49 protein-coding genes (2 of these 49 only partly in view) are annotated in these 56,772 nt (G+C 73.9%); 29 read left to right on the forward strand and 20 right to left on the reverse strand.

What is annotated here, in order from left to right; genetic code table 11:
- The 3 genes in view from ACIO6U_RS32995 to ACIO6U_RS33005 are tightly spaced (at most 58 nt apart) and all read left to right on the forward strand, a layout consistent with a single transcriptional unit that may run on beyond the window.
- Positions 1-120: the final stretch of an NAD(P)H-dependent flavin oxidoreductase gene (locus ACIO6U_RS32995; protein WP_401724728.1), read on the forward strand. Its footprint begins 1,026 nt before the window's first position; the window shows 120 of its 1,146 coding nt (coding positions 1,027-1,146); its start codon lies off the left edge, out of view; its stop codon occupies positions 118-120.
- A 58-nt stretch (positions 121-178) separates the two neighbouring features.
- Positions 179-1,732: an AMP-binding protein gene (locus tag ACIO6U_RS33000; protein WP_391050135.1), complete on the forward strand. Its 1,554-nt coding sequence runs from the start codon at positions 179-181 to the stop codon at positions 1,730-1,732.
- Between the two features lie 28 nt (positions 1,733-1,760).
- A complete protein-coding gene (locus tag ACIO6U_RS33005; protein WP_401724731.1) occupies positions 1,761-2,492 on the forward strand; it encodes an alpha/beta fold hydrolase in 732 nt (243 codons plus the stop codon).
- A 112-nt stretch (positions 2,493-2,604) separates the two neighbouring features.
- Here ACIO6U_RS33005 and cpt read toward each other — a convergent pair whose 3' ends face one another.
- On the reverse strand, positions 2,605-3,150 hold the full coding sequence (gene cpt, locus ACIO6U_RS33010) for a chloramphenicol phosphotransferase CPT (protein ID WP_401313947.1): 546 nt from the start codon (positions 3,148-3,150) through the stop codon (positions 2,605-2,607).
- A 128-nt stretch (positions 3,151-3,278) separates the two neighbouring features.
- On the opposite strand from cpt, the gene ACIO6U_RS33015 reads away from it, so the two are divergent.
- Positions 3,279-4,121, forward strand: coding sequence for an endonuclease/exonuclease/phosphatase family protein (locus ACIO6U_RS33015; RefSeq protein ID WP_401724833.1), 843 nt, complete (start codon positions 3,279-3,281; stop codon positions 4,119-4,121).
- On the opposite strand, the gene ACIO6U_RS33020 is transcribed toward ACIO6U_RS33015, so the two are convergent.
- The 6 genes from ACIO6U_RS33020 to ACIO6U_RS33045 all read right to left on the reverse strand — a co-directional run bounded on the left by ACIO6U_RS33020 (position 4,118) and on the right by ACIO6U_RS33045 (position 9,247).
- Positions 4,118-5,107, reverse strand: coding sequence for a phosphotriesterase (locus ACIO6U_RS33020; RefSeq protein WP_401724733.1), 990 nt, complete (start codon positions 5,105-5,107; stop codon positions 4,118-4,120). The genes ACIO6U_RS33015 and ACIO6U_RS33020 overlap by 4 nt on opposite strands.
- A complete protein-coding gene (locus tag ACIO6U_RS33025; RefSeq protein WP_401724736.1) occupies positions 5,104-5,550 on the reverse strand; it encodes a carboxymuconolactone decarboxylase family protein in 447 nt (148 codons plus the stop codon). Before ACIO6U_RS33025 ends, ACIO6U_RS33020 begins: the two co-directional genes overlap by 4 nt.
- Before the next feature lie 68 nt (positions 5,551-5,618).
- Complete coding sequence (locus ACIO6U_RS33030) at positions 5,619-6,206, reverse strand: DUF4865 family protein (protein ID WP_401724738.1); 588 nt, start codon at positions 6,204-6,206, stop codon at positions 5,619-5,621.
- 116 nt (positions 6,207-6,322) lie between these two features.
- Positions 6,323-6,892: a TetR/AcrR family transcriptional regulator gene (locus tag ACIO6U_RS33035; protein WP_355343976.1), complete on the reverse strand. Its 570-nt coding sequence runs from the start codon at positions 6,890-6,892 to the stop codon at positions 6,323-6,325.
- Positions 6,893-6,991: 99 nt separating this feature from the next.
- Positions 6,992-7,600, reverse strand: a complete 609-nt coding sequence (locus tag ACIO6U_RS33040) for an isochorismatase family protein (protein WP_401724741.1) — start codon at positions 7,598-7,600, stop codon at positions 6,992-6,994.
- 9 nt (positions 7,601-7,609) lie between these two features.
- A complete protein-coding gene (locus ACIO6U_RS33045; RefSeq protein WP_401724744.1) occupies positions 7,610-9,247 on the reverse strand; it encodes an acyl-CoA synthetase in 1,638 nt (545 codons plus the stop codon).
- A 198-nt stretch (positions 9,248-9,445) separates the two neighbouring features.
- Here ACIO6U_RS33045 and ACIO6U_RS33050 point away from each other — a divergent pair, with 198 nt between their 5' ends.
- The 5 genes from ACIO6U_RS33050 to ACIO6U_RS33070 all read left to right on the forward strand — a co-directional run bounded on the left by ACIO6U_RS33050 (position 9,446) and on the right by ACIO6U_RS33070 (position 13,911).
- Positions 9,446-10,249 carry a crotonase/enoyl-CoA hydratase family protein gene (locus ACIO6U_RS33050; protein ID WP_401724747.1) on the forward strand — a complete coding sequence of 268 codons (804 nt, stop codon included), beginning with the start codon at positions 9,446-9,448 and terminating at the stop codon, positions 10,247-10,249.
- Between the two features lie 139 nt (positions 10,250-10,388).
- Positions 10,389-11,360, forward strand: coding sequence for an OB-fold domain-containing protein (locus tag ACIO6U_RS33055; RefSeq protein WP_391164169.1), 972 nt, complete (start codon positions 10,389-10,391; stop codon positions 11,358-11,360).
- Positions 11,361-12,404 (forward strand): thiolase domain-containing protein, encoded by a 1,044-nt coding sequence (locus ACIO6U_RS33060; RefSeq protein ID WP_391050120.1) that lies wholly within the window; start codon positions 11,361-11,363, stop codon positions 12,402-12,404. It abuts the gene before it with no gap.
- A gap of 3 nt (positions 12,405-12,407) precedes the next feature.
- Complete coding sequence (locus tag ACIO6U_RS33065) at positions 12,408-13,574, forward strand: thiolase domain-containing protein (RefSeq protein ID WP_401724751.1); 1,167 nt, start codon at positions 12,408-12,410, stop codon at positions 13,572-13,574.
- 97 nt (positions 13,575-13,671) lie between these two features.
- Complete coding sequence (locus ACIO6U_RS33070; protein ID WP_093716245.1) at positions 13,672-13,911, forward strand: DUF397 domain-containing protein; 240 nt, start codon at positions 13,672-13,674, stop codon at positions 13,909-13,911.
- Between the two features lie 91 nt (positions 13,912-14,002).
- Here the strand turns inward: ACIO6U_RS33070 and ACIO6U_RS33075 are convergent, their stop codons facing one another.
- The gene (locus tag ACIO6U_RS33075; protein ID WP_355343997.1) at positions 14,003-14,728 is read right to left on the reverse strand and encodes a maleylpyruvate isomerase family mycothiol-dependent enzyme; all 726 of its coding nucleotides are present in this window, start codon (positions 14,726-14,728) and stop codon (positions 14,003-14,005) included.
- Positions 14,725-15,378: a pyridoxal 5'-phosphate synthase gene (locus tag ACIO6U_RS33080; protein ID WP_401724755.1), complete on the reverse strand. Its 654-nt coding sequence runs from the start codon at positions 15,376-15,378 to the stop codon at positions 14,725-14,727. The genes ACIO6U_RS33075 and ACIO6U_RS33080 overlap by 4 nt, the downstream gene beginning before the upstream one ends.
- Positions 15,379-15,427: 49 nt before the next feature.
- On the opposite strand from ACIO6U_RS33080, the gene ACIO6U_RS33085 reads away from it, so the two are divergent.
- From ACIO6U_RS33085 to ACIO6U_RS33095, 3 genes are all read left to right on the forward strand, one after another.
- Positions 15,428-16,060: a CGNR zinc finger domain-containing protein gene (locus ACIO6U_RS33085; protein WP_401724758.1), complete on the forward strand. Its 633-nt coding sequence runs from the start codon at positions 15,428-15,430 to the stop codon at positions 16,058-16,060.
- A gap of 544 nt (positions 16,061-16,604) precedes the next feature.
- Positions 16,605-19,550 carry an ATP-binding protein gene (locus tag ACIO6U_RS33090; RefSeq protein WP_401724761.1) on the forward strand — a complete coding sequence of 982 codons (2,946 nt, stop codon included), beginning with the start codon at positions 16,605-16,607 and terminating at the stop codon, positions 19,548-19,550.
- A gap of 128 nt (positions 19,551-19,678) precedes the next feature.
- The gene (locus tag ACIO6U_RS33095; RefSeq protein WP_355344009.1) at positions 19,679-20,179 is read left to right on the forward strand and encodes a hypothetical protein; all 501 of its coding nucleotides are present in this window, start codon (positions 19,679-19,681) and stop codon (positions 20,177-20,179) included.
- A 211-nt stretch (positions 20,180-20,390) separates the two neighbouring features.
- On the opposite strand, the gene ACIO6U_RS33100 is transcribed toward ACIO6U_RS33095, so the two are convergent.
- Complete coding sequence (locus tag ACIO6U_RS33100) at positions 20,391-22,334, reverse strand: N-acetylmuramoyl-L-alanine amidase (protein WP_401724764.1); 1,944 nt, start codon at positions 22,332-22,334, stop codon at positions 20,391-20,393.
- A gap of 302 nt (positions 22,335-22,636) precedes the next feature.
- Positions 22,637-23,725 carry an aminoglycoside phosphotransferase family protein gene (locus ACIO6U_RS33105; RefSeq protein WP_355344012.1) on the reverse strand — a complete coding sequence of 363 codons (1,089 nt, stop codon included), beginning with the start codon at positions 23,723-23,725 and terminating at the stop codon, positions 22,637-22,639.
- A 226-nt stretch (positions 23,726-23,951) separates the two neighbouring features.
- On the opposite strand from ACIO6U_RS33105, the gene ACIO6U_RS33110 reads away from it, so the two are divergent.
- Entirely contained in the window at positions 23,952-25,433 is a 1,482-nt protein-coding gene (locus tag ACIO6U_RS33110; protein ID WP_355344015.1) for a hypothetical protein, read from the forward strand.
- Positions 25,434-25,647: 214 nt separating this feature from the next.
- Here ACIO6U_RS33110 and ACIO6U_RS33115 read toward each other — a convergent pair whose 3' ends face one another.
- A complete protein-coding gene (locus tag ACIO6U_RS33115) occupies positions 25,648-27,117 on the reverse strand; it encodes a SpoIIE family protein phosphatase (RefSeq protein WP_391164182.1) in 1,470 nt (489 codons plus the stop codon).
- A gap of 385 nt (positions 27,118-27,502) precedes the next feature.
- Here ACIO6U_RS33115 and ACIO6U_RS33120 point away from each other — a divergent pair, with 385 nt between their 5' ends.
- The 4 genes from ACIO6U_RS33120 (at position 27,503) to ACIO6U_RS33135 (ending at position 32,644) form a co-directional block, all read left to right on the forward strand.
- Positions 27,503-28,930 (forward strand): HEAT repeat domain-containing protein, encoded by a 1,428-nt coding sequence (locus ACIO6U_RS33120; protein WP_391118569.1) that lies wholly within the window; start codon positions 27,503-27,505, stop codon positions 28,928-28,930.
- A gap of 191 nt (positions 28,931-29,121) precedes the next feature.
- Positions 29,122-30,243: a glycosyltransferase gene (locus ACIO6U_RS33125; protein ID WP_391050103.1), complete on the forward strand. Its 1,122-nt coding sequence runs from the start codon at positions 29,122-29,124 to the stop codon at positions 30,241-30,243.
- Complete coding sequence (locus ACIO6U_RS33130) at positions 30,240-31,658, forward strand: glycosyltransferase (RefSeq protein ID WP_401724770.1); 1,419 nt, start codon at positions 30,240-30,242, stop codon at positions 31,656-31,658. Before ACIO6U_RS33125 ends, ACIO6U_RS33130 begins: the two co-directional genes overlap by 4 nt.
- Positions 31,655-32,644 (forward strand): SGNH/GDSL hydrolase family protein, encoded by a 990-nt coding sequence (locus ACIO6U_RS33135; RefSeq protein ID WP_401724773.1) that lies wholly within the window; start codon positions 31,655-31,657, stop codon positions 32,642-32,644. Before ACIO6U_RS33130 ends, ACIO6U_RS33135 begins: the two co-directional genes overlap by 4 nt.
- On the opposite strand, the gene ACIO6U_RS33140 is transcribed toward ACIO6U_RS33135, so the two are convergent.
- The 3 genes from ACIO6U_RS33140 to ACIO6U_RS33150 form a co-directional block, all read right to left on the reverse strand.
- On the reverse strand, positions 32,545-33,477 hold the full coding sequence (locus tag ACIO6U_RS33140; RefSeq protein WP_355344032.1) for a biotin-dependent carboxyltransferase family protein: 933 nt from the start codon (positions 33,475-33,477) through the stop codon (positions 32,545-32,547). The genes ACIO6U_RS33135 and ACIO6U_RS33140 overlap by 100 nt on opposite strands.
- The gene (locus tag ACIO6U_RS33145; RefSeq protein ID WP_355344035.1) at positions 33,474-34,085 is read right to left on the reverse strand and encodes an allophanate hydrolase subunit 1; all 612 of its coding nucleotides are present in this window, start codon (positions 34,083-34,085) and stop codon (positions 33,474-33,476) included. The genes ACIO6U_RS33140 and ACIO6U_RS33145 overlap by 4 nt, the downstream gene beginning before the upstream one ends.
- A 71-nt stretch (positions 34,086-34,156) precedes the next feature.
- A complete protein-coding gene (locus ACIO6U_RS33150; protein WP_401724777.1) occupies positions 34,157-34,990 on the reverse strand; it encodes a LamB/YcsF family protein in 834 nt (277 codons plus the stop codon).
- A 207-nt stretch (positions 34,991-35,197) separates the two neighbouring features.
- On the opposite strand from ACIO6U_RS33150, the gene ACIO6U_RS33155 reads away from it, so the two are divergent.
- The 3 genes from ACIO6U_RS33155 (at position 35,198) to ACIO6U_RS33165 (ending at position 42,820) form a co-directional block, all read left to right on the forward strand.
- Positions 35,198-36,709: a hypothetical protein gene (locus ACIO6U_RS33155; RefSeq protein WP_355344041.1), complete on the forward strand. Its 1,512-nt coding sequence runs from the start codon at positions 35,198-35,200 to the stop codon at positions 36,707-36,709.
- A 109-nt stretch (positions 36,710-36,818) separates the two neighbouring features.
- Positions 36,819-37,733, forward strand: coding sequence for a hypothetical protein (locus tag ACIO6U_RS33160; RefSeq protein ID WP_355344044.1), 915 nt, complete (start codon positions 36,819-36,821; stop codon positions 37,731-37,733).
- Positions 37,734-37,867: 134 nt separating this feature from the next.
- Complete coding sequence (locus tag ACIO6U_RS33165; RefSeq protein ID WP_401724782.1) at positions 37,868-42,820, forward strand: hypothetical protein; 4,953 nt, start codon at positions 37,868-37,870, stop codon at positions 42,818-42,820.
- Positions 42,821-42,940: 120 nt separating this feature from the next.
- Here the strand turns inward: ACIO6U_RS33165 and ACIO6U_RS33170 are convergent, their stop codons facing one another.
- The gene (locus ACIO6U_RS33170) at positions 42,941-43,348 is read right to left on the reverse strand and encodes a hypothetical protein (RefSeq protein WP_391050091.1); all 408 of its coding nucleotides are present in this window, start codon (positions 43,346-43,348) and stop codon (positions 42,941-42,943) included.
- A gap of 166 nt (positions 43,349-43,514) precedes the next feature.
- On the opposite strand from ACIO6U_RS33170, the gene ACIO6U_RS33175 reads away from it, so the two are divergent.
- The 4 genes from ACIO6U_RS33175 (at position 43,515) to ACIO6U_RS33190 (ending at position 47,774) form a co-directional block, all read left to right on the forward strand.
- The gene (locus ACIO6U_RS33175; protein ID WP_401724784.1) at positions 43,515-46,184 is read left to right on the forward strand and encodes a nitrate- and nitrite sensing domain-containing protein; all 2,670 of its coding nucleotides are present in this window, start codon (positions 43,515-43,517) and stop codon (positions 46,182-46,184) included.
- Complete coding sequence (locus ACIO6U_RS33180) at positions 46,181-46,603, forward strand: roadblock/LC7 domain-containing protein (protein WP_188286155.1); 423 nt, start codon at positions 46,181-46,183, stop codon at positions 46,601-46,603. The genes ACIO6U_RS33175 and ACIO6U_RS33180 overlap by 4 nt, the downstream gene beginning before the upstream one ends.
- 32 nt (positions 46,604-46,635) lie before the next feature.
- The gene (locus ACIO6U_RS33185; protein WP_355344056.1) at positions 46,636-47,031 is read left to right on the forward strand and encodes a DUF742 domain-containing protein; all 396 of its coding nucleotides are present in this window, start codon (positions 46,636-46,638) and stop codon (positions 47,029-47,031) included.
- Positions 47,032-47,162: 131 nt separating this feature from the next.
- Positions 47,163-47,774, forward strand: a complete 612-nt coding sequence (locus ACIO6U_RS33190; RefSeq protein ID WP_355344059.1) for an ATP/GTP-binding protein — start codon at positions 47,163-47,165, stop codon at positions 47,772-47,774.
- Between the two features lie 130 nt (positions 47,775-47,904).
- On the opposite strand, the gene glpK is transcribed toward ACIO6U_RS33190, so the two are convergent.
- The 4 genes from glpK to ACIO6U_RS33210 all read right to left on the reverse strand — a co-directional run bounded on the left by glpK (position 47,905) and on the right by ACIO6U_RS33210 (position 51,917).
- Positions 47,905-49,440, reverse strand: coding sequence for a glycerol kinase GlpK (glpK, locus tag ACIO6U_RS33195; protein ID WP_401724789.1), 1,536 nt, complete (start codon positions 49,438-49,440; stop codon positions 47,905-47,907).
- A gap of 331 nt (positions 49,441-49,771) precedes the next feature.
- Positions 49,772-50,959 carry a lipid-transfer protein gene (locus tag ACIO6U_RS33200; protein WP_401724792.1) on the reverse strand — a complete coding sequence of 396 codons (1,188 nt, stop codon included), beginning with the start codon at positions 50,957-50,959 and terminating at the stop codon, positions 49,772-49,774.
- On the reverse strand, positions 50,956-51,432 hold the full coding sequence (locus tag ACIO6U_RS33205; protein ID WP_391050084.1) for a zinc ribbon domain-containing protein: 477 nt from the start codon (positions 51,430-51,432) through the stop codon (positions 50,956-50,958). Before ACIO6U_RS33205 ends, ACIO6U_RS33200 begins: the two co-directional genes overlap by 4 nt.
- Before the next feature lie 119 nt (positions 51,433-51,551).
- Complete coding sequence (locus ACIO6U_RS33210) at positions 51,552-51,917, reverse strand: Mpo1-like protein (protein WP_391050082.1); 366 nt, start codon at positions 51,915-51,917, stop codon at positions 51,552-51,554.
- A 122-nt stretch (positions 51,918-52,039) separates the two neighbouring features.
- Here ACIO6U_RS33210 and ACIO6U_RS33215 point away from each other — a divergent pair, with 122 nt between their 5' ends.
- The 5 genes in view from ACIO6U_RS33215 to ACIO6U_RS33235 are tightly spaced (at most 42 nt apart) and all read left to right on the forward strand, a layout consistent with a single transcriptional unit that may run on beyond the window.
- A complete protein-coding gene (locus tag ACIO6U_RS33215; protein WP_391118542.1) occupies positions 52,040-52,948 on the forward strand; it encodes an NUDIX domain-containing protein in 909 nt (302 codons plus the stop codon).
- Positions 52,945-54,063 carry a molecular chaperone DnaJ gene (locus ACIO6U_RS33220; protein ID WP_401724797.1) on the forward strand — a complete coding sequence of 373 codons (1,119 nt, stop codon included), beginning with the start codon at positions 52,945-52,947 and terminating at the stop codon, positions 54,061-54,063. Before ACIO6U_RS33215 ends, ACIO6U_RS33220 begins: the two co-directional genes overlap by 4 nt.
- Before the next feature lie 42 nt (positions 54,064-54,105).
- Positions 54,106-55,116: a hypothetical protein gene (locus tag ACIO6U_RS33225; RefSeq protein ID WP_391164201.1), complete on the forward strand. Its 1,011-nt coding sequence runs from the start codon at positions 54,106-54,108 to the stop codon at positions 55,114-55,116.
- Positions 55,116-56,450: an adenylosuccinate synthetase gene (locus ACIO6U_RS33230; RefSeq protein WP_401724800.1), complete on the forward strand. Its 1,335-nt coding sequence runs from the start codon at positions 55,116-55,118 to the stop codon at positions 56,448-56,450. The genes ACIO6U_RS33225 and ACIO6U_RS33230 overlap by 1 nt, the downstream gene beginning before the upstream one ends.
- A gap of 9 nt (positions 56,451-56,459) precedes the next feature.
- A protein-coding gene (locus ACIO6U_RS33235) for an NUDIX domain-containing protein (protein WP_401724803.1) crosses the window boundary here: on the forward strand, positions 56,460-56,772 show its 5' portion. The gene runs 212 nt beyond the window's last position; only the first 313 of its 525 coding nucleotides appear in the window; it begins with the start codon at positions 56,460-56,462; the stop codon falls past the right edge of the window.

Genomic DNA, 56,772 nt, shown 5'->3' on the forward strand with positions numbered 1-56,772 from the left:
CAGGCCGTCTTCGACGACCTCACGCGCGGCTTCGAGCGCGCGATGGACCGGCTGAACCGTATCGCCGGACGCGGCGCGCAGGACGGCGCCGCCCCCGGCCCAGGGCGTGACCGGCGCTGACCGCCCGCACGCGCAGAACAGATCTGCTCCGGCAGACCCGACCGCTGAGGAGGACCGGATGAGCACGTCCACGCCCAACGGCTTCTGGGCACAGGCCGAACAGGACCCCGGCCGTACCGTTCTCACCGCGCCCGACGGCGAGCAGTGGAGCGCCGAGCGGCTGCACGCGGCGTCCAACCGGCTCGTGCACGGGCTGCGCGCGGCCGGATTGGAGCCCGGCGACGCCTTCGCCGTCGTGCTGCCCAACGGCGTCGAGTTCTTCACCGCCTATCTCGCCGCCTTCCAGGCCGGTTTCTACCTGGTGCCCGTCAACCACCACTTCGTGGCCCCCGAGATCGGCTGGATACTCGCCGACTCCGGCGCCAAGGTGCTCATCGCGCATGAGCGCTTCGCCGAGGCCGCCCGCGAGGCGGCCGACGAGGCGGGGTTCGCCTCGGACCGGCGGTACGCGGTCGGCGACATCGACGGCTTCCGCCCCTTCGCCGACCTGCTCGCGGGACAGCCCGCCACCGCGCCCGACGCCAGGACCAGCGGCTGGGTCATGAACTACACCTCGGGCACCACCGGCCGCCCGCGCGGCATCCGCCGCCCGCTGTCGGGCAAGCCGCCCGAGGAGACGTATCTCGGCGGGTTCCTCGGGATCTTCGGGATCAAGCCCTTCGACGGCAACGTCCACCTCGTCTGCTCACCGCTCTACCACACCGCCGTGCTCCAATTCGCGGGCGCCGCCCTGCACATCGGGCACCCGGTGGTGCTGATGGACAAGTGGACGCCGGAGGAGATGCTGCGCGTCATCGACCGCTACCACTGCACGCACACGCACATGGTCCCCACGCAGTTCCACCGGCTGCTGGCCCTGCCGGAGGACGTACGGGGGCGCTACGACGTGACGTCCATGCGGCACGCGATCCACGGCGCCGCGCCCTGCCCCGACCACGTCAAGCGGGCGATGCTGGAGTGGTGGGGCCCGTGCGTGGAGGAGTACTACGCGGCCAGCGAGGGCGGCGGCACCTTCGCCACCGCGCGGGAGTGGCTGAAGAAACCCGGCACCGTGGGGCGGGCCTGGCCGATCAGCGAGATCGCCGTCCACGACGACGCCGGGAATCTGCTGCCGCCCGGCGAGGTCGGCACCGTCTACATCAACATGAAGACCGGCGGCTTCAGTTACCACAAGGACGCGGCCAAGACCCGGTCCAACCGGATCGGCGACTTCTTCACCGTCGGCGACCTCGGCTATCTCGACGAGGACGGCTACCTCTTCCTGCGCGACCGCAAGATCGACCTGATCATCTCCGGCGGCGTCAACATCTACCCCGCCGAGATCGAGGCCGCCCTCCTCACCCACCCCGCCGTCGCCGACGCCGCCGCCTTCGGCATCCCGCACGACGAGTGGGGCGAGGAGGTCAAGGCCGTGGTCGAGGCCGCACCCGGACACGAGCCGGGACCGGCGCTCGCCGACGACATCCTCGAACACTGCGGCCGGAGACTGGCCGGGTACAAGCGGCCCAAGACCGTCGACTTCGTCGCCGAGATGCCCCGCGACCCCAACGGCAAGCTGTACAAGCGACGGCTCCGCGAGCCGTATTGGGCCGAGCGCGAACGCCCGCTGTGAGCGGCCCGCGGCACCGTAGCCTCGGCGTATGGGTGAGATTCTGAACGTCGAGGCGAACGGTGTGCGGCTCGCCTACGAGGTGGCCGGTCCGGCGGACGGGCCGCCGCTCCTGCTGCTGCACGCGCTGGGCGAGGACCGTACGTCCTGGCGTGCGGTGTCGGACGCGCTGGCCGCCGACGGCTGGCGCGCGTACGCGCCCGACCTGCGCGGCCACGGCGCGAGCGAACGCCCCGGCACGTACTCCTTCGAGCTGCTGCGGGACGACGTGCTCGGCTTCCTCGACGCGCTGGGACTGCGGCGGGTGACGGTGGTCAGCCACTCGCTGGGCACGTTCGCCGCGTCGCTGGCGGCCATCGCGCGGCCGGACGCCGTACGGCGGCTCGTACTGGAGGAGGGCCCGCTGCCCTTCCCCGCCGACCCGCCGCGCCCCGTCCCGACCGAAGCCCCCGGGGAGCCGACCCCGTACGACTGGCGTCTTCTGCCCGCCGTCGCGGCGCAGCGCAACGACCCCGACCCGGCCTGGTGGCGCGACCTCACCGCGATCACCGCGCCCACCCTGCTCGTCGCGGGCGGCCCGAGCAGCCACCTGCGCCAGGACCAGCTCGCCCGGGTCGCGGGCCGCATCCCCGACTGCCGCCTGGCCACCATCGAGGCCGGTCACATGATCCACGACGACCGCCCGGCTGAATTCCTGCGCGAGGTGCGGGCCTTCCTGTCCCCGGTCCCGGCCGGTCGGCCGGCGGACGGGACGCGGGGCTGAGGCCCGACGAGTACGGTCAGTGCCTTCCGGCGACGGGAACCGCGCCGCCTGACACCATGGCCGACGGGCGGCGTGGCCGTCGTGGGTGCCCGGTGCCGTCGTCCGGCGGCGGTCAGCCGGTGACGCGGGCGGCGATCGTACGGGCGCAGGCCAGCGACGGCGTGCGGCTGCTGTCGACCTCCAGGTCGTAGCGCACACCGCGGTGGACGAGGTCGGCCTGGGAGCGGGCCATGCCGGTGGCGCGGTCGCCGCGGGCGGCCTCGCGGGCCGCCGCCACCTCGGGGTCGCAGCGCACGCCGACCCACAGGACGTCGAGGCCGGTCAGGGCGGTGCGCCAGCGCTCCTGGGAGTCGGGCCCGCCGAGGAAGACCTCGTCCACGACGATCCTGGCCCCCGCGCGGGCCATCGCCCCGATGCCCCGCGCCCAGGCGATGTCCAGCAGCCGGAAGTCGTCGCCGACCGACACCGAGCCGTCGGGTCCGAAGCCGATGCCGCCCTCGGGGTCCTCCGAGGTGCGCATCGCGGCGGGCAGCGCGTCGACCAGGGTGTCGCAGCCGAAGGTCAGCCAGGGCCGCGGCAGCACATCTTGCAGGCAGCGGGCGATCCTGGACTTCCCGGAACTCGATCCGCCGTTGAGAATGATCACCTCAGTGGACATCCCGACACGGTAGGCGCGGTGAGGGGAACCGGCGAGTGGATATCGGCAGCGGCTCGGACACGGGCTTCGACGGCGGCTCCAGCAGCGGCTCCGGCAGCGGCTCCGGGTCGGCGGACACCACCCGCGTCATGACCTGGAATCTCTGGTGGCGGTTCGGGAACTGGCGCGAGCGGCGGGACGCGATCGTGCGGACGCTGGCCGAGGTCCGGCCGGACGTCGTGGGCCTCCAGGAGGTGTGGGGGAGCGCGGACGAGAATCTGGCCGGGTGGCTGGCGGACGAGCTGGGCATGGAGTGGGCCTGGTCGCGCGCCCCGGTGCAGGACCGCTGGCACGGGCGCAACGGCGGTGACACCACCGTCGATGTCGGGGTCGCGGTGCTCAGCCGCCACCCGATCCTGGAGACCGCCGAGCGTCGGCTGCCCGCGGGTGCCGCGGCCGACGACGGCAAGACGGCGCTGCACACGCTGATCGACGCGCCCGGCGGCCCGCTGCCCTTCTTCACCACCCACCTCAACTCCGGGGCCGCCGATTCCGCGGTCCGCTGCCTCCAGGTGCGGGAGCTGGCCGCCTTCGTGGCCGAGCGGTCGACCGGCGGGCATCCGCCCGTCGTCACCGGGGACTTCAACGCGGAACCGGACTTCGACGAGATCCGGCTGATGGGCGGCTACCGGACGGCGCCCGCCGTTCCGGGGCTCGTGCTGGTCGACGCCTGGCGGTTCGCCGACCCCGCCCTGCCGAACGGCACCTGGGACATCACCCAGCAGGACGCGGCCAACTTCGGCAACCGGCCCACCTGCCTCGACTACATCTTCGTCGGCATGCCGACGGCCGGGGGCACGCGCGGCGCCGTCCAGCGCGCCCACCGGGCCGGTGACCGCCCGGTCGACGGCGTCTGGCCCTCCGACCACGCGGCCGTGGTCGTCGACCTGGCCCAGGGCGCGGCGACCGGCGGCCGACCGGACCCGCGCTAGGCCCTGTCGGCGCCCGTGCTCCCGCCCCCGTCGTGCCACTCGGCGGACAGCGCCCGCGCCGGGTTGGTCACGAAGACCGCATCGGCCGCCGCCGTGCCCAACTCTCTTTCCAGGCGCGGCCGGAGCGTACGCAGGAGGTAGGGCAGCCCCGGACCGCCGCCGGTCGAGGAGCGGGCGGCGGCCGTCGTGGTGTCGCCGCCGAGCAGGAGCTGCGCGGTGTGGCCGGCCTCGGCGAGCGCGACCATGCAGTCGATCAGCCGCCAGTCGGTGGCGTGGTTGGCGCGTGAGGGGCCGTCGAAGGCGAGGAACGCGCCGGAGGCGGCCAGTTCGCGGTGGACGCCCGGATCGGGGAAGCGGTTGAGGTGGCCGAGCAGGACGCTGGCGGTGGGTACGCCCTCTTCGCCGTGGAGTACGCCGAGGACGTCGACCGCGGCGGTCCCCAGCTCGTGGTGGACGCCGATCGGCGCACCCGTGGTGTGGTGGGCCTCGGCCGCCGCCGCCAGGACCCGCCGGGCGTGGCCGTCGAGGCCGTGGAACATCCCGGCGACCTTGATCATGCCCGCCCTCGCGGTGCCGCGCGGGCCGTCCGGGTCGTCGCCGTCGAGCAGCCCCCGGGTCAGCTCGGCGGTGAAGAAGGCGGCCAGGCCGTCCGCGCGCAGCCGCTCCACCAGCTCGGGCGCGTAGTGGGCGGCCTGGTGCAGTCTGGTCGCCGCCACGACGTGCACGCCCGAGGTCCGCGACAGCGCGGGCAGCTCGACCGCTCGCCGCCCGAGGCCGAACGGCGTCCACTGGGCGACCGCCGCCCCGCCGAGCGCCCGGAAGGCGGCCAACTCGGCCACCGCCGCCGCCGGATCGTCCAGCTCCTGTCCGGCGAGCGCGGGCATGCGCAGGAAGAGATGGTCGTGGGCGTCGCACACCCCGAGCCGGTCGGGCGCGATGTCCCCGAGGACAGTACGCACCGCCCTCGTCCCGGACCGCCCGCTCATCGCGCACCGCCCGGCGCCGTGCCGTCGGCGTCGTCCGCGCTGCCCGCGCTGCCCGCGCTGCCCGGGCCGTCCGCGAAGACGCCAGCCGCCACCCGCAGCCCGGCCAACGCCCTCGGCACGCCCGCGTACGGTGCGAGGTGCACCATCACCTCCACGATCTCGCGTGGGGACATGCCGATCCGCAGGCTGTTGCGGACATGGTCGTCGAGCTGCGGCTCGACCCCGCCGATCGCGGTCAGCGCCGCCAGATTGGCGATCTGCCGGTCCCTCAGGGCCAGCCCCTCGCGCTGGTAGGTGCCGCCGAAGAGGGCGGTGACGATCCAGTCGGGGAAGCCGGGGGCGAGCGAGTCGAGGCCGGTGAGGGTGGACTCGACGGTGGAGGGGCCCGCCATTTCGGCCAGCAGCCGGTAGCCGGCGTCCCGGTCGATCGTGCTCGGCGTCATCGCCGTAGGGGCCGTACGGGCCGTAGGGACCGTTGGGGATGTACGCGCCGTATCAGCCGTAGGGGTGGTCACCACTGCTGTCCCGTCTCGATCGTGTCCAACTCCGGTGCCGACAGACGCAGCACCTCGTACCGCTCCTCGCCGGGGGCGGGCGGGGCCGTCTGTTCCCACAGGGTGAAGCGCAGCAGCTCCCACCGCCGGGGGTCGACGGCGAGCGCGACGCTGTGCGCGCCGGGGCGTGCGGCCAGCTCCGGCAGTTCCGCGAGCGCGGCACTGATCACGGCGGCGGGCTCGGCGCCCGGGTCCAGCGGCCACGCCTTCCTGGCCGCCGCGCGCGGAACGGCGCCGAAGGACGGTCCCCGCGCGAAGCCGAGCCCGGTCCAGTGCTCGACCACCGGCCGTCCGAAGTCGCTGACGATCCCCTGGAATCCGGGACCCCACAGGAAGCCGTTCATGCCCTGCGGGGTGTTCCACAGATAGAACGGGGCGTACTGGTTGACCGGCGAGTCCTCGACCCCGCGCTCACGTATGAGGTACGCCTTGGCGCCCAGGCCGGGGAAATCGTCCAGGAGGTGGCCGCGGGTCGCCACCCGGTGCCGGATGATGCCCATGTCGTAGTCGGCGGGCAGGGTGATGCGGTAGTTCATCGCGTGCATGGTCGGTGGCTCCCCCATGAGTGCCGCGGCGCCGCCTCGGAGCGGTGCGCCGCCGTCGTGCGGCGGGACGGGTCCGGTCAGGTGTCGGGTCGAGAAGCGGCGCCGGGTGGCGGTGGTCAGGACGCCGTACGCGCCGCCGTCAGCAGCGCCGTGGCACCCCGTACCGCCCGGTCGAACGGCTCCTGCGAGTCGGCGGCGCGGGCCAGGACGTAACCGCCCTGGACGACGGCGACTATCGCGGCGGCCGTGTCGTACGGATCCAGGCCCGGCCGCAGCTCGCCGCTGTCCATGCCGTCGGCGATGATCCCGGCGAGCCGGTCGCACAGCCAGCCGAAGGTCTCCGCCACCGGCTGTCGCAGCTCCGCGCTGTCGATGACGTCCGGGTCCATGGCCATCCGGCCGACCCGGCAGCCGCGCAGGGCGTCGCGCTCGCGCAGCAGATACGCCAGCGCCTTCTCCACAGCCGTCTCGCCGCCCGCCAGTTGCTCCTCTGCCTGGGCCCTGAGCTGCGCGGCGCTGCGCCGCATCGCCGTCACCGCCAGGTCCGGCTTGCCCCGGAAGTGGTGGTACATGCTGCCCTGCCCGGCACCCGCCCGGTCCTGTATGGCCTTCGGGCTGGTCCCGACATAGCCCCGCTCCCAGAGCAGCTCCTGGGCGCTCTCGATCAACCGCTCCGCCGTGTCCATGGAACCGAGTGTACATACTAGTAGGTACAGAAACCAGGGTGAAAAAGAAGGCGGCGGGCCACCCCGCCGCCGCTCCTAGGTTCCCGAAGACCGGCGGGTTCAGCCGGGACCGGCGAATTCCACCTCCGCGGCGGAGACGACGGTGCCGAACCGGGGGAAGTCGAGGGAGACCGTCGCCCGGTGCTCGGCGGCGGTGAGGCCGGACATCGCGTCCTCGGCGAAGACCAGCCGGTAGCCGTGGTCGGCGGCGGCCCGCGCGGTGGACTCCACGCCCATGTTGGTGGCTATCCCGGCCATGACGAGGGTGTCGATGCCGCGCTCTTGGAGCCGGTCGTGGAGACCGGTGTCGTGGAAGGCGCCGACGGTCCGCTTCACGACGAGCAGGTCGCCGTCCCGCGCCACGCCCTCCACCAGGCCGCTGCCCGGCGGCTGTTCCGCGGGGCCGGTGCGCTGCGCGCGAACGGCGACGACCGTCGCGCCCGCGTCCCGGAAGGACGCGGCGAGGCCGCACGCGGCGGTGAGCACGTCGGGCCCGCTGTACGGAGCCAGGGGTAACGCGACGATCCGGTCCATGAGGTCGACCAGCACCAGCGCGGTGCGGGCCGGATCGAGGCCGGGAGAGAGCGGGGACAGGGCGGAGTGCGGCGCATGCGGCGACTCGCGGCCGGAGTTCCGCCCGGCGCCGCGTTGGTGATCATGTACGGTCATGATCGGACCCTACCCGCCGGATCCGGCCCCCTGTACGACGATCGAACGGGCCCACCGGTAGTCGGCCTTGCCGCTGGGGGAGCGCTGGATGCGGTCGGTCACCACCAGACTGCGCGGAATCTTGTACCCGGCCAGCCGCGCACGGCAGTGCGCCTGCACGTCCTCGAGGGTGAGCGGGTCCGCCCCGTCCCGCGGCTGCACCACCGCCGCCACGCGGTGGCCCCAGCGCTCGTCCGGCACCCCCGCCACCAGCGCGTCGTAGACGTCGGGATGCGCCTTGAGCGCCTCCTCGACCTCCTCCGGATAGACCTTCTCGCCACCGGTGTTGATGCATTGCGAGCCCCGCCCGAGCACCGTCACCACGCCGTCCTCGTCCACGGTGGCCATGTCGCCGAGCAGTACCCAGCGTTCGCCGTCCCGCCGGAAGAAGGTCGCCGCGGACGCGGCGGGGTCGTTGTAATAGCCGAGCGGTACGTGGCCGCGCAGCGCGATACGGCCGGGCGCCGCGCCGGTCACCGGTTCGAGCGTGGCCGGGTCGACCACCGCGATGTGCGAGTCGACCGAGATGCGGAAGCCGCGGTCGGGGCCCGCGTCGGCCGTCGCGGTGCCGTTGAAACCGGACTCCGACGAGCCGAAGTTGTTGAGGATCAGCACCCCGGGCACCAGCGACTGGAACTGGTCCCTGACCGTTTGCGACATCACCGCGCCCGAGCTGGACAGGGTGAACAGCGAGGAGCAGTCGGTGCCTTGGAGCGGTCCGGCCAGCGCGTCGGCGAGCGGCCTGAGCATCGCGTCGCCGACCAGCGAGACACTGGTGACCCGTTCCTTCGCGATGGTGCGCAGCACCTCCTCCGGCACGAATTTCCGGTGGATCACCACCTTCTGGCCGAAGTGGAAGCCGATGAAGGCGGTGAGCGTGGACGTGCCGTGCATCAGCGGCGGGGTGGGGAAGAAGACCAGGCCCTCGCCGCCGGCCGCGACCCGCTCCGCCAGCTCCTCCGGCCGTTTGACCGGCTCGCCGGTCGGGGCGCCGCCGCCCATCCCCGAGAAGAACAGGTCCTCCTGACGCCACATCACACCCTTGGGCATGCCGGTCGTGCCGCCGGTGTAGATGACGAACTGGTCGTCGGCCGACCGCGGGCCGAAGTCGCGTAAGGACGATTCCGCGGCCACCGCGTCGGCGAACTCCACCGTATCCAGGGCGGATTCCGCGTCCTCGGCGGCGGGCGGGCCGCCCACCCGGATCAGATGCCGCAGCCGGTCGGCTTGCGGCAGGGCCGCGGCCACGCGGTCGGTGAACTCGGCGTCGAAGACCAGCGCCGCCAGGTCGGCGTCCCGGTAGAGGTAGACCAACTCCTCGGCCACATAGCGGTAGTTGACGTTGACCGGCACCAGGCGGGCCTTGAGGCAGGCGTAGGCGGTCTGGAGGTATTCGACCCCGTTGTAGAGGTGCAGTCCGACGTGTTCGCCGGGGCGCAGGCTGGCCGCGAGGAGGTGGTGGGCGAGCCGGTTGGCCGCCGCGTCGAGTTGCGCGTACGTCAGCCGCCGCTCGGATCCGGTGCCCGGGTGGTCGACGTACACCAGCGCCTCCCGGTCCGGTACGGCGTCGACGACCGACTCGAAGAGGTCGGCAAGGTTGTACTCCACGGCGTCTCCCGTCCCGCGCGGTCCCGCGTCGGTCGTCGGTGAAGGTGAAGTGGCGGTGGGCTCGCGGTCATTAGAGCGGTCCGGGCGTGCGGTGGGAAGGGCTCCCGTCCAACAAATCTGACGAGTAGTCAGAAAACCCTTGTCCCCGGCCTGCGGCTACTGCAACCTGTTCCAGTACCGGACGGAAGGAGCACCGTGATGGGCGGTACGGAACACCTCACCGTGGAGCGTGCGGGCGCCACCCTCGTCCTCACCCTGAACCGGCCGCGGGCGCGCAACGCGTTCTCGCTGCCGATGCTCGTCGGGCTGTACGACGGCTGGGTCGAGGCCGACGAGGACGACGCGATCCGCTCGATCGTGCTGACCGGAGCGGGCGGCGCCTTCTGCGCCGGGATGGACCTCAAAGCGCTGTCGGAGGGCGCCGACGAGACCGCCACGCGGGCGCGGGCCCGGCTGAAGGACGACCCCGATCTGCACTGGAAGGCGATGCTCCGGCACCACCGGCCGCGCAAACCCGTGATCGCCGCTGTCGAAGGACCGTGCGTGGCGGGCGGCACCGAGATCCTCCAGGGCACCGACATCCGGATCGCGGGACGGAGCGCGGTCTTCGGCCTGTTCGAGGTCCGTCGCGGCCTCTTCCCGATCGGCGGCTCGACCGTACGGCTCACCCGGCAGATCGCCCGCACCCACGCGCTGGAGATGCTGCTCACCGGACGCCCGTACAGCGCCGACGAGGCCCGCGACATCGGCCTGATCGGCCATGTCGTGCCCGACGGGACCGCGTTGGACCGGGCCATGGAGACCGCGGAGCTGATCAACGCCAACGGCCCGCTCGCCGTCGAGGCCGTCAAGGCCAGCGTCTACGACACCGCGGAGTTGCCCGAGACCGAGGCGCTGAAACTCGAACTCGAGCGCGGCTGGCCGCTGTTCGCCACCGCCGACGCGAAGGAAGGACCGCGCGCCTTCGCCGAGAAGCGGCAGCCGGTCTTCCGCCGCGCCTGAGCCCCGGCGCCTGATGCCGGGCACCCGAACCCCCGGCGCCTGAAGCCGGGCGCCTGACCCCCGGCACCGGACGCCCAGCGCGCTCGGCCAGCCACCGCGCATCACCCCCGATGAGCCGCCCCACCCAGGAGGCCAGCCCATGACACCAGGCCACGCACCGGACGTGCTCAGCGCCCCGCTCGTCGTGGAATTCCCCTTCACCCGCTCGCTCGGCCCCGTGCAGAGCGCCTTCCTCACCGGGCTGCGCGAGCGCACCGTGCTCGGCGTGCGGACCGCCGAAGGCCGCGTCCTCGTACCCCCCGTCGAGTACGACCCGGTCACCGCGGCCGAGGTGCGCGACCTGGTCGAGGTCGGCGCCACCGGCACCGTCACCACCTGGGCCTGGAATCCCGACCCGCGCCCCAACCAGCCGCTGACCACGCCCTTCGCCTGGGTCCTGGTCCGCCTCGACGGCGCCGACACCGCCCTGCTGCACGCGCTCGACGCCGCCGCACCCGAGGACGTCAGCACCGGCATGCGCGTCGCGATCCGCTGGGCCGGGCAACGCCAGGGCGCCATCACCGACATCGCCTGCTTCGAGCCGTACGACGACGGCCGTACGCGCGGCGCGGCCACCGCCCACGACGGCGTCTTCACCGACCCCGTCACCGGCATCGTCGCCCCCGCCCGCCTCGACTACACCTACTCGCCCGGCCGCGCCCAGACCGGCTACCTGCGCGCCGCCGAGGACCGGCGGATCGTCGGCGAGCGCTGCCCGTCCTGCCGCAAGGTCTACGTCCCGCCGCGCGGCGCCTGCCCCACCTGCGGCGTCGCCACCGCGGAAGAGGTCGAGGTCGGTCCGCGCGGCACGGTCACCACCTTCTGCATCGTCAACATCAAGAGCGCCCACCTGAAGGCCATGGACATAGAAGTCCCGTACGTCTACGCGCACATCGCGCTCGACGGCGCCGACCTCCCGCTGCACGGACGGATCGCAGGAATGCCGTACGACCAGGTGCGGATGGGCCTGCGGGTGGAGGCGGTCTGGACCGAGGGCGGACGCTACCCCGACCACTACCGCCCCACCGGGGAACCGGACGCCGAATACGACACCTACCGGGAGCTGGTCTAGATGCCCGACGTCGCCATCGTCGCCTTCGCGCAGTCCCGCCACCGCGCGCGCACCGACGAGGTCTCCGAGGTCGAACTGCTGATGCCCGTCCTGCACGACGCGCTCGGACAGACCGGACTGGCCACCAGCGAGATCGACTTCACCTGCTCGGGCTCCGCCGACTACCTCGCGGGACGCGCCTTCTCCTTCACCATGGCGCTGGACGGCGTCGGCGCCTGGCCGCCGATCTCCGAGTCCCACGTCGAGACCGACGGCGCCTGGGCGCTGTACGAGGCGTGGGTGCGGATTCTCACCGGCGAGGCCGAGACCGCGCTCGTCTACTCCTACGGCAAGTCCTCGCCCGGCGACCTGCGTTCGGTCCTCACCCGGCAGCTCGACCCGTACTACATGGCGCCGCTGTGGCCCGACTCCGTCGCGCTCGCCGCCCTCCAGGCCCGGGCGCTGATCGACGCGGGAGCCACCGACGAGCGCGAGCTGGCCGGGATCGCCGCCCGCAGCCGCGCCGCGGCCCGCACCAACCCGAACGCGCAGCTCACCACCGCGCCCGCCGCCGACGACCCCTATGTCGTACGCCCGTTGCGCCGCGCCGACTGCCCGCCGGTCGGCGACGGGGCCGCGGCCGTGGTGCTCGCGGCGGGGGACACCGCCCGGCGGCTGTGCGCGCGGCCCGCCTGGATCCGGGGCATGGACCACCGCATCGAGGCCCCCTCGCTCGGCGTCCGCGACCTCACCGACTCGCCCTCGACGCGGCTCGCGGCCGAGCGGGCCGGGGCCTTCGACGCGCCCGTGGACACCGCGGAGCTGCACGCGCCCTTCACCTCGCAGGAGGTCGTCCTGCGCAGGGCGCTGCGGCTCGGCCCCGACGTGGCCGTCAACCCCTCCGGCGGGCCGCTCGCCGCCAATCCGATGATGGCCGCCGGGCTGATCAGGCTCGGCGAGGCGGCGGCCCGTATCCACCGCGGCGACTCGGACCGCGCACTGGCCCACGCCACCTCGGGCCCCTGCCTCCAGCAGAATCTCGTGGCCGTCCTGGAAGGGGAGTAACCCATGCCCAAGGAGCCCGTGGCCGTCGTCGGCGTCGGCCAGACCAAACACGTCGCCGCGCGCCACGACGTGTCCATCGCGGGACTCGTCCGCGAGGCCGCCCGCCGCGCGCTCGACGACGCCGAACTGGACTGGGCGGACGTCGACGCCGTCGTGATCGGCAAGGCGCCCGACTTCTTCGAGGGCGTCATGATGCCGGAGCTGTATCTGGCCGACGCGCTCGGCGCGGTCGGCAAACCGATGCTGCGGGTGCACACCGCGGGTTCGGTCGGCGGCTCCACCGCGCTGGTCGCCGCAGGACTGGTCGCCGCACGCGTCCACCGCACCGTGCTGACCGTCGCGTTCGAGAAGCAGTCGGAGTCCAACGCCATGTGGGGCCTGTCGCTGCCGATCCCCTTCCAGCAGCCGCTGCTGGCGGGCGCGGGCGGCTTCTTCGCACCGCACGTGCGCGCCTACATGCGCCGTACCGGAGCGCCCGCCGCCGTCGGCTCGCTGGTCGCCTACAAGGACCGCCGCAACGCCCTGCTCAACCCCTACGCGCACCTGCACGAGACCGACATCACCCTGGAGAAGGTGCGCTCCTCGCCGATGCTCTGGGACCCGATCCGCTACTCCGAGACCTGCCCGTCCTCCGACGGCGCCTGCGCGATGGTGCTCACCGACACCGCGGGCGCGGACCGGGCGCCGCGACCGGCCGCCTGGATGCACGGCGGCGCCATGCGCAGCGAACCCACGATGTTCGCGGGCAAGGACTACGTCAGCCCGCGGGCCGGCCGGGACTGCGCGGCCGACGTCTTCCGGCAGGCCGGGATCACCGCGCCGCGCCGCGAGATCGACGCCGTCGAGATGTACGTGCCCTTCTCCTGGTACGAGCCGATGTGGCTGGAGAATCTGGGCTTCGCCGACGAGGGCGAGGGCTGGAAACTCACCGAGTCCGGCGTCACGGAGCTGAGCGGCGACCTGCCGGTCAACCCCTCGGGCGGCGTGCTGTCCACCAACCCGATCGGCGCGTCCGGCATGATCCGCTTCGCCGAAGCGGCCCTTCAGGTACGCGGCGAGGCCGGGGAGCACCAGGTCCCCGGCGCCAGGCGGGCCCTGGGACACGCCTACGGCGGCGGGTCGCAGTTCTTCTCCATGTGGGTGGTGGGCAGCGAGCCCCCCACTACCTGAAGTACACCGTGCGCCGGGTGGTTTCCGCGGACTTGTGCGGGCTCCGGATCCGGTGGATAGGCTGGAGGACGGACGACGACGTAGGAGGAGAGCGGACGTGGCCGAAAGCACCATCGGACAGCCGTTGGCCAACGGGAAGAAGCCGCAGGTCGACTTGACGGACGCGGAGTGGCTTTCCAGCAGCCAGGGCACCGGCGACGTACAGATCGCCTTTGTCGAGGGCTACATCGCGATGCGGGACGGGCGCAACCCCGACGGGCCCGCCCTGATCTTCACCCCCGCCGAGTGGCGCGCCTTCGTACTGGGCGCGCGGGACGGCGAGTTCGACCTCACCTGAGCGCAGCACGGGCGGACGGCATCGGCCGCCGCCCACCCGCGGCCGGGAGGCTTCCGCCGCCCGCCGCGGGTCACCGTGGTCAGCGGGCCCGCTACGGCCAACTGCCCAGCGTCGGCAGCGGATCGCCGGTCAGCGCCCGCGGCGGCACCCGTCCGGCCAGCCAGGCCGCCAGGTCGGTCAGCCGACCCCGTACGAGCACGGGTGTGCCCTGGCCCCGCGTGAACGACCAGGTGTCGTCCGCCGCGTCCCCCGGCGTGCCGAGCGTGAGCCGTATCCCGTCCGGCACCCGCGCGGACAGGAAGTCGACCAGGTGCGTACACAACTCGGGGGACCAGTCCGCCGGGGTCGGGCCGAGCAGCGCGTCCGCCGTGTGGATCTCCAGCTCGCGCCACCAGGCGAGCCCCGCCGTGGTCACCGTGCCGTCGCGGTAGCTCACCGGCCGGTCCCAGTCGTCCGGGCCGACCGCGGCCCAGGACGCCTCGATCTCGTCCAGCGCGTCGCCGAGCGCGGCGGTCAGCACCGGTGCGGAGCGGCCGTGCCCGGCCTCGATGGCCGCGTCCCGGCCGCTGCGACCGCCGTCGTACACCTCGATCAGCTTGCCGCGCAGCGCGTAGCGCGCCTGCCGGGCCAGCGCGAGGCCGACGCCCTCGATATGCGTCAGGACATGGCCGCGGGTCCAGCCTGGCAGCGCGCTGGGGGCGCGGACGGCGGCGTCGTCGAGACCGTCGAGCAGCGTGCGCAGCCGGGTCTGCCCCGCGTCGAGCACAGCCGCGAGCGCGGGTCCTCCGGCCGTCGGGCCGGTCGTGGGTCCGGTCACGGCCACAGCAGACCTCGCTCCCAACCACCCTCGGTGCGGACGTAGTTGACTCTGGTGTGTCTGCGGTCGCGGTCGCCCTGCCAGAACTCGACACTGTCCGCGCGCAGCGTGTGGAGCGCCCAGCCGGGGGCCACCAGGTCCGGGTCGCGCTCGATCCGGCCCGCGGCCTCCCGCACGGCCGCGTCGCGGGTGGCGAGGTCGGACAGGGGTGCGCTCTGGCGGCCGAGCAGCGCTTCGGCGCGGGCGCCGGGGGAGCGGGCCAGGAAGTCCGCCGCGCTCGCCTCGGGGCCCGCGGTCTCGACCCGGCCGCGAATCCGCACCTGGCGGGCGAGCGGCGACCAGTAGAAGGTGAGCGCCGCCGCGGGGTGGGCGGCCAGTTCGCGGCCCTTGCGGCTGCCGGTGTCGGAGGCGAACTCCCAGCCCGCCGCCGACACGTTCTTGACGATGAGCACGCGGGCGGCGGGGTCGCCGTCGGCGCCCAGCGTGGAGACCGTCATGGCGTGCGGCTCGCGGACCCCGGCCGCGACGGCCGCCAGCAGCCACTCGATGAACAACTCATGCGGATCCGCGGGCAGTTCCGCGATGTCGAAAGGCGGCAGGTCGCCGTCGAACACATCGAGACCGCGCAGGATCTCGCGGAGGTCGGACACAGGTACCCCCTCAGTCGTTAATGGCTTATGGCGACGATAGCATTAGGACATGACCGGTGATCATCTCGCGCTCGACCTCGCCGTCACCATCCGGCACGACGGCCACGGCGGCGTCGCCGACGACCTCGCGGACCCCGCCGGGCTGACCCGGTGGGTGCGCGAGCACGCCGACGCGCTCAGCGGCGTTCTCGGTGAAGTGCCGGGCTCGGCGGCGCGGTTCACCGCCGACGAGGCCGCGCGCACCGCCGTCGTCGAGGTGCGTACGGCGGTCCGCGCGCTCTTCGCCCGCGCCGTGCTGCCCGGTCCGCCCAGCCGCGCGGACGCCGGACGACTGCCGTCGGCCCGGCAGGCGCTCGACCGGCTGAACACCGCGTCCGCCCTGGTCCCCGTCGCCCCGCGCCTGGACTGGCCGGACGGCGCGGAACCCGCGGCGGCTCACACCGTGTCCGCCGACGCGGCTCCGGCCGACCGGCTGGCCGCCGCCCTCGCCCGCGCCGCCATCGCCTTCCTCGCCGGACCCGAGCGCGTGCTGCTGCGCGCCTGCCCCGCCCCGCGCTGCGTCCGCTACTTCGTCAAGGAGCACGCCCGCCAGGAGTGGTGCAAACCGTCCTGCGGCAACCGCGCCCGCGTCGCCCGCCATCACGCGCGGCAGCGCGAGGAGCAGGCTGGGCAGGGGAGTTGACCGGAGCGAGGGGGTGACGCGCGGATCGAGCCGGTGTGCGCGCCGAGTCGAGGCCCGCGTCGAGCTGAGGCGCGGGACGAGTTGAGACCCGCGTCGAGCTGAAGCGCGCGTCGAGTGGGGCCCGCGTCGGATTGAGGCGCGCGGCGGGCCGATGAGCGAAAGACGCCGACATCCCGCGGGGGCTGACGCGCGCACGAGGGGCGTACGGCAGGACCCGCGGACGAGACGGCGCGTTACGGCGGGTAAGGGGGGCGCACATGGGGCGCACGGGTGCTCCAGTGCGGTGCGGGGACTGCGGTGCCTGGTGGGACGACCGTCTCGCGTGGCAGTCTCGCCCGTGCTGGGCGGCGGGAAGATCTCCCAGGTCGCCGCCGCTCCCGCCGTGCCGGTCACGTCCCCTGCCAGTGGCGAACCGGCACGGCCGTCCCCCTTACACAGCGGAGCCGACGGCGTACGCTGTGAGGCCACCGGTCGGCTGTCCGTCCTGCACGTCCCCGCATGTCGTGCGCCGGGCGCACACCACCGGCAGGCAGGGGGGTTGACCATGTCGCAGCGCCACTCGCGCAACCGGCGCGCGCTGCTCGAACGAGACGCCGAACTCGTCGCCGTGGACGAGGCGTTGAGCGATCTCACCGGCTTAGGCGCCGACGACGACGCCGGTACGGACGCGGGCACCGCCGCGCGTCCCGCCGAACGGCACGGCGGGCTCATCGCCTTCGCCGCGTCCGCCGGCCTCGGCAAGACCACACTGCTCACCGAAGTACGCCGCAGGGCCGCGGAACGCGGCTGCACTGTACTGTCCGCACGCGGCGGCGACCAGGAGCAGCAGGTCGCCTTCCACGTCGCGCGGCAACTGCTGCAACCCCAGCTCGTCGGAGCCCCGGAGACGGAAATCCGCGCCAGGCTCGGCAGTTGGTACGGCATCGTCGGCCCGGCCCTCGGACTGTGCACGGCGGAAGGCGCCGCCCCCGACCCGCAGGGTCTGCGCGACGGCCTGGACTGGGTCCTCACCCACATCGCCGTCCAACGCGCGCCCGTCGTGCTGGTGTTGGACGACGCGCACTGGGCCGACCCGCAGTCGCTCAACTGGCTCGCCGCCTTCGCGCCGCGCGCCGACGAACTGGCGCTGCTCATCGTCGTCGCCTACCGGCCGGACGAACTCCCGCCGGGCGCCGAGTCGTTCCGCGGCCTGCCCGGCCGGGCGGGACACCGCCCGATCGGCCTCGAACCGCTCACCGCGACCGCCATCCGCCACCTGATCAGGGAGTCGGTCGGCGCGCACGCCGACGAGGCGTTCTGCCGCGAGTGCTGGGCGGTCACCGCCGGAAACCCCTTCGAAGCCGTCGAGTTGGCCGAGAAGGTCCGCGACCGGGGGCTGCGCCCCGACGAGTCCAGCGCCCACCTGCTGCGCGACCTGGCCGCCGCGGCCAAGGGCAGCGGTCTGATCGCCCGGCTCGAACGTCTGGGCCCCTCCACCGTCCGCCTCGCCTGGGCCGCCGCCGTCCTCGGCACGGAGATCTCCCCGACGCTGGCCGCCACCGTCGCGGGACTCGGCCGCGAGGAGGCCGCCGACTGCGCCGACCGGCTGCGCGACGCCCGTATCGTCACCGGCAGCGGCACCCTGGAGTTCGTCCACCCGCTGATCGCCACCGCCGTCTACCGGGCGATCCCGGACGCCGTACGCGTCGCCCTGCACGGCCAGGCCGCCTGGTCGGTGGTCGACGAGGGCCTCGGCCCGGCCGCCGCGGCCCGCCACCTGCTGGAGACCCACCCCGAGGGCGACCCCTGGGTGGTCGCCCAACTGCGCGCCGCCGCACGGGAGACGCTGCGCGCGGGCGCCCCCGAGGCGGCCCGCGCGTACCTGGGCCGCGCCCTGCGCGAACCCCCGCCGCCCGAGGACCGGGCCGCCGTGCTCTACGAACTGGGCTCCGCCTCCCAGCTCCTGGAGCCCTCGGTCACCGTCAACCACCTGCGGGCCGCGCTCGAAGAGCCGATCACCGACCCCGAACTGCGCGACGGGATCGTCTTCCGGCTCTCCCAGTCCCTCGCCCACAGCGACCGGCTCGGCGAGGCCGCCGACGTCGTCGCGCACGCCGCCCGTACCGCCACCGGCGCCCGCACCAGGCTGCGGATGCAGGCGGAACAGTTCATGTGGGACGCCTTCCGCGCCGACGAACCCGACTCGCCCAGCCGCTCCCGGCGGCTGGCCAGGCTCGCCGACCGGCTCACCGGCCGCGACCTCACCGAGCGGTACATCATCGGCCTGCGCGCCTGGGACGCCACCTTGCGCGGCGAGCCCACGACCACCGTCCTGCGCCACGCGGGCCGCGCCCTGGACGGCGGCCTGCCCTGGGCCAACGAGGGCTGGGGCTTCGAGGTCCCCGTCCTGGTCGCCATGACCTACATGTACGCCGACCAGCCGGGCCGCGCCGAGGAGCTGTTCACCACCGGCATCGCGGGCTTCGAGCGGCACGGCTGGCGCGGCGCCCACCTGTCCTTCGGCTATCTGCTGCTCGGCTACCTGCGCTACCGCCGCGGGCGGCTCGCGGAGGCCGAGGACTTCGCCCGCGACGGGCTGCGGCTGGCCGAGCGGGTCGGCCGCGGCACCCCCGTCCAGTGGTACTCGGTGGCCGTCCTCATCGAGATCCTGCTGGCCCGCGGCCGGACCGAGGAAGCCGTCGCGCTCGCCGCCGCGTACGACTTCCGGGAGCCGTTCCCCGCGGCCGTCACCTTCCCCGACGCCCAGGCCGTGCACGGTGAGTTGCTGCTCGCCCAGGGGCGGTACAAAGAAGCCGTCGCCGAACTGACCGGCGTCGGCGGCAGGCTCGACCCGCGCGGGATGCGCAACCCCGCCTGGAGCCCCTGGCAATTGCACCTCGCGCTCGCCGAGGCGCACGACACCCCGGAGCGGGCCAGGGCGACCGCGCTGGACGCCGTCGCCCGCGCCCGCCAGTTCGGCGCCGCCTCCGCCGTCGGCCACGCGCTGCGGGTCGCCGCCGAGGTCACCGGCGGCCCGGACGGGCTGAAGCTGCTGGAGGAGTCCGTCGACCGGCTGGAGGAGTCGCCCTCCGCGCACCAGCTCGCCTGCTCGCTCGTCGCCCACGGCGCCGCGCTGCGCCGGGCGGGACAGCCAGAGCGGGCCGCGGAACAGCTCCACCGCGGACTCGACACCGCCCGGACGTGCGGCGCGGACGGCCTGGCCGACCGGGCCGGCCAGGAGCTGGAGCTGGCCGGGCTGCGCCCGCGGCACCCGCACTCGGCCGACTCCGACGCCCTCACCGCCCGCGAGCACGCCGCCGCCCTGCGCGCCGCACAGGGCGAGGACCACCGCCGGATCGCCGCCGCCCTCGGCACCGGCGAGCGCGACGTCGTCCGCACCCTGAACGCCGTCTACCGCAAGCTCGGCACCGACCCCACCGGGCTGCCGGAAGCCCTGCGCAAAATCCCCGCGGCGCCCGCGCCGCCGGACGACGACGCCCACAGCCGCTGACGGCCGGGGGAGCGGCCCATGGGCGGGCCGCCGTACGGGATCGCACCGGCCGGGGCGGCACGCGACCAGGGCACGGAAGGGGCGCGGGCCCGGTCCCCGGCGGCGGTCGCTACCCGTACGATGGCGGCATGTCCTTCCTCCGCCGCCGTAGCGCAGCCACGCCCACCGGGCCGGACTTCGATGTCCTCGCGATGGACCCGGGGGACTGGCCCGGTGACCTCGGCGCCGGGCTGCTGCCCGGCCCCGACGGCAGTTGCCAGGGCATCTATCTGCGCTACGACCTGTTCGGCGGACGCGGCCCCGCGATGCTGATCGGCAACCTCCCGGTCGGCTCGCCCGCCCGCGAGCTGGACGACGGCCAGGTGCCCTTCGAGGTGGCCCAGCTCCTCGCGGCGCTCGGCAACGACGAACCGGCCGAGGTCACCGGGATCGAGGACACCCCCGTGATGCACGGCGACAGCCTGCTGATCGTGCGCCGGATCAAGATCTCCGAGTCGCGGGTCGCCTGCGCCCAGTTCGACCGCAGCGACGGCGTCCAGGTCACCATCGCCACCTGGGACCGGCCGATCACCGACGATCTGTACCAGCTTCTGAAGCCGCTGCCCGCGGAGATGTTCCAGGCGGGCTGAGACCCGGCGGACACGCACCTTCCGCGGGGCGGACGCCCAGGACGCGGACGCGACAGGACGCCCAGGACACGCACGCTTCGGCACACGCACGCTTCGGCACACGCACGCTTCGCGACACGGGCGCGACAGGACATGGCGAAGGGCGGCACCGGAATCCCGGTGCCGCCCTTCCCCCGCTACCCTCGGGCCCGTTGCCGCGGGCCCGGCGGACTCAGCGCGGAGCGCCCAGCACCGACGGCAGCAAGGTCACGTCGGAGGCCATCACGTACTCCACCCGGTGGCCGAGCTGGATCTCGTAGTAGAGCTGCTTCCCGCGCACCACCTTCTGGTTGCTGGTGTCGAAGGAGGTCGAGTAGAAGTACTCGCCCGGCACCACATTGCCGACCACGTACCGCTGTCCGGCCGGGATCGCGTACGGCATCGGGAAGGTGCCCTGCACCGGCACGTCCGCCGGATACGCCGCCGCCTCCGGGTACGCGCGGCCGTAGACCGGGATGCTCGCCAGCCCCTTCTTCGGGGTGATCACCAGGCCGATCGAGTTGACGGCCGTCGGCCGCGACGCCGGGTTGTGGAACCACGCCTTCTGGCCGAGGTACCACACCGCTGTCCAGTCGCCCTGCCGCTCGGCCACCGCGAACTGCTGGCCCGCGGAGGCCCGTGCGCCCACGTCGTTGACGCCCGTGGTGCTCGCGCCGGTCGCGCCGTGCAGCCCGATGTCCTTGACCAGCGGCGCGTCCTCGCTCGGCGCCGTGTACAGCCGGACCGCGTCGGAGCCGTGCGCCGGACAGACCGCCGCGGCCGTCACACAGCCGGTGTAGACCGGCTGGTTGGTGTCGTAGTCGGGGGCGATGGTGACCACGCCGCCCCAGGCGCCGGCGGTCGCGCGCAGGGGGGCGCCCATCAGCGCCATGTAGTGACCCCAGTCCCAGTACGGGCCCGGGTCGGTGTGCATCCCCGAGATGTACGAGGCCGTCGGGCCCGGCACATTGTCGTGCCCGAGGATGTGCTGCCGGTCCAGCGGGATGTGGTACTTCGCCGCCAGGTACTTCACCAGCCGCGCGGACGTGCGGTACATCGACTCCGTGTACCAGGTGCCCGGATCGGTCAGGAAGCCCTCGTGCTCGATGCCGACGGACTTGGAGTTGGTGTACCAGTTGCCCGCGTGCCAGCCGACGTCCTTGGTGTTCAGGTGCTGGGCGATGTGCCCGTCGGAGGAGCGCACGGTGTAGTGCCAGGCCAGATACGTCGGGTCCTGGACGAGCTGGAGGGCGGTGTCCCAGTAGCCCTCGGTGTCGTGGATGACGATCGTGTCGATCTTCTCGGTGTTCGGCCGGTCGGCCTTGTCGTAGTTGCCGTAGTCCCCGCCGCCGGTGTCCTCGTACGGCGCCGGGATCCACTCGCAGCCCAGGCCGCTCGGGCACTCCGTCCCCGCCGCGTTGACCTGCTTCAGGCCGATCCTGGCGGCCTGGCCCGCCGCGGGCCTCACCGCGGGAGCCGCGGCCAGCGTGACCCGCTGCCCGGCGTCGGTGGTCCGTGTCTGCCCCTGCTTCAGGACGTCGAAGACGTCGTCGGCGAAGGCCGCGGCCGTCGCCGTGTCGTCGGCGCCGGAGTAGCGGGCGACCGCCGCGTACCAGTCCGCGGGATTCGAACTCAGCGGCTCGCCCAGCGACTTCTGGGTGTCGGCGAGCAGCGCCGCGCCGCCCGCCACATTCGTCGCCGCGTCCTCGCGCAGCGCACCGGCCGACAGCCCGGTCAGCGTCGCCGCGCGGTCCAGCGTGGTGTACGAGGCGGGCAGCGCGGCCAGATCGGGCGCCTGCGCGGTCGCCGTACTGATCATCGGCCGGGTGTCGTCCCCGCGCCCGTCGTCCGCGCCGTCCCCCATGCCCTTGCTCGGGAAGTCCGCGAGGGCGGTACGGGTGTCGGTCAGATGCATCGGCCCGTAGCCGCCGGTCACACTCGGCATGCCCTGGTGGCCGTCCCAGCGGGACTCCAGATACGACACGCCCAGCAGCACGCTCTGCGGCACGTGGTACGCCTTGGCGGCGTCCGTGAACGCCTGTTGCAGCGAGCCCGCGGCACTCGGGCCGGGCTCGGCCGCGTGGGCGACACCGAACACCGGGAGCAGAGCGGCGGCAGCCGCGGCGGCCGTGGCCATACGCAGCGCGCGCCGTCCACGGCGTCTGTCGGACGGGGGAGCGGATCCTCGCAAAGCAGCCTCCTCCAAGAGATGCCGAACGATCGGCACCACAGAGGTATCGGCTGCCGGAACATCCGTCAACCATCCGTCAGGCATCCGGACACGAGGCCGTCTTCGCACGTCAGCGGCGTATTTCGGAAGTTTCCCCGCTGCGGCGTGCTGGCCTGCTCCTCGTCAGTGGTGTGGACCAGTGGGGCGCGCGGGACGGCGCGCGGAACTCGTGGCCGGCCGCGGTCACGGTGTACCCGTCCGGTCCGCTCCTACCGGGTGCCGACCGCGGCGCGCACCGCCCTGCGGGCCATGCCGCAGTCGTCGTGCAGGCGGCGCAGCAGCAGCCGCTGCTCCTCGCCCGCCTCGGCCGCGCCGGGCGCCACGGGCCCCACGGCCCGCATCGTGCGCTGGACGGCCGTCTCGTAGGTGCGGATCTCCCGGGTCAGCACCAGCATCAGATTGACCAGGAAGGAGTCCCGCGCCGCCGGACCCTGCGCCTGCGCCTGCTGGCTGATCTGCCGCCGCGCCGCCGGGTCGTCGCCGAGCACCGACCACAGCACCGCCAGGTCGTACCCCGGCAGATACCAGCCCGAGTGCTCCCAGTCGACCAGCGAGGGACCCGCGGGCGACAGCAGCACATTCGACAACTGCGCGTCGCCGTGGCAGAACTGCCCCTGCACATGGGCCAGTCCGTGCAGAAGCTGCTGGAGGTCGCCCATGTCCCGGTCGGTCAGCAGCCCCAACTCGTGGTAGCGGTTGATGCGGACGGGATAGTCGATCGGCGCGTCGAAGGAACCGGCGGGCGGGCGCCACATGTTGACGCGCGAGTACGCCGAGAGCGCCGCCCGCACATCGCCCTTGGTCGGCGGCTGCACCGGGTGCCGCTGCGGCGACACCACCCGTCCGGGCATCCGTTCCATCACCAGCACACAGCTCTCGGGGTCCGCGGCGATCAGCCGCGGCACCCGGACCGGCGGCCGGTGCCGGACGAACGTGCGGTAGGCCGCTATCTCCTGGCGGAAACGCTCCGCCCAGGCGGGGGACTGGTCGAGCAGACACTTCGCGACGGCCGGAGCGCGCCCCGAGGTGCCGATCAGCAGCGCGGTACGGCCGCCCCGGCGCAGGAGCTGGACCGGGGCGAACTCGGGGCAGATGCGCTGCACGGCGGCGACGGCGGTGCGCAACTGGGCGCCCTGTGGGCCGGTCAAGTCGAGTCTCCCGCTGAGCGGATGGGAGCTGCCCGCGGGCCGGCCGACGCGCCGTACGGCGGTGGCCTGGCGGGGGCGGAGGGCGGATTCCGCGACGGCGGGGTACGACGGCCGGGGCGGTGCGGACACGGAGGACGATGCCGAATACATGAGGAGAAGCAGATCCCTTCGTGTGCCAACGGTTCAGGGGTGCCACGGCCGGTCCGGTACCGCACCCTGGGGAATGCGGAGACGGACCGGGGTGGCGCGTTCCTACCTGACACCCGGCCGCGGGTGGCACACCACGTAGCGGACCCTGGCGAACCCTGGCGAATAGTCGCGAGGCCATTGTCAGGGGGAATAGTGTCAATTCAGCCGAGGAACCTGGGGGCTTGACGTGGGCAATGAAGCCAACACCCGACTCGCGGACCTGTTCGGCCTCACCGGCTGGTCCAAGGGCGAACTCGCACGGTTGGTCAACCGGCAGGCGGCGGCCATGGGCCATCCGCAGCTCTCGACCGACACATCGCGCGTACGCCGTTGGATCGAGACCGGTGAGTCGCCGCGCGATCCCGTGCCGAAGGTGTTGGCCGCGCTGTTCACCGAGCGTCTCGGCCGTGTCGTGACCATCGAGGATCTCGGGTTCGACCGGCGCCGGAAGACGGGAAGAAGACAGACCGGAGACGGCCTCCCGTGGCCGCCGGAACGAACCGCCGCGGTCCTCACCGAATTCACGGGAATGGACCTCATGCTCAACCGACGCGGTCTGGTGGGCGCGGGCGCCGCGCTCGCCACCGGTTCCGTACTCAGCACCGCCATGCACGACTGGCTGCACACCGACCCGGCCCTCGCGGCCGACGCGCCAGTCCTCGACGATCCGCTCGACGCCGACCCCGCCGCCTACGACCAGTACGAGGCGGTACCGGTCGGCTCCCAGGAGATCGAGTCGCTGGAACGCTCGGTCGAGGTGTTCCGCGCCTGGGACGCCTCACGCGGCGGCGGCCTCCAGCGCAAGGCCGTGGTCGGCCAGCTCAACGAGGTGGGAGGCATGCTCTCCTACGCCCATCCCGCGCATCTCCAGCGCCGGTTGTGGGGCGTGGCCGCCAACCTCGCGGTGCTGGCGGGCTGGATGTCGCACGACGTGGGCCTGGAACCCACCGCCCAGAAGTACTTCGTGATCGCCGCACACGCCGCGCGGGAGGGCGGCGACCGGCCCAGGGCCGGTGAGGCGCTGTCCAGGGCCGCCCGCCAGATGGTGCACCTGGGGCGGCCGGACGACGCGCTGGACCTGATGAAGCTCGCCAAGTCCGGATCCGGCGAGTCCGCGCTGCCGCGCACCCGCGCCATGCTGCGCACCATCGAGGCGTGGGCGCAGGCGTCCATGGGCCGTGGCCAGGCGATGCGGCGGACCCTCGGCGAGGCCGAGGACCTGTTCGTCTCCGACAAGGGCGATGTACCGGCGCCCAGTTGGATGCAGAATTTCGACGAGGCCGACCTGCACGGGATGCAGGCGCTCGCCTTCCGCACCCTGGCCGACCACGACCCGTCGGCCGCGGCCGAGGCGCAACTCCACGCCAAGAAGGCGCTGGTGCTGCGGGGCGGCGGCCACGAGCGGTCGATGATCTTCGACTATCTGTCGCTGGCGTCGGCCTGCTTCATCGCCGACGACCCGGAGGAGGCCGACCGCTACGCCCGGATGGCGCTGCTCACCATCGGGGAGACCTCCTCGCACCGCACCTGGGACCGGCTGCGCGAGATGTACCGGCTCACCGGCCGGTATTCCGGCTACACCAAGATCCAGGATCTGCGCACCGAGATCGAGACGGCACTGCCGAAATCCAAGGGGAAGGGAACCACCGGGAAGACCCGCTCCGTGTGACAGCGACCGGCCGGCCTGCCGCCGAACGGGTCGGACAGCTCGTACGACAGCACGGATGAGATCCCTGCCGGGCTCTCGAGGGGTCTCGAAAAAGAAGACCGCGATTCTCCCGCGGAGCGCACGCGCGGAATGCCCGTACGGAATGCCGTATGGAATTCGTGCGCGCGACCTGTCCGCGGAACGTGTCCACGGGAAAGGAAGCAGGAAAGAAGGCTCAGGCGATCCTGGCGATCAGCACACAGGCGTCGTCCTCGCGCTCCGGGGTGCCGAACTCCTCGGCGACGATCCGCACGCAGTCCTGTGCGGTCCGGGCGCGGGCGAACAGCGGTGCCATCGCCAGGAGTCGTCCCGAGCCGCTCTCGGTGTCGGTGTCCAGCGCGGAACGGCGCGGCACGAGGCCGTCGGTGTGCAGCACCAGCAGATCACCGGCGGCCAGTTGCTCGTCGGCCTGCCCGTACAGGGCGCCGGAGGTCGCTCCGAGCAGGACGCCCTCGGGGGAATCGAGCACCCGCCCCGCCCCGTCGCGGAACAGCAGCGGGGCGGGGTGGCCCGCCTGGGCCCAGCGCAGCAGCCGGGTCGACGGCTCGTACCGGCAGCACAGGGCGCTGCCGAGCGCGGGCTGCGCCGAGGTGTCGAGCAGTTCGTTGAGCCAGCCCATCAGGGGGCCGGGCTGGAGGCCCGCGACGGCCATGCCGCGCAGCGCGCCCAGCAGCATCGCCATACCGGACGTGGCGGCCACCCCGTGTCCGGTGAGGTCGCCGACCGTGAGTAAGGAGGACCCGTCGGGCAACTGCATCGCGTCGTACCAGTCGCCGCCGATCAGGGCGCTGGTGCCGGACGGCAGATAATGCGCTGCCAGGTCCATCGTGGTGGGCCCCCCGTCCTGCGGGAACCGCAGGGTGCCGCGCCAGGGCGGCAGCACGGCCTCCTGCAGCTCAACCGCCAGCCGACGCTCGGTCTGCGCGATCTGCCGCTGCCGCTGGAGGGAGTCACGGGTCTCCCGGAGCGTGCGCTGGCTGCGCCGCAGGTCGCTGACGTCCCGCAACACCGCCCACATGGACACGGTGTCCCCGTCGGCGCCGAGTACCGGCTCGCCGACCATGTGCACCGTACGCACGGACCCGTCCGCGCGCACGATACGGAATTCGCCGTCGATCGGACGGCCGTCGACCAGGCAGCCGGTCACCATCTCGGTGAGGATCTGCTGGTCCTCGGAGAACAGCCACGAGGGCAGCTCGTCCAGGGTCAGCGGACCGTCGGCGGACTCCCGGCCGAAGATCCGGTACAGCTCGTCCGACCACTGCGCGTCATCGGTGAGCAGGTCCCACTCCGCGCTGCCCGCCCGGCCCAGCGCGCTGACCGCGTCGGGCCCCGGCGGCAGGGACGTCTGCGACGGCAGGTCCACCAGCAGGTCGGCGGTCAGCGGGTCGCCGCCCGGATACCCGGTGTCCAGGCCGTCCCTGAGCTGGCCGAGGTGGGTGTCCACGTCGTCGAGCTGGTGCACGGCCAGATCGCACAGGGCGCGCTGCCAGCGCAACTGGGGGTCCTCGGCGGCGGCGGCGCTCTCGCGCAGCACCGAATCCACCTGGGTCCTGAGGCGACGCGCCTGAGAGATCAGGGCGTCCACCGCACCGGGATCCGGTGGCTGCGCGGAGTTGTGCTCCGCGTGCGTGGGGAACGGCATGACACACTCCGAACGTGTCTGCTGGCAGGCGCTGAACGGCCGTCGCGGACGGAAGGACCGGTAACGACTGTTGCACAGGGAGCGATCGGCCGTAAGGGTTTCCGCGATACCCGATACGGTGGTGCTTCTGGCATATGCCACCAGCCCAGCGGCATAACGCCACCCTCCGCGCCACCCCACCGGCCGTTCCCGCGCCACCCGTTCGACACCCGCCCGCCGCCCGGAAGCGACACGGCACACCCCGAGTCGGTAGGCTTCCGCCGCCCGTCCCCACGGAATCCCCCGTTCCCGTCAGGCATGAAACCGACGACGGCCGGTAAGGATGCCGGGCACCGGTAGCGGAAATCCCGTTGCCATGGAACCCCCCGCACCGGATGCTGACCTCATGTTCGACCCAGACATAGCGCCCAGTGGATCCCTTCTCGGCCTCCTCCAGCGAGGACGCGGAGACGGGCCCCTGCATGCCCTGGCGGCGCCGCGGACGGAAGCCCTCGCCGCTTTGGAGCAGTGCGTGCTGCGCGATCCCCGGCTCGACTGGCGGGTCGAGTCGCGCTCCTTGTATTACGCGCGCCTCTACTCGGACCTGGAGAGCCCGCTCGACGGGATCGAACACCACCTCTTCCACCCGGACGACCTGGTCGCCCCGGACGAGCACCGCTGCGGCCTCGCCCTGTCCGTCCTCGGACACCTCGCCGGGTACGGCCGCCGCGACGCGCTGCACCTGCTGCGGCGGTACGCGGCCACCGGCGGCTGCTGGGAATGGGCGCTCGACGAGCTGGCGGTCCGCGACGACGAGGCGGGACTGCGCGCGCTGGGTCCCGCCGTCGTCGCCCGCTTCCCGCACACCCCCGAAGGCGACGCGGAACTGGCCCGCGCCGTCCGCGAGGCCTACGAACCCCGCCCGTGGCAGCTCTGGGCCGAGGACGCCTCGCAACCGGCCACCGCGACCCGCGTGGCCAAGGCCGCGGAACAGGTCTCGTTCGACCGCTGGCAGCGCCAGATGCGCTCCGCGGGCCCGACCCCCGGCTGGAGCGTCACCGCCGTCCTCGAATGGGCGCAGCAGGGACTGACCCGCCACCCCCAGGTCGAACGCGACCAGCCCGCCGCCCGCTGCCTGGCCGCCGTCGCGGGCCCCGAGGACCACGCGGAACTGCTGGAAGCGGCCCTGCACGGCCCCTCAGCCGCCCGCGCCGCCGCGCTGCGCCACCTCACCGACCGCTGCGACCCCCGGCGCCTGGACCTGATCGAGACGGCCGCGGTCTCCACCGACGACCTCGTCGTACGCGCCGCCCTCGAATCCCTGGAACGGCTCAGGGACGACGAGGCGATGGCCCGCGCCCGCGTCTGGGCCGCCCGCACCGACCCGCTCGGCTCCGCCGCCGCCCGGCTGCTCGCCCGCCACGGCGGACCGCAGGACGCCGAGCACGTGCTGGGCGCGCTGCGCAGGACCGTACAGACCGGCGGCGCGGACGCCGAAGGGCTCGACGCGCTCGTCGAGGGAGTCGGCCGGCTCTCCGCCTGCCTGGCCGCGCCCGTCCTGCGGCACATCTACCGGGAGACGTCGTCCTCCCAGCTCCGCGGCACCGCCGCCGTCGCGCTCGCCGTCACCGACCCCGGTTTCGCCGCCGGGTTCGCCGTCGAGTGCCTCTGGGACTGCGAGGAGAGCACCCGCGAGCTGGCCGCGCACCGCGCGACGTCCGGTGACGTGAGGGTCCTGGCGCAGCTGCGCAGACTGGCCGCGGACCCCGCGGAAGAGGCCGAAGTGCAGACCGCCGTACGCGGCCGGCTCAGTTCCGGCGGTACGTCCAGGTAGGCGGCCGGCCCGCGGGCGGACCACGGAGAACCCGGCGCGGGTCTCAGGGCGTGTCCGGCGGATCACGAACGGCCCCTTCGGCACCCGGACCGCCCATGATCCGCCGGGCGGGCCCTAACGCTCATGGGGCGTTCCACTTCGGGAAAGATCCACGTGGCCCTGACAACGCTCAATGCGGCGACAACCACGGTATGCGTGTCGCCATCGTCACAGAGTCCTTCCCACCCGACGTCAACGGAGTGGCCCACTGCGCCCTGCGCACGGCCGAGCACCTCGCCCGGCGCGGCCACGAACCGCTCGTGGTCGCGCCCGCGGGCCCGGCCGACCAGGACCCCGGTCCCGACCCCTGTCCCGTCATCCGCGTCCCCTCCCTCCCCCTGCCCGGCTACCCGCAGGTGCGGGTCGCGCTGCCGGGCCGCCGTACCGCCGCCGCCATCGCCGCGCACCGGACGGAGCTGGTCCACCTGGCCAGTCCCTTCGTGCTCGGCGCGCGCGGCCTGGCCGCCGCCACTCGGTTGCGTATCCCCGCCGTCGCCGTCTACCAGACCGACCTCGCCGGATACGCCAGGACGTATCTGAACGCGGGCGAGTCCGCCGCCTGGCGCCGGATCCGCGCGGTGCACTCCGCCGCTGCCCGCACCCTGGCCCCCTCCTCCGCGTCCGTCAGCGCGCTGGCGGAACAGGGCGTGCCGCGCGTCCACTTGTGGCCGCGCGGCGTCGACTCCGACCGCTTCCACCCCGCGCGCCGCGACGGGGCGCTGCGCCGCGAACTGGCCCCGAACGGCGAGCTGATCGTCGGATACGTCGGCAGGCTCGCGCCGGAGAAGCACGTCGAACTGCTCGCCGGACTCTGCGAACTGCCCGGTGTGCGCGTGGTCGTCGTCGGCGACGGCCCCAGCGCGCCGAGCCTGCGCACCGCCCTGCCGGGCACGGTCTTCATGGGCCGCAGGACCGGCACCGAACTCGCCCGCATCCACGCCTCCTTCGACGTCTTCTGCCACACAGGGCCGTTCGAGACCTTCTGCCAGACCGTGCAGGAGGCGATGGCCAGTGGAGTCCCCGTCGTCGCCCCGGCGGCCGGCGGCCCCCTCGACCTCGTCCAGCACGGCCGCACCGGCCTGCTGGTGCCGCCGCTCGACCCGGCGGCCGTCCGCTCGGCCGTCCAGTTCCTGCTCGGCGACGACGGGCTGCGCGAGCGCTACGGGAGCGCGGCTCGCACAGCGGTCGCCGACCGTACGTGGGAGGCCGTCGGCGACCAACTCCTCGGCCACTACGACCAGGTGCTCGGCGAGCGCGAGGCGGCAGCGGCATGACCACCGACATGAGCGGCGGCGTCAACGGCGACGGCATGAGCGGCGCGGGCGACCGCATGACCACCGGTACGCGAACGGCCGGTACGGCGAGCGGCGCGCGAACCGGCGGCACCATCACAGACTTCGGCACCGACCCCACCGACGGCAGGGACGACGTCATGTACGGCCAGGACGACCTCGCATCACCCGACGGCGGCGCCCGCACCGCCCCGCACCCCCTCGACCGCGACCCCGAGTCGGCCCTGCGCATCGTGCGGCTCGCCAACTTCGTCACGCCCGTCTCCGGCGGCCTGCGCACCGCGCTGCGCCACCTCGGCGAGGGCTACGCGGCGGCGGGCCACGAACCCGTGCTGATCGTCCCCGGCGCCACCGCCTCCGACGAACTCACCCCGCAGGGGCGGGTGATCACCCTGCCGGGCCCTGAGATCCCCGGCACCGGCGGCTACCGCGTACTGGCCCGCCGCGCCCCCGTGGAGGCCGTACTCGCCTCGCTCGCCCCCGACCGGATCGAGGTCTCCGACCGCACCACCCTGCGCTGGACGGGGGAGTGGGCCAGGCGGCACCGCGTCCCCTCCCTGATGGTGTCCCACGAGAGCGCCGACGGTGTGCTCGGCACCTGGGGCCTGCCCTCGGGACCCGCCCGCCGCGCCGCCGACGCCCTCAACCGCCGTACCGCGCTGGCCTACACGCGTGTGGTGTGCACCACGGCCTGGGCCGCCGCCGAATTCGAGCGGATCGGCGCCCGCAACGTCGTACGCGCCCCGCTCGGCGTCGACCTCGAAGGCTGCCACCCCGGTGCCCGGAACCCGCGGCTGCGCGAGACGCACGGGCACGGCGCCGCCGTGCTGCTGGTGCTCTGCTCGCGGCTCTCGCCCGAGAAGCGGCCGGGCATGGCACTGGAGACCCTGGCCCACCTGCGCGGCTCCGGCGTCGACGCGGCGCTGGTGGTCGCGGGCGAGGGACCCCTGCGGCCCCGGCTCACCGCCCAGGCCAGGGCCGCCCGGCTGCCGGTCACCTTCCTCGGCCATGTGCCGCGGCGCGCCGACCTCGCCGCACTGCTCGCCACCGCCGACGTGGCACTGGCACCGGGACCCGTCGAGACCTTCGGTCTGGCCGCCCTCGAAGCCCTCGCGTGCGGCACCCCCGTGGTGGCCAGCTCCCGCTCCGCGCTGCCCACCCTCATCGGACCGGCGGGCGGCTGCGCCGACACACCCGCCGAGTACGCCGCCGCCGTACAGCGAATCCTCGCCGCGCCCGAGGAGGGCCGCCGCGCCATGGCCCGCACCCGCGCCGAGCTGTACACCTGGCCCGCCGCCGTCAACGCCTTCCTCACCGCGCACCGGGCCGCCGTCGGCGCCGCCGCACCGTCCGCGCGCCGCCGGACCGCACCGGAGTCCGACGGGGTCAGGCCGTGACCGGCGCCGTGCGCTTCGCCGTACTCGGCGACTCGCTCAGCGAAGGCGTCGGCGACCCGCTGCCCGACGGCGGGTGGCGCGGCTGGGCGGCGCTGCTCGCCGACGGGCTCGCGGCGGCCCCGTACGACACCCGGACGCTCAACCTCGCCCGGAGCGGGGCCCGTTCGGGCGACGTGGCGGGTCCGCAGCTCGAAGCGGCGCTGCGGCACCGGCCGGACCTCGCGTCCGTGCTGGTCGGCGGGAACGACACGCTGCGCGGCGGCTTCGACATCCAGGCGGTGGCCGCCGAACTGCACCTCGTGATGGGCGCGTTGCGCGCCGAGGGCTGCGACGTGCTCACCGCGTGCCTGCCGGACCCCGGAACCGTGCTCGGGCTGCCGTGGCCGCTGGCCCGGCCACTGGGCCGCAGGATGCGCGCGCTCAACGACACCGTGCACGCCCTGTCCGCGCACCACGGCGCGCACCACCTCCACGCCGCGGAGCGCCACTGGGCGACCATGCCGGGAGCGCTGAGCGCCGACCGGCTGCACCCCAGCGAGACCGGACACCGCCTGCTCGCCCGCGACTTCCACGCCCTGCTCACCGCCGCGGGCCTCGCCCAGGGGCCCGCGCCCCGCCCCGAGCCGGACGGCGCGCCGCCCGGCCGCCGGGCCGCCGCGTGGTGGATGGCCACCCGCGGCACGCGGTGGATCGCCGACCGCTGCATCGACCTGCTGCCCGACCTGATCCGGCTGGCGGGCACCGAACTGCGCCACCACCGGCAGGGCGACACAGCGGTGTTGGAGGAGGACGCGCGGCGCGCCACGGTCGCGGCGCTCGCCGCGCTCAAGGTCCCGCCGGGCCCGGCGGCGCGGCCGTATACCCCGCCGCGCCCACCGGTGCCGGGTCAGCGCGTGCTGAGCGGCACGAAGCGGACCGGCGTCCCCGGCGGTGACTGGGCGGCGGCCGGCAGCGAACCCTCGGGGACCACGCCGATGACCGGATAGCCGCCGGTGGTCGGATGGTCGGCGAGAAAGACCACAGGACAGCCGTCCGGAGGCACCTGCACAGCGCCGAGCACCATGCCCTCACTGGGCAGTTCACCGCCGCGGGCCCGGCGCAGCGCCGGGCCCCGCGTGCGCAGCCCGATCCGGTTGGACGCGGGTGAGACGGTGTAACCGCCGCCGAACAACGTACGGAAGGCGTCCGGCGCGAACCAGTCGTCACGCGGCCCGCGCGCCAACGGAAGGACCAGCTCGGCTCCGGGACCGGGCAGTGCCACCACATCGCCCTCGCCGAAGAGGCTGACGAAGTCTCCGTCAGAGCTCACGTCGGAGCCCCTGATGACGTCCCCGGACCGGCCGCCGACAGGCAGCACGTCACCCCTCGCGAGCGGCGCGGGACCGAGCCCCGACAGCAGGTCCGTCGACCTGCTGCCCAGCACCGGCCGTACGGCCACACCGCCGGACACCGCCAGATAGCTGCGCAGCCCCGGCTCCGCCCGCCCCACGTCGAGCACCGCCCCGCCCGGCACCCGTACCGGCGCGCCCCACGCCGCGGGACGCCCGTCGACCCGCACCGCGCACGGCGCACCCGTCACCGCCACCAGCACCGCGTGCGAGGCCCGCAGCGCGCAGCCGTCGACCGTCGTCTCCAGACCGGCGGCCTCCGCCGGATTGCCGACCAGCCGGTTCGCCGCCCGCAGCGCCGGACCGTCCAGCGCGCCGGACCGCGGCACCCCCAGATGCGCGTGGCCCGGCCGCCCGAGGTCCTGCACGGTGGTGAGCGCCCCCGCCCGTACGACGGCCAACTCGGCCTGCCCTGCCGCCGTTTCCCTCACCCCCGCACCTCCGTGAACCGCACCTCGGTGCCGGGGCTCAGCAGCGCCGCGGGCTCCCGCTCGGGGTCCCAGAGCACGGCGTCCGTCGTGCCGACCAGTTGCCAACCGCCGGGCGAGGAGCGCGGATACACCCCCGCGTACGGTCCGGCCAGCGCGACGGAGCCGGGCGGTACGGCGGTACGGGGCTCGGCCCGGCGCGGTACGCGCAGGTGCTCGGGCAGTCCGGTCAGATAGCCGAAGCCGGGCGCGAAGCCGCAGAAGGCCACACGGAAGGGCGTCGAGGTCACAGTCCCTGCCACCTCCTCGGGGGAGACCCGCCACAGCCCGGCCACCTCCGCGAGGTCGGGCCCGTCGAAGCGCACCGCGATCTCCACGGCCGCGCCCCTCCCGCGCGGCACCGCGGGCACGTCCCACGCGGCCACCTCGGCGGCGAAGGCCCGCGGATCGGCGAGCCCGCACACCAGCACGGTACGGGCGGCGGGCACGATCTCCGTCACCCCGGCCAGTTCCCCGGCCGCCCGCCTGCGCAGCAACTCGGCGTGCAGCGCCTCCGTCTCCTCACCGGTCGCGGACTCCACCAGTACGGCGTCCGCCCCGGCGCGCAGCACCCGCGGCCCCGTGCCCGCCCAGGAACCCGGCCCGGAACCCGCCCCGGAACCCGCCCCGGAACCCGCCCGGCTCACGCGAAGGCCGCGATCCGCAGACCCGACGCCTCCAGCGACTCCCGGACGCGGGCCGCCAGCCGGGCCGCGCCCGGTGTGTCGCCGTGCACGCACAAGGACCTCGCGGCGACCGGCACCCTCTCGCCGGTGATCGCCGTCACCCGCCCGTCGCGGGCGATGCCCACCGAGCGGGCCACCACCTCGTCCTCCGACTCCAGGACCGCGCCCGGCTCGCGGCGCGGGACCAGCGTGCCGCCCGAGGTGTAGGCGCGGTCGGCGAACGCCTCGTGGACCGTGGGCAGCCCTTCGCGGGCCGCCGCGAGCAGCAACTGCGAGCCGGGCAGGCCGAGTACGGGCAGTTCCCCCGCGAGCCGCACGCCCGCGACGACGGCCACCGCCTGCTCGGCGTCGTGCACCGCCCGGTTGTACAGGGCGCCGTGCGGCTTGACGTACGCCACCGTGGTGCCCGCCGCGCGGGCGAAGACCTCCAACGCGCCGATCTGATAGGCGACTTCGGCGGCCAGTTCCTCCGGAGGCACATCCATCGAGCGCCGGCCGAAACCGGCGAGGTCGCGGTAGGAGACCTGCGCGCCGATCCGTACGCCCCGCTCCGCCGCCAGTTCGCACACCCGCCACATCGTCGACGGGTCGCCCGCGTGGAAGCCGCACGCGACATTCGCGCTGGTGACGACGGACAGCAGCGCCTCGTCGTCGGTCAGCCGCCAGCGGCCGAAGCCCTCGCCGAGGTCGGCGTTGAGATCGATGACCGCGCCGGGGTCGGCGTCCGGTGCCGCGCCGGGAGGTGTCCGAGGAGCCGTGCCGGGTGCCGCCCCGGTGACCGCGTCCGCCATGATGATCAGCCCGTCCTCGTATCCTCGTATCCGCCTACGAACGGCGCCGAAGGTGCTCCGCGCGCCGCCCGCGAGTCTTCCGTGCCCGTGCCGTACCTGTCGCGGGACCGATCATGGCACTCCCGCGGGCCGACGCGCCGGGTGCCCGCCCCGTGGCGATCCGTGCCGTTTCGTTCGTTGTCGGTGCCACCGCCTAATGTGTGGGGCGTGACCACCACGATCCCGTACTCGCTGCCGGGCGCCGCCCGGCCCGCCCCGGGCCCGGCCGCCGACGAGGGCCTGGCCCGCAGGCTCAAGGCGCTCGCCTGCACGGCGCCGCTGCACGACCTCGACACCCGCAAGGCCAACCTCGCGGGCGAGTACTCGGTGTACGCGATGGCGGAGATCGCGCTGGCCGCGATCGACCTGGTCACGCTCAACATGGACTTCGACACCGGCGCGGACCACGACCAGATAGTGGCCAGACTGCTGCCCCGCGTCGCCGCGCAGGCCCCCGTCCGCGGCCAGGCCGAGCACGAGCGCGTCGCCCGCTGGGTGCTGGAGAATCTGATCAACGTCGGCAGCGCCGACCGCGGATTCCGCGCCGTCTACGGCACGTTCGGCGCCGACGGCGGATATGTGCGGCGGGACTACGACTTCAAGCTGATCGAGGAAGTGCCGGGCCCCGGCGGCAGCGTCTACCTGCGCACCACCGACGAGGCGGTCAACGTCCTGGTCGGCGCGCTCGACACCGACGTCACCAGCGCGCAGATCGCCGCCGAGGTCAAGCTGGAGGTGCTGATCAGCCGCGGCAGGCTCGCCGACGCCCAACTCGCCGCGGAACAGGCCAGGTACCGCACCGTGCAGTACGCGGAGACGCTGCGCCGCACCCTGGAGGCCACCCGGCGCAACGTCCGGGCGGTCGACTGGCTGCGGACCGTCCCCGACATGATCGCCGAGGCCCTCGACCACGTCGCCGACCGCTACCGGCACGAGAACGCGATCCTCACCAACATCCGCAAGGCGCGCGACGAGGCGGAGGAGCCGGAGCACAAGCGCCGCGCCGCCGAACTGGTCGACATCGTCAAGGACTGCATCCGGCGCCACACCCAGCTCCAGTCCAGGCTGCTGGAGGCCGGACCGCTGTTCCGCGCCGAGCAGGACCGGCAGGCGTTCGCCGCGCCCCCCGCGCGCGCCGGACTCGACCTGTACGGGCAGCTCGTCGCGCCCCTGCTGCCGATCCCGGTCGAGCGCGCGTCGCGGGTCACCGACGCGTTCTTCGCCCGCGGCGCGGGCCTGCGCACCCCGTCCGCCGTACGCGTCACCGACCTGGTCGAACTGCTGCTCACCCCGCCGCTGGAGCGGGAGCACCTGGGCGCGGAGATGCCGGAGCCCGACCTGGTCGCCACCCCGGACGACAGCCGGTTCAGCGAGGAACAGCTCGAATCCGCGCTCGATCTGCTCGACCTGCCGCACGACGCGCCGCGCCGCCTGTCGGGGCTCCTGGCCGACGCCCGCCGCCGCGACCCCGAACTGCCCTATCTGCTGGCCCTGCTGGCGATCCACGCCGCCTCCCCGCCGGTCGGCACCGCCTACCGCCAGGGCGAACAGCGCCTGCTCTTCGCGGTGGACGACGGCACGCCGCTGGACGACCACGAATTCGGCGGCGCCGACCTCATCGTCGGCACCGCGCGACTGGACGCGGCGGCGATGACGGCCGCGCGCGCGGAGCCCGCGTGAGGCCCGGCACGGCGGCCGCCCGCCGTTTCCGACCCGGCGGCGGGCGACCACGTACGGCGGACGCGACGGTGCCGACCGGCGTCATCGCCTGGACCGAGGAGAGCGAGAAGTGAGCGAGTACCGGGAGACGGCGGCGGACACGCCCGAGGCCGCGGCGTACGAGGCCGGGAGCACCGGACCGGCGCGCACCGGGGGAGTGACGCCCGGCGACGCGGCGGACGCCGCCCGCCTCGTGGGCTTCGGGCTCCAGCCCAAGCTGCTGCCCGCCCGCGACGCGGAGTACGCGGAACTGATCCGCCGCCACCGCGAGGACCCCGCCTTCGCGCGCCTGGCCGACGCGGTCGCGGCCGGACTCGGCCTGATCGTGCTGGAGGTCTCGCCCCGCGCCGGAATGGCCCTGGCGGCGGGCGAGGACTCGGTGTTCGCCGTCCGGATGGGCGACTACGCCCGCCGCGCCGCCTCCGACTCCGGTGACCGCTTCCTGCACGGCCTGGCCCACCTCGCCGCGGCGGCGCTCGCCTTCCCGCGCCCCGAGGACCTCGCCGACGACGGCTACATCGGCCGGATCACCGTCAACGGCATCGACGCCTTCATCCGCCAGGCCTGCCGCCGCCTGGAGGAACAGGCCGACGAGACCGGTGAGAACACCGACCCGGCCAGCGACGCACCGGGACTGGAGGCCGCCTGGCGGGTCTACACCCGGCGCAGCGCGACCGGCGCCACCAAGGACGCCCGCAGGCTGGCCAGTTCCACCACCGGCATCATCGGCAAGGCCGTCGCCTTCCTCGTCGACTCCGGCTTCCTCCAGCGCACCGGGGACGAGTCGGGCGGCACCTACCGCACCACCGCCCGCTACCAGTTGCAGGTCCGCGACATGGCGGGCAGCGCCGCCATGGCCGAACTGCTCGACCTCGGCATCGTCCCGGTCGGCGACGGCAGCGCCAGCCTCGTCCCCGCCGCAGCCGACGACAGCGGCCTCGACCTGGCCGCGGACGCCGGTCTGCCGTTCCACGCCCACACCTGACCGGGGCCCGCCTCCCACCCGCCACCGCCACCGCCTCCCACTCGCCACCGCCTCCCACTCGCCCCCGACCCCCCACTCGCCCCCGACCTCGAGTCCACTTCCGACCTGAACCACGAGCCACGAGAGTCCGCCGCATGTACGAGCTTTCCCGACTCCGCCTCTACTCCATCGGGCCCGCGGGCGCGCGCTACGCCGACACCGTCCTGGACCTGCGGGGCGTCGGCGAGCCGGTGCCGCAACCCGCTCCCGCGCAGGGCGAGTTCTTCGCCGACGAGCCCGCAGGACCGCCGCGCCGCCCGGCGCCCGCGGGCGTGCTCTTCCTGGAGAACGGCGGCGGTAAGTCGGTCCTGCTCAAGCTGATCTTCTCGGTGATGCTGCCCGGCCACCGCAACACCCTGGGCGGCGCCAGCTCCGGCGTCCTGCGGAAATTCCTGCTGGCCGAGGACTGCGGCCACGTCGCCCTGGAGTGGCAGCACACCGTCACAGGCGAGCTGGTCGTGGTCGGCAAGGTCAGCGAGTGGCGAGGCCGCCAGGTCTCCACCGACCCGCGGAAATTCGCCGAGGCGTGGTATTCGTTCCGGCCGGGACCCGGCCTCAGCCTGGACTCGCTGCCGGTCGCCGAGGCCGCCAGCGTACGGCCGCCGGTCGAGGGCATGTCCGGCGCGCGCGGCAGGCGCCGCACGATGAAGGGCTTCCGGGACGCGGTCACCGAGGCGGGCAAGGCGTACCCGCACCTGGAAGTGGTGTGGGAGGAGATCCACGACCGGTGGAACGAACACCTCGGCGACCTCGGCCTCGACCCCGAACTCTTCCGCTACCAGCGGGAGATGAACGCCGACGAGGGCGAGGCGGCGGGCCTGTTCGCCGTCAAGAAGGACTCCGACTTCACCGACCTCCTGCTGCGCGCCGTCACCGACACCCGTGACACCGACGGCCTCGCCGACCTCGTGCACGGCTTCGCCAACAAGCTCGGCCGCCGCGCGGAACTCACCGCGGAACGCGACTTCACCGCGGGCTCGCTCGACCTGCTGGAGCGGATCGTCGAGGCCGCCGCCACCCGCGACCAGGCCCGCGGCGTCCACGCCCAGTCCGAACGCCGCACCCGCGCCCTCGCCCGTCGCCTGTCCGCCCGCGCCCAGCAGGAGCGCGGCAGGACCACCGAACTGGCCGAGCACATGGCGCGCGCCGCGCACAGCGTCACCGACGCCGACCAGGCCCGCGGCGGCAGCGCCCTGATCGCCGCCGAACTTGCCTACCGGCACGCCTCGTTGGCGCTGGCCGCCGCGGACAAGAGCGCCGCGGGACTCCGCCGCGAGCTGGGCGACGCCCGTACGCTGCACGCCGCCTGGCAGGCGGCCGAGACCGTACTGCGGCAGCGCGCCGCGGGCGACCGGCTGACCCGCGTCACCGCCGCGATCCGCGAGGCCGAACGTGACGCGGCCCCGGCGCTGGCCGCCCGCACCCGCGCCGCCGCCGATCTCGTACGCGCCCTGCACGCCGCCGCCGCACGCGCCGAGCAGCAGGCCGACGCCGAGGAGGAGCGGTCCGCCGCGCTCCAGGCGGAGTCCGAGGCCGCGCACCGCGACGCGACCGCCGCCGCCACCGAGGCGCAGCGGGCCCGCAGCGAGAGCGGACACCTCGGACAGCGGCTCGCCGAGGTCGAGCAGGAGACCGCCGAGGCGGTCAGCGCGGGCTGGCTCGACGACACCGCACCCGACGCCGACCCGGCCCGCGCGGCCCTCGCCGCCTCCGACGCGGAACAGACCGCGGCGGCCCTGGCCCGTTCCGCCACCGACACCGCCCACAGCGCCGCCGCCCGCGCCCGCGAGGCCGCCTCCGCCGAGGCCCGCGCCGACCTGGCCGCCGCCCGCGCCGCCGACGCCCTCACCACCGCGGAAGCCGCCAGAACCGCCGCGACCGTGGCGGCCACCGCGCTCGCCGCCGACCCCCGCCTGGCCGCCCTGCTGAGCGTGCCGGGCCCGCGCGACGGCACGGATTCCGCGGCGGGCCAGGACGCCGGACACCCGAGCGGCGCCCGCTCCGGCAGAACCTCCGACGCCTCGGCCGGTGACAGCGCGACCGGGCCGCACGGCGGTACGGGCCGTGACGCCCGGGACGGCTCGGCAGGACGGCACGGCGGTACGGGCTCGGGCGCCGCGGGTACGGTCGCGGGCCCCACCGGCCAGGGCTCGGGAGCCTCCGACCGGGACGGCGCCGGCGCGTCGCCCCTCCGCCCCGCCGCCGCGCGCCCGTCCGCGGACGGACCCCTCACCGCCGCGGAGCTCGACGGCTTCGCCGAGCCGCTGCGGGAACTGCTGGACAGCGCCGTCGCCTCTGCCGAGCGCAAACTCTTCGAGCTGCGGACCGCGGCGGCCGACGACGCGCGCATCCTCGCCGCGCTCGGCGACGGCGGCCTGCTGCCGCCGGGCCCCGACGTCCTGGCGACCGTCGAATTCCTGGGGGAGCACGGCATTCCGGCGCTGCCCGGCTGGCGCTACCTCGCACAGGCCGTGGACCCGGTGGACCACGCGGTCGTGCTGGCCTCCCGCCCCGAGCTGGTCGACGGCGTCGTGGTCACGGAACCCGGCTCGTACCAGCGGGCCAGGGACGTGCTGGCGCAGGCCGCGCTGCTGCCGCGCTCGACGGTCGCGGTCGGCACCGCGGCGGCGCTGCTCGCGCCGCCGCCCGCGACGGCGGCGGGCAGCGCGGACCAGGACGTGTTCCTGGTCCCGCCGAACCCGGCGATGCACGACGAACTGGCCGCCGACGGCGAACGCCAGGAGCTGCGGGCCCGCGCCACCGCCCGCGAGGAGGACATCAGGACGCTCGCGGCCCGGCTCGCGCACGACCGGACGCTGTCGGCCCGCCTCGCCTCGTGGCGCGCCTCTTGCCCGCCGGACCGCCTCGCCGAGCTGGAGGCGGAGGTCACCGCCGCGCGGCAGAGCGCGGAGCAGGCCCGCGCGGAGCTGGCCGCGCTGCGCGCCGAACGCGCGGAGGCCGAGGCCGCCGCCGCCGAGAGCGCGCGGGACAACGACGCCCGCCGCGCCGCCGCCGAGCAGGCCCGGCGCCGCGCCGACGCGCTCGCCGGTCTCGCCCACCGGCTCCGCGAGCGCACCAACTGGCAGCGCAGGGCACGGGAGTTGGCCGCCGACGCGGCCGAGGCGGAGACCCGCGCCGAGACCTGCCTGGCGCAGGCCCGCGCCGCGGACGAGGACCGCCGCGCCGCCCAGCGCGCCTCCGACGACGCCCGACGCACCGCACGCGTCCTGCGCGCCGAGCGGTCCGAGATCGCCGGAGCCCCCGACGAGAGCGCGCAGGACCGGGCGCAGGCCCCCGCGGCCACCGAGTCGCTGCCCGCGCTCCGCGAGGCGTACCACTCGGCCTCCCAGGTGTACGAGAAGGTCGGTGTCGGCGCCGACCTGCGCGCCGAGCAGGCCCGCGCGGAGAGCACCGAGAACGCGGCCCTGGTCGAACTGGACCGGCTCACCAACAAGGTCCGCAGCCGTGCCGCCCAGTTGCTCGAAGGTCCGGACGGCGCCGACGGCCCCTCCCGGCAGGCCGCGGCGGCCCGCGCGGAACAGCTCGTACAGACCCTGGAGTCGCGCGCCTCCACCGCCAGCGAGCAGTTGGGGCGGCTGCGCGGCGAGGCGGAACGGCTCGCGCCCGCGGACGGCGACCGGCACACCGACCTGCCCGACGGGCTGCTGCCGCGCGACGCCGAGCACGCGCAGGAGCTGCTGCGCGCCGCCAACGCCGAACTGGCCTCCCGCACCGACGCGTTGGAGCAGGCGAGGGCCGCCCACACCGACATGGTCCACGCTCACCGCGCCGCCGAGGACGCGGCGGGCGGCTTCGACGAGATCGCCGCGATGCTGCGCGACCTGCTGCGGGACAACGCGCCGGGACAGCAGGACGAGGACGAGCCGGAGCCGTACCCCGGCAGCACCGAGGAGGCCCGGCAGGCCGCGGCGGAGGCCCGGCGCGGTCTGCGCGGCTGCGCGGCCGACCTGTCCACCGCGGAGACCCAGCTCCGCGAAGCCTCCGACGTCCTGGTCCGGCACGCCAACGCGGTGCGCTACGAGCAGGTCAGGACGCCCGCGCGCCAGCAGATCAGGGAACTGCCCGCCGCCGCGCTGCCCGAGCACGCCGCGGCCTGGGCGACCGCCTTCGCCCCGCGGCTGCGCGTGCTGACCGACGAGCTGACCCAGCTGGAGCGCAACCGCGACAGCATCGTGGACCGGCTGCGCGGCCTGGTCGAGTCCTCGCTCGCCACCCTGCGCTCGGCGCAGCGCCTGTCACGGCTGCCGGAAGGGCTCGGCGAATGGTCGGGCCAGGAGTTCCTGCGGATCCGCTTCGAGGACCCGGACCAGTCCGTTCTCACCGAACGCCTCGGCGAGGTCATCGACGAGGCCACCAGGGCCGCCGTACGCAAGAATTCGGACCTGCGGCGGGACGGGATGTCCCTGCTGCTGCGCGGCGTCGGGTCCGCGCTCGAACCGCGCGGCATCGCCGTGGAGATCCTCAAACCGGACGCGGTGCTGCGCGCCGAGCGGGTGCCGGTCGGACAGATGGGCGACGTGTTCTCCGGCGGGCAGCTCCTCACCGCCGCCATCGCCCTCTATTGCACGATGGCCGCGCTGCGCAGCAACGACCGGGGCCGGGACAAGCAGCGGCACGCGGGCACCTTGTTCCTCGACAATCCCATCGGTCGCGCCAACGCCACCTATCTCCTGGAATTGCAGCGCGCGGTGGCCGACGCCTTGGGCGTACAGCTCATTTACACCACGGGACTGTTCGACACCACGGCACTGGCCGAATTCCCGCTGGTGGTCAGGCTCCGCAATGACGCGGATCTGCGGGCGGGCCTGAAATACATCAGCGTCGAGGAGCACCTGCGGCCGGGACTTCCGGTCCCCGACCCGCAGGGCGAGCAGGTGCACGGCGAGATCACCGCCACCCGGATGTACCGACGGCCGCCCGAGCCGGAGCGGGACGGGGGAGACGGGGAATCGGATGTGCCCGTTTCCGGGTCCGCGCGCGCCGCCGTGCCCGGACCGGGCAGGGAACTCCAGCCGGACAGAGGCTAGTCCGGACCGCCGCCGGCGGTGGCCGCCGCTGCTACCGGCCGCCGCTGGTAATGACCGCGATCAGCTCCCGGACCGTCGCCCGACCACCAGGTACCGACGGCAGACCGCGAGCGGCCGGAGTCAGACCCCGAGGTGCCAGGGCAGATGACGCGGTATGTGCACCCGCCGCGTCGGCCTGCCGCGCGCGGCCGACCGCGCCGCACGGTGCCTTCTGCGCCGCTCCCTGCGCAGGGCACGGGCCGCGCTGCTCGGACTGGAGAGCACCCCGTTGCGCTGGTTCCACACCTGTCGCGTCACCCACACGTCCAACACCGCCCACGTGGCGACGACGCTGGTGAAGACGGCGGAGATCAGCGCGGGCGCCGACAGCCAGGAGTGTCCGGCGGCCAGCAGTACGGCCATCACCGCGAGGATCAGCGCGACGGCCACGATCAGCACCGCCCGCACCGCCGCCGCTCGTACCGGATCGGGCATTCGGGGAGTGCCGACCGGGTCCTCGGTCCACACCCGCCCTTGTTCGAAGTCCATACAAGGTGCCTGCCCCGAATCTTCACGATGCATTCCGGGGTACGTATCCGGCCAGACCTGCCCAACCCTACGCACTGGCTTTCGAGTTACCGCATCGGCAGTAGTAGGCTCACGCCGTTTAAACGCGACAGACGATCCCCATACCGGGGAAGACGTTGGGGAGGCCATGCGCTTTCGCGGTACGACGATCCGCCGGAAGATCGTGGCGCTGCTGCTGATCCCACTGGTGTCCCTCACCCTCATCTGGGCCTTCGCCGCCACCATCACCGGGCGCGAGGTGTTCGGACGGCCGGACATCCAGCGAATAGTCGACAATGTCGGCTATCCCGCCGACGACGCGGTTCGGAACCTTCAGCAGGAGCGCAGGGTCGCTCTGGTCTTTCTGGCCAACACCCGTGACTCCGAGGCGCGGATCGCCTACGACAAGCAGGAACACGCCACCGACGCGTCCATCGCCAAGATGCGGACGACCATCGACGCGTCCGGCGTCCGCGACGACCTCAACGCGCGGTCCCGCGACCGCCTCGACGACCTCCTCAACACCGTCGAGGGCCTCACCTCGCTCCGCCAGCGGATCGACAACCAGCGGATCACCCGCGACGACGCCTACCAGGCGTACAACTCGCTGGTCGATCCCACCTTCGACCTCTTCGAGGAGTACCTCCCGCTCAGCGACGTCACGCTGGACAGCCAGCGGCGCGCGGTGATCGGCCTCTACCGGGCGCAGGAGGAGGTCAGCCGCGAGGACGCGCTGATGGCCGCCGCGATCAGCACCGGCCACACCAGCAAGGACGAACTGCGCTCCTTCACCTTCGCGGTCGCCGAGCAGCGCAACTACTACGCCGTCGACCTCAAGACCCTCACCGACGAGGCGCGCGCGCCCTTCGACACGTACTGGCAGAGCGCCAGCGGCAAGGCGCTGCGGGCCGCCGAGAACGCGATCATCGTCGCGGGCGTGGAGGAGGCGCCGGTCGTGGCCGCCCAGAAGGCGTGGCCCGCGACCGCCGCCACCGTGATGACCGACCTCGGCAAGCTCGACGGCGAGGCCATCGCGAAGTTCAGCAAGCAGGCCAGGCCGCTGTCCACCACGCTGGTCGTCGAAGCCGCCGTCATCGGTGTCCTCGGTCTGCTCGCGGTGATCGCCTCGCTGATCGTGTCGGTACGGATCGGCCGCAGCCTGATCCGCGACCTGTCCGGGCTGCGCCGCGAGGCCCAGGAGGTCTCCGGCACCCGGCTGCCCCGCGTCATGCGGCGGCTGGCCGCGGGCGAACAGGTCGACGTCGAGACCGAGGTGCCGCGGCTCCAGTACTCCGACGACGAGATCGGACAGGTCGGCAAGGCGCTCAACACCCTCCAGCGGGCCGCCGTCGAGGCCGCCGTCCGCCAGGCCGACATGCGCAAGGGCGTCTCCGAGGTCTTCGTCAACCTCGCCCGCCGCAGCCAGGTCCTGCTGCACCGTCAGCTCACCTTGCTGGACGCGATGGAGCGCCGCACCGAGAACGCCGAGGAACTGGCCGACCTCTTCCGCCTCGACCACATGACCACCCGCATGCGGCGGCACGCCGAGGGCCTGGTCATCCTCTCCGGTGTCGCCCCCTCCCGGCAGTGGCGCAAGCCCGTCCAGCTCATGGACGTGGTCCGCGCCGCCGTCGCCGAGGTCGAGGACTACGAGCGGATCGAGGTACGGCGTCTGCCCCGGCTGGCCGTCACCGGCTCGGCGGTCGGCGACCTCACCCACCTGCTCGCCGAACTCATCGAGAACGCCGCCGTGTTCTCGCCGCCGCACACCGCGGTACGGCTGCACGGCGAGCCGGTCGCCAACGGCTTCGTGCTGGAGATCGACGACCGCGGCCTCGGCCTGACGCCCGACGCGCTGCTGGAGTCCAACCTCCGGCTGGCCGAGACCCCGGAATTCGAACTGTCGGACACCGACCGGCTCGGCCTGTTCGTGGTCAGCCGCCTCGCGCAGCGCCAGGGCGTCAGGGTCTCGCTGCGGCAGTCCCCGTACGGCGGCACCACCGCCGTCGTCCTCATCCCGGCGAATCTGCTCACCGAGACCGGCGACGACACCGGCGCGACCAAGATCGGCGACCTCACCGAGTCCCGCCCGGCGCGGGTGCCCTCCGACACCGAGCACACCTTCCGGCAGTGGGGCCTGGACGGCATCGGCGGCGAGACGCAGAAGGAGCACGAGGCGCACCCGGCGGACGAACCCGTCGGCGCGCCGGTCGGCGAGGCGGGCGACCCGGAACTCGACGGGCCGCTGCCGTTGCCGCGCCGCCGCCGTACCGCGCCCGTACTGGTCTCCGACCGCGGCCGACCGGTCGGCGGACCCTCCGCGCAGACCTCGCAGGCCGACCGGGGAGCGCTGGAACAGGCCGCGGAGCGGGCCGTGGCGCAGGCGCAGGCCCGCGGCGAGCTGTACCCACAGGGCCAGCCGCAGGCACCGGCTCCGGCGGAGCCCCAGCCGCTGCCCGCGCGCCGGTCCCCGTCTCGGCCCGCGTCCGAACCCACGCCCGAACCCCCGTCCGGGTCCCAGCCTTTGACGGCCGCGAAGAAGACGACCGCGTCCGGCGCGAGCGGCAGCGCACTGCCCCGCCGGGTCAGGCAGGCCAATCTGGCGCCGCAGTTGAGGGTGGAGACCACCGCCCACGACAGCGGCGGCGCGACCGGCGAGGGCGCCGGCCGCGAGCGGTCGGCGGACGAGGTCCGCGACCGGATGGCGGCACTCCAGCGCGGCTGGCAGCGCGGCCGGGAAGTGACCGAGAACGACGGCACGCAAGACGACCCGTCGGCATCCGCACCGAGAACGACACCTGAGGGGAACGGTCGATGACCGCACCATCGAGCCCGACACGCGAGCTGAGCTGGCTCCTTGACGATCTGGTCTCGCGCGTGGCCAGCATCCGCAAGGCCCTGGTCCTCTCCGGCGACGGCCTGGCCATCGGCGCGTCGGACGGACTGACCCGCGAGGACTCCGAGCACCTCGCCGCCGTCGCATCCGGCTTCCACAGCCTCGCCAAGGGCGTAGGACGGCACTTCGAGGCCGGACGCGTCCGGCAGACCATGGTCGAACTGGACGACGCCTTCCTCTTCGTGACGGCGGCGGGCGACGGAAGCTGCCTGGCCGTACTCAGCGCGGCCGAGTCCGATGTCGGCCAGGTCGCGTACGAGATGGCGCTACTGGTCAAGCGGGTCGGTGCCCACCTGGGCACCGCGGCTCGGAACGACGGCGGCGCGGCACTCAGCGGCTGACCGGATGATCTGACAACGGGGTGACGGGTGTCATGACTTCTGATTCGGACCGGTGGTACGACGACGCGGCAGGACCGGTGGTGCGGCCCTATGCGATGACAAGGGGCCGTACCAGCAACGCCGCTGAGACGAAGATCGACCTGATCGCCCTGGTGATCACGGAGACCGAGGCCGGGGACGACGGAGGCGCGCAGGACGACCACACGCTGTCACCCGAGCACCTCGACATCGTCGAACGCTGTCAGGTCCAGGCCGTCTCCGTCGCGGAGCTGGCCGCCGACCTCGACCTGCCGGTCGGGGTGGTCCGCGTCCTGGTCGGGGACCTGCTGGAGGCGTCGCACGTACAACTCCACCAGCCGGTCCCACCGGCCGAGTTGGTGGACGAGAACATCCTGCGCGAGGTCATCAACGGGCTGCGCGCGCTGTAGTGGATCGTGATCCACTGCGGCGTGCCGGTCATGTTCGAACAGGACTAGGCTCTCCGCAGACGTACGACGAAGCGCAACCGACGTACAGATCGACGTACAACTGACAACGCCGGCAGGGAAGTAGACACAACATGGCTTTCGCGCGATCGGATCGCCGCCGCAAGCCGTCCGCCGACGAGCCGGTGGCGCTCAAGCTGCTGGTGGCGGGCGGCTTCGGCGTGGGCAAGACCACGCTGGTGGGCGCGGTCAGCGAGATCAGGCCGCTGCGCACCGAGGAGTCGCTCAGCGAGGCGGGCCGCCCGGTGGACGACATCGAGGGCGTGGAGGGCAAGCGCACCACCACCGTCGCCATGGACTTCGGGCGGATCACGCTCAGGGACAACCTGGTGCTGTATCTGTTCGGCACGCCAGGACAGGACCGGTTCTGGTTCCTGTGGGACGAGTTGGCGCAGGGCGCGCTCGGCGCGGTCGTGCTCGCCGACACCCGCCGCCTGGAGGACTGCTTCGCGGCCGTCGACTACTTCGAGCGGCGCGGCATCCCCTTCACGGTCGCCGTCAACTGCTTCGACGGCGCCGAACTGCACGCGCCGGACATCGTGCGCGACGCCCTCGACCTGGACGCCTCGGTGCCGGTGGTGATGTGCGACGCGCGCGAGCGGGACTCGGCGAAGAACGTCCTGATCACCGTGGTGGAACACGCGGCGCAGATGGCGACGGGGCGCAAGGAGCCCGCCGCCACCTGAGCCCGGCGGCTGCCTGGGGTCGGACGCTTCCGCAGCCCGGACGCCGCCTCCGACGCTTCCGCTGACTGGCCGCCGCCTGAGCCCGGTTCTTCCGCGAGACGGCCAACCGGCCGCCGTTCAGAGACGATCGTTATCCGGCGGAGCCGTCCTCGCCGTCCTCCTCCAGCCAGCCGAAGCTCCGCTCGACGGCCATCTTCCAACGCCGGTAACCGAGTTCACGTCGCGGCTCGGCCATGCGCGGCTTCCACTCGGTGTCGCGCTCCCACTGCGCCCTGAGCGTGTCGAGGCCGTCCCACACGCCGGTCGCCAGACCCGCCGCGTAGGCCGCGCCGAGGCTGGTGGTCTCGGCGACGACCGGCCGGACCACCGGCACGCCCAGCACGTCGGCCTGATGCTGCATCAGCAGGCTGTTGACGGTCATGCCGCCGTCCACGCGCAGTTCGGCGATGCGTACGCCGGAGTCCTCCTGCATCGCGTCGACCACCTCGCGGGTCTGCCAGCTCGTGGCCTCCAGCACGGCCCGCGCCAGGTGCGCCTTGGTGACGAAGCCGGTGAGCCCGGTGATCACACCGCGCGCGTCGGACCGCCAATAGGGCGCGAACAGCCCGGAGAAGGCCGGCACGACGTAGGCGCCGCCGTTGTCGGGCACGCTCGCGGCCAGCGGCTCGATCTCGTCCACGCTGCGGATGAGGCCGAGTTGGTCGCGCAGCCAGTGGACGAGTGCCCCGGTGACGGCGATCGAGCCCTCCAGGCAGTACGCGGGCCGGTCGCCGCCGAGCCGGTAGCCGACGGTGGTGAGCAGACCGCTCTTGGACGGCACCGGCCGTGCCCCGGTGCTCATCAGCAGGAAGCTGCCCGCGCCGTAGGTGTTCTTGGCCTCGCCGGTCTCGAAGCAGGTCTGTCCGAAGAGCGCGGCCTGCTGGTCGCCGAGCGCGGCGGCCACCGGCACGCCCGCGAGCCGTCCGACGGCGGTGCCGTAGACCTCGGCGGAGGACCGTATCTCCGGCAGGACGGCCTCGGGGATGTCCATGGCGGCCAGGATCGCCGGGTCCCAGTCCAGCGTGTCGAGGTCCATCAGCAGGGTGCGCGAGGCGTTGGTGACGTCGGTGACATGGACGCCGCCGTGGACGCCGCCGGTCAGATTCCACACCAACCAGGAGTCGACGGTGCCGAAGGCGATCTCGCCGTTCTCCGCGCGTCGCCGCAGCCCCGGCACATGGTCGAGCAGCCAGGCCACCTTGGGCCCGGAGAAGTACGGCGCCAGCGGCAGCCCGGTGGCGTCGCGGAACCTGTCCTGGCCGTAGGTGCCGCCGAGTTCGGCGCACAGCGCCGAGGTGCGGGTGTCCTGCCAGACCAGCGCGTTGTGCACCGGGCGTCCGGTCGAGCGGTCCCAGAGCACCGTCGTCTCGCGCTGGTTGGCGATCCCGAGGGCGCTGAGCTGGTCGGGGCGCAGCCCGGCCCTGGCGAGCGCGCCCGCCGCCACAGCCTGCGTCTTCGCCCAGATCTCGGTCGCGTCGTGCTCCACCCAGCCGGGCCGGGGGAGGATCTGCCGGTGGTCGCGCTGGTCGGCGGCGACGATCCGGCCGCCGTTGTCGAAGACGACGCACCGGGTGGATGTGGTGCCCTGGTCGATGGCGGCTACGTAGCGCACGGGTTGGTCGCTCATGTCGGTCTCCCTTGCCCGGTCCGCGCGGGACCGTGTCGGGAACGGGCGGCGGCGCGGACCGCCGGTGGCCGGTGCCCCTCCCGCCGACCGGCTCCGCGCCACCGGAAGTGTTCTCCAGGGGTTACGGAGCGTCAAGAAGCCTGACCGATCAGGTCACTTCACGACGGAGCCGGGACCGATCCCCACCGTTTGACCCGACACGCGTCGGTACGGTCCGGCCCGGTGCGCGTCCGCCTGGCCCGTGCGGCCCGGCGCGCGTCCGACCAACCCGGTCGGCCCGGTGCGCGTCCGCCCGGCCCGTACGATCCGCTACGCGCCCCCCGGTGCCCGGTCACTTCACCACGACCACCGCGGAGCCGTGCCCGAACAGCCCCTGGTTGGCGGTGATTCCGAGCCGCGCGCCCGCGACCTGCCGCCCTTCCGCCCGGCCGCGGATCTGGCGGACCAGCTCGCAGACCTGCGCGATGGCCTGGGCGGGTACGGCCTCGCCGAAGGACGCCAGGCCGCCGCTGGTGTTGACCGGGATGGCGCCGCCCAGCGCGGTCGCCCCCGACCGCAGCAGCTTGGCGCCCTCACCCGTCGCGCACAGGCCCAGATCCTCGTACCACTGGAGTTCCAGGGCGGTCGACAGGTCGTAGACCTCCGCCAGGTCGAGGTCTCCCGGCTCGATCCCGGCTTCCTCGTACGCCGCCGCCGCGATCGAGGCGCGCGGCTCCTGTTCGGGCGGGGGCACGGCGACGGCGGAGTCACTCGCGATGTCCGGCAAGTCCGGTACGGTGCGCGGGTATTGGGGCGTCACGGTGGAGACCGCGCGGATCCGTACCGGGGCGGAGGTGTGCCGCCGGGCGAAGTCCATGCTCGACAGCACGAGCGCGGCGCCGCCGTCCGAGGTGGCGCAGATGTCCAGCAGCCGCAGCGGATCGGCGACGACCGCGGAGGCCGCGACCTCTTCGGCGCTGACCGGCTCGCGGTAGCGGGCCAGTGGATTGGCCGCGCCCGCACGGGAGTTCTTGACCTTGACCTGCGCGAAGTCGTCGAGCGTGTCACCGTGCACGGCCATCCTGCGGCGCGCGTACAGGCCGAAGTAGCCGGGGTTGGTGGCGCCGAGGACCCGGAAGCGCAGCCAGTCGGGGTCGTCGGGCCGCTCGCCGCCCGCGGGGGCGAAGAAGCCCTTGGGCGCGGAGTCGGCGCCGACCACGAGCGCCACGTCGGTGAGGCCCGCCAGGATCTGCGCGCGGGCGGTCGCGATGGCCTGCGCCCCGGAGGCGCACGCGGCGTAGACGCTGGTGACGCGGGCGCCCTGCCAGCCGAGCGCCCGCGCGAAGGTCGCGCCCGCCACGTATCCGGGATAGCCGCCGCGTACGGTGTCGGCGCCCACCACCGACCGCACCTCGCGCCAGTCGAGGCCCGCGTCCGCGAGGGCCGCGCGGGCGGCGGCGACCCCGTACTCGGTGAACGGCCGCCCCCACTTGCCCCAGGGGTGCATGCCGGCGCCGAGCACCGCGATGTCGGCGGTCATCGGGCACCGCCCACGGGCCGCCAGTTCCAGGTGCCGCGCCCGTTGCCGGCGCCGCCCGTACTGTCGGCTGCCGTCTCCCCGAGCACCCCGGGCACCAGCTCGACCGGCATCCCGACCGCGAGATCGGCCGGGGTCACCCCGGGCGCCGCCTGTCCCAGCACGACCATCCGCTCGTCCGCCAGCTCGACGGCGACCAGGGTGTACGGCTGCCACGCGCGCCCGGGGTCCGAGGGATACGGCGGCGGCGTCCGGTAGCGGGCGTCGGTGTACGACCAGACGTGCCCGGTCCTGGAGAGCGGGAACTCGTCCAAGTCGGTACCCGCGCACGCGGGGTTGCGGCAGAAGGAGTCCTCACGGGGGAAGAACACGCTTCCGCAGTCGCGGCACCGGGTGCCGAGCAGCCGGAAGTCGGTTCCCGTCCCCTCGGTGAACCAGCCCTCGACCACCGGCGGTGTGCGCCTGTGCTGCTCCACGCGGCCTCCCCGGCTCATTATCTGACGGATCGTCAGAAGTGTGCCACGGGCGGCCCGTCGGCGGAACGGCGCCGGACCGCGCGACGTCGGCGGGCCGGACCGGCCGGTGTGAGGCGGTGTCAGGCGTCGTCGCCCGTGCCGCCCTGCTCCGCCAGCCACTTGTCCGCCGTCTCGGCCAGTTCGGCGTCCCGTCCGGCGAGCATGGTGGTGATCATCTTGACGTCGCCGCGCAGCGACCACGCCGGGTGCCCGAAGGTCGCCGGATTGTTCTTCTCGATCAGGAAGTGGGCGGGCCACGCCGTTCCGTACCCGATCAGCGGCAGCGCCGCCGCGTACCGCTTGCGGCCCCGCGCCAGGCCGTACCCGGTGACCGCGAGGCCGGTGAGCGTGCCCGCCAGGTGCACCCAGCGGGTGGCGGCCTTCGAGTGCATCGCCACGTAGTACGGCCAGAACTCCTCGAAAGTGCTGAACGTCTGCTTCGTCATTACCGCAGAGTAGCGCCGCCGCTGGACGGTGTCAGGGGTCGGTGCTATGGTCTTCTCGTAGTGAGAATGACTCACCCTGAGAACAACATGCGGGGTGGGTTCGGCGCGAGACGGGGGCGATCATGACGGACGCGGTGAACACGCCGGAGACGGCGGGGGAGTCGGCGGCGCGGCGGGAGCGGGACTTCCTCGACTCCTACGATCCGCGCGCCTTCGACCCGATCGCCGTGACCGTCGACATCGTCGCGCTGACCCTGCGCGCCGACCGGCTGCACGTACTGGCCGTCGAGCGGGGCGGACCGCCGTTCGCGGGGGAGCGGGCACTGCCGGGCGGATTCGTCCGCGCGGGACGCGAGTCCCTGGACGAGGCGGCGGCGCGGGAGTTGGCCGAGGAGACCGGCCTGGACGCCACGGCGCTCGGCCGGGTCCACCTCGAACAGCTCGGCTCCTACGGCGTCCCCGACCGCGACCCGCGCATGCACGTGGTCTCGATCGCGTACCTCGCCTTCGCGCCGGGACTGCCCGATGCCACGCCGGGGAGCGACGCCGCGGGCGCCGCCTGGATCCCCGTCGAAGCAATCCTCCCGAAAGGGCAACCGGACACGGCGCCGCCGCGTCCCTTCGAGCAGGGTCGGCGGACCGGAATCTACGGGGGTGGTACCGGCCGCCGGCCCGCTTCTCACGGGAGCGCTCCCCGGCTCGCCTTCGACCACGACCGCATCCTCGCGGACGGTCTGGAACGCGCCCGCGGAAAGATCGAGTACACCCCGCTGGCCACGGCTTTCCTCGGCGAGACCTTCACCATCAGCGAATTGCGCGCGGTCTACGAGACGGTGTGGGGCGCGCCGCTGCACGCGGGCAACTTCCACCGCAAAGTGCTCTCCGTGCCGGGCTTCGTGGAGTCCACCGGCGAGACCGACAGCCGCCCCGGCAGCAAGGGCGGTCCGCGCGCCCGTCTCTACCGGGCAGGCGATGCCCGGTTGCTGCACCCGGCGCTGCTCCGCCCCGACCGGGAGGACGACGTCCGATGACCGCCACCACGAATCCGCTCGGTGACCCGGCCGGTGACCGGACCAACGGCCCGACGCGTGGCGCGAGTCGCGGACCCCTCGGCGACACCGGCAACGACCCGGCGGGCGCCCCGATACGCACCTTCGAGGACGCCCTCGCCGCCCTCGACGCCGACTTCCCGGCCGACGCACACGACGCGGTCCGCCACTACCGGCGGCTCGCCCGGCTGCTGCACCCCGACGCCGCACCGCCCGGCCGGACCGCGGAGGCCGCCGCGGCCTTCGCCCGGCTGTCCGCCCGCCACCACCACACCGACGAAAGGGCCACCGCTCCCACCGTCACCACCGCGGACCGCCGCTACGTCCTCGGCCCGGTCCTGGCCACCGGCGACCTCGCCGTCCTGCGGACCGCCCACTACGACGAGAACGGCGACCGGCGCGAGGCCGTACTGAAGATCCCGCAACGGCCCCGCGACAACGACCTGTTGGAGCACGAGGCCGACGTGCTGCGCCGCCTCGACACCGTCGGCGAACGGCGGCACCGCGCGTACGCCCCGCAACTGATCGAGAGCTTCAGGCACCGCGACACCGACGGCGTCGAGCGGCACGTCAACGCGCTCGTACCGCTCACCGGCTTCCACACGCTCGCCGAGGTCGCCGCCGCCCACCCCGGCGGCCTCGACCCGCGCGACGCGGCCTGGATGTGGCGCCGCCTGCTGACCGCGCTCGGCTGGGCCCACCGCGCCCGGCTGGTGCACGGCGCCGTCTTCCCCGAACACGTCCTCATCCACCCCGAGTTGCACGGCCTGGTCCTGGTCGACTGGTGCTACGCGACCGCCTTCGACACCCATGTGCCGGTCCTCGTCGACCGGCACAGGGACGCCTATCCGCCCGAGGTCCCGGAGCGCCGACCGGCCTCCCCGGCCACCGACATCCACCTCGCCGCGCTCTGCGTGCGGCAGCTCATGGGCGACCGGGCACCGGCGCCGATGCGCGCCTTCCTGCGCGCGTGCGTACTGCCCTCGCAGAACGCCCGCCCGCAGGACGCCTGGCAGCTCCTCGGCGAGCTGGACGACCTGCTGGAACGGCTCTACGGGCCGCGCACCTTCCGCCCGTTCGCCATGCCGCACATCTGACAACTGCGACACCACCACCACGACACAAGGGGGAGAACCACCATGGGCAGCGGAAGCTGGTCCACCAATGTCTACGACGCCGCCGCGCGCTACCGCGCCGCGTCCGGCTCCGGCGCCTTCGCCTACAGCGACCACGTCACCGGCTCGTCCCCGCGCAGCAGTTGGGCGGCCCACCCGTCACTCGACCCCAAGAACATCACCCTGCGGGAGAGCCGCGACTCCGCGGAACACCCCACCTCGCTCGCCATCGCCGTGCTCTTCGACGTCACCGGCTCGATGCGCACCGTGCCGCAGGTGCTCCAGACCAAGCTCCCCGAGCTGTTCGGCCTGCTGCTGCGCAAGGGCTACACCGAGCACCCGCAGGTGATGTTCGGCGCGGTCGGCGACGCCACCTGCGACCGGGTGCCCCTCCAGATCGGGCAGTTCGAGTCCGACAACCGGATGGACGACGACCTCGGCAACATCCTCCTGGAGGGCGGGGGCGGCGGCCAGATGAGCGAGTCGTACGAACTCGCGCTCTACACCATGGCCCGGCACACCGCGCTGGACTGCCACGAGAAGCGCGGGCGGCGCGGCTACCTGTTCCTGATCGGCGACGAGATGCCGTACGGCAAGGTCAAGGCGCGCGAGGTGTGGGACGTCCTCGGCGAGCGCATCCCGCAGGACATCCCGATCACCGACATCGTCGCCGAACTCCAGCGCACCTACCACGTCCACTACATCCTCCCGGCGGGCTCCTCCTACGTCGGCAACACCGAAGTGCTCGGCATCTGGCGGAAGTTGCTCGGCCAGAACGTCATCGAGCTGGACGACCTCGACGCGGTCTGCGAGACCATCGCGCTGACCGTCGGCCTCGGCGAGGAGGCGATCGACCTCGCCGCGGGCCTTGCCGACCTGGCCGACGTCGGCTCGGCGGCGGGCGACAGCGTCAGCAGGGCGCTCGCCGGACTCGACCGCGGCAGGGACGGCGCGGCCCGCGGCAGCGCCCTCGCCGTCTCCGACGCGCCCCTCACCGACGGCGACGCGGGTCCCGCCACCACCACGAGGCTGTAGTGCACACCATCGTCGTCGACCTCGGATTCGGGGACGCGGGCAAGGGCGCCGCCGTGGACCGGCTCTGCCAGGACGGTACGGTCCAGGCGGTCGTCCGGTTCAACGGCGGTGCCCAGGCCGCGCACAACGTCGTCACCGCCGACGGCCGCCACCACACCTTCGCGCAGTTCGGCTCCGGCACGCTGCGCGGGGTCCGCACCCACCTGTCGCGGTTCATGACCGTCGACCCGCTCGCGCTGGCCGCCGAGGCCGACCACCTGCGCACGGTCGGCGTCCCCGACCCGTACGCCCTGCTGTCCGTCGACCGCGCGGCGCCGATCGCCACCCCGTACCACGCCGCCGCCAACCGGCTGCGGGAGCAGGCGCGCGGCGCCGACCGGCACGGCTCCTGCGGGATGGGCGTGGGCGAGGCCGCCGCGTACGCGCTCGCCCACCCCGGCGACGCGCCGACCGTCGGCGACTGCGCGTCACGCCCCCGGCTGCTGCGCCAACTGCGCCTGCTGCGCGACCGGTTGGCGGACGAGTTGGGCCCGCTTCCCGCGCCGCCGGTCGAGGACTGCGCGGAAGTCCTCGCCGCCTTCGCCCGTACGGTCACCCTGACCGACGGGGCCGCGCTGCACGACCTCCTGCGGCGGGGCCCGGTGGTCTTCGAGGGCGCCCAGGGCGTCCTGCTGGACGAATGGCACGGCTTCCACCCGTACACCACCTGGTCCACCACCACCTTCACCAACGCCGAGACGCTGCTGGCCGAGGCGGGTACACCGGGCGAGGCACGGCGGCTGGGCGTCGTGCGCACCTACACCACCCGGCACGGGCCGGGCCCGCTCGTCACCGAGGATCCGGAGCTGACACCGCTGCTGCCCGAGCCGCACAACGGCCACGGCCGCTGGCAAGGCGCCTTCCGCACCGGCCACTTCGACGCCGTCGCGCACGCGTACGCCGTGGAGGTCTGCGGGGGAGTGGACGCCCTCGCCGTCACCCACCTCGACGCGCCCGCCCGCGCCCGCGGCCTGCGCATCTGCCGCGCCTACGGCATCGACGGCACCCTCGTCGAACGCCTCCCGCCGGGTCCGCCCGGCGACCTGGCCCGCCAGGCCGCCCTCACCGCGCGCCTCCAGCGCGCCCGCCCGGCCCTGTGGGACACGCCCGGACGCGACCCGCGCCGCTGGTCGGACGCGATCGGCGCGGCCCTGGGCGCCCCCGTCCTGCTGGAGTCCTCGTCCCCGACCCGCCAGGTCCTGCGCAAGCCGCCCCGCGGCCCAGAAGCCGGCCCGACCCGCAAGGCCGCCTCTGAAGCGGCCCGGCACCCCACCCGCACGACCGCTGTCCGATAGGGTCCCGCCGTGGCCAAGGACTCTCACTGCTCGTCATGCGGCGCGCCCTTCGGCGCCGACCCCGGATGGCCGCGCACCTGCGGGAACTGCGGGGCCGTCAGCTACCGCAACCCGCTGCCCGTCGCCGTCGCCCTGCTCCCGGTACGGCACACCGACGGCACGGGCCTCGTCGTGATCCGCCGGACGATCGAGCCGCGCCTGGGCCGACTCGCCCTTCCCGGCGGCTTCATCGACTTCGGCGAGAGCTGGGAACAGGCCGTCGTCCGGGAGCTGTCGGAGGAGACCGGCATCCGCGCCTCGGCGGCGGACGTCACCCTCGCCG

This window comes from Streptomyces sp. NPDC087422 (genome assembly GCF_044744145.1).
In the GTDB taxonomy this organism is placed as follows: Bacteria; Actinomycetota; Actinomycetes; order Streptomycetales; family Streptomycetaceae; genus Actinacidiphila.

What these genes read in the sequence shown, in the direction of transcription:
- ACIO6U_RS33020 (WP_401724733.1), bottom strand. Translation starts at nt 5,107, where the DNA reads ATGAGCGGGCGGTCCGGGACGAGGGCGGTGCGTACTGTCCTCGGGGAC.
- ACIO6U_RS33115 (WP_391164182.1), bottom strand. Translation starts at nt 27,117, where the DNA reads ATGCCGTTCCCCACGCACGCGGAGCACAACTCCGCGCAGCCACCGGAT.
- ACIO6U_RS33175 (WP_401724784.1), top strand. Translation starts at nt 43,515, where the DNA reads ATGCGCTTTCGCGGTACGACGATCCGCCGGAAGATCGTGGCGCTGCTG.
- ACIO6U_RS33215 (WP_391118542.1), top strand. Translation starts at nt 52,040, where the DNA reads ATGACGGACGCGGTGAACACGCCGGAGACGGCGGGGGAGTCGGCGGCG.
- ACIO6U_RS33190 (WP_355344059.1), top strand. Translation starts at nt 47,163, where the DNA reads ATGGCTTTCGCGCGATCGGATCGCCGCCGCAAGCCGTCCGCCGACGAG.
- ACIO6U_RS33210 (WP_391050082.1), bottom strand. Translation starts at nt 51,917, where the DNA reads ATGACGAAGCAGACGTTCAGCACTTTCGAGGAGTTCTGGCCGTACTAC.
- ACIO6U_RS33125 (WP_391050103.1), top strand. Translation starts at nt 29,122, where the DNA reads ATGCGTGTCGCCATCGTCACAGAGTCCTTCCCACCCGACGTCAACGGA.
- ACIO6U_RS33065 (WP_401724751.1), top strand. Translation starts at nt 12,408, where the DNA reads ATGCCCAAGGAGCCCGTGGCCGTCGTCGGCGTCGGCCAGACCAAACAC.
- ACIO6U_RS33130 (WP_401724770.1), top strand. Translation starts at nt 30,240, where the DNA reads ATGACCACCGACATGAGCGGCGGCGTCAACGGCGACGGCATGAGCGGC.
- ACIO6U_RS33220 (WP_401724797.1), top strand. Translation starts at nt 52,945, where the DNA reads ATGACCGCCACCACGAATCCGCTCGGTGACCCGGCCGGTGACCGGACC.
- ACIO6U_RS33105 (WP_355344012.1), bottom strand. Translation starts at nt 23,725, where the DNA reads ATGTATTCGGCATCGTCCTCCGTGTCCGCACCGCCCCGGCCGTCGTAC.
- ACIO6U_RS33050 (WP_401724747.1), top strand. Translation starts at nt 9,446, where the DNA reads ATGGGCGGTACGGAACACCTCACCGTGGAGCGTGCGGGCGCCACCCTC.
- ACIO6U_RS33165 (WP_401724782.1), top strand. Translation starts at nt 37,868, where the DNA reads ATGTACGAGCTTTCCCGACTCCGCCTCTACTCCATCGGGCCCGCGGGC.
- ACIO6U_RS33040 (WP_401724741.1), bottom strand. Translation starts at nt 7,600, where the DNA reads ATGACCGTACATGATCACCAACGCGGCGCCGGGCGGAACTCCGGCCGC.
- ACIO6U_RS33170 (WP_391050091.1), bottom strand. Translation starts at nt 43,348, where the DNA reads ATGGACTTCGAACAAGGGCGGGTGTGGACCGAGGACCCGGTCGGCACT.
- ACIO6U_RS33225 (WP_391164201.1), top strand. Translation starts at nt 54,106, where the DNA reads ATGGGCAGCGGAAGCTGGTCCACCAATGTCTACGACGCCGCCGCGCGC.
- ACIO6U_RS33005 (WP_401724731.1), top strand. Translation starts at nt 1,761, where the DNA reads ATGGGTGAGATTCTGAACGTCGAGGCGAACGGTGTGCGGCTCGCCTAC.
- ACIO6U_RS33185 (WP_355344056.1), top strand. Translation starts at nt 46,636, where the DNA reads ATGACTTCTGATTCGGACCGGTGGTACGACGACGCGGCAGGACCGGTG.
- ACIO6U_RS33180 (WP_188286155.1), top strand. Translation starts at nt 46,181, where the DNA reads ATGACCGCACCATCGAGCCCGACACGCGAGCTGAGCTGGCTCCTTGAC.
- ACIO6U_RS33120 (WP_391118569.1), top strand. Translation starts at nt 27,503, where the DNA reads ATGTTCGACCCAGACATAGCGCCCAGTGGATCCCTTCTCGGCCTCCTC.
- ACIO6U_RS33055 (WP_391164169.1), top strand. Translation starts at nt 10,389, where the DNA reads ATGACACCAGGCCACGCACCGGACGTGCTCAGCGCCCCGCTCGTCGTG.
- ACIO6U_RS33150 (WP_401724777.1), bottom strand. Translation starts at nt 34,990, where the DNA reads ATGGCGGACGCGGTCACCGGGGCGGCACCCGGCACGGCTCCTCGGACA.
- ACIO6U_RS33200 (WP_401724792.1), bottom strand. Translation starts at nt 50,959, where the DNA reads ATGACCGCCGACATCGCGGTGCTCGGCGCCGGCATGCACCCCTGGGGC.
- ACIO6U_RS33095 (WP_355344009.1), top strand. Translation starts at nt 19,679, where the DNA reads ATGTCCTTCCTCCGCCGCCGTAGCGCAGCCACGCCCACCGGGCCGGAC.
- ACIO6U_RS33035 (WP_355343976.1), bottom strand. Translation starts at nt 6,892, where the DNA reads ATGGACACGGCGGAGCGGTTGATCGAGAGCGCCCAGGAGCTGCTCTGG.
- ACIO6U_RS33100 (WP_401724764.1), bottom strand. Translation starts at nt 22,334, where the DNA reads ATGGCCACGGCCGCCGCGGCTGCCGCCGCTCTGCTCCCGGTGTTCGGT.
- ACIO6U_RS33025 (WP_401724736.1), bottom strand. Translation starts at nt 5,550, where the DNA reads ATGACGCCGAGCACGATCGACCGGGACGCCGGCTACCGGCTGCTGGCC.
- ACIO6U_RS33085 (WP_401724758.1), top strand. Translation starts at nt 15,428, where the DNA reads ATGACCGGTGATCATCTCGCGCTCGACCTCGCCGTCACCATCCGGCAC.
- ACIO6U_RS33030 (WP_401724738.1), bottom strand. Translation starts at nt 6,206, where the DNA reads ATGCACGCGATGAACTACCGCATCACCCTGCCCGCCGACTACGACATG.
- ACIO6U_RS33015 (WP_401724833.1), top strand. Translation starts at nt 3,279, where the DNA reads ATGACCTGGAATCTCTGGTGGCGGTTCGGGAACTGGCGCGAGCGGCGG.
- ACIO6U_RS33060 (WP_391050120.1), top strand. Translation starts at nt 11,361, where the DNA reads ATGCCCGACGTCGCCATCGTCGCCTTCGCGCAGTCCCGCCACCGCGCG.
- ACIO6U_RS33000 (WP_391050135.1), top strand. Translation starts at nt 179, where the DNA reads ATGAGCACGTCCACGCCCAACGGCTTCTGGGCACAGGCCGAACAGGAC.
- cpt (WP_401313947.1), bottom strand. Translation starts at nt 3,150, where the DNA reads ATGTCCACTGAGGTGATCATTCTCAACGGCGGATCGAGTTCCGGGAAG.
- glpK (WP_401724789.1), bottom strand. Translation starts at nt 49,440, where the DNA reads ATGAGCGACCAACCCGTGCGCTACGTAGCCGCCATCGACCAGGGCACC.
- ACIO6U_RS33090 (WP_401724761.1), top strand. Translation starts at nt 16,605, where the DNA reads ATGTCGCAGCGCCACTCGCGCAACCGGCGCGCGCTGCTCGAACGAGAC.